Source organism: Lachnospiraceae bacterium (assembly GCA_022794035.1).
Lineage (GTDB): Bacteria > Bacillota > Clostridia > Lachnospirales > Bianqueaceae > CALWPV01.
Genome location: JAAWDX010000003.1, coordinates 57672 through 115342 on the forward strand (window position 1 = coordinate 57672; position 57671 = coordinate 115342).

General features: G+C 48.3%; 53 protein-coding genes and 1 pseudogene (2 of these 54 cut by a window edge). 44 read left to right on the forward strand and 10 right to left on the reverse strand.

Features of this window, described 5'->3' with window-relative positions; translation table 11 throughout:
- The 15 genes from atpB to HFE64_02020 form a co-directional block, all read left to right on the forward strand.
- A protein-coding gene (gene atpB / locus HFE64_01950; protein MCI8632231.1) for a F0F1 ATP synthase subunit A crosses the window boundary here: on the forward strand, positions 1 to 706 show its 3' portion. It extends 68 nt beyond the left edge of the window; only the last 706 of its 774 coding nucleotides appear in the window; its start codon lies off the left edge, out of view; the stop codon is at positions 704 to 706.
- Between the two features lie 201 nt (positions 707 to 907).
- A complete protein-coding gene (atpE, locus tag HFE64_01955) occupies positions 908 to 1198 on the forward strand; it encodes an ATP synthase F0 subunit C (GenBank protein MCI8632232.1) in 291 nt (96 codons plus the stop codon).
- A gap of 20 nt (positions 1199 to 1218) precedes the next feature.
- Entirely contained in the window at positions 1219 to 1761 is a 543-nt protein-coding gene (atpF, locus tag HFE64_01960; protein MCI8632233.1) for a F0F1 ATP synthase subunit B, read from the forward strand.
- Positions 1749 to 2309, forward strand: coding sequence for a F0F1 ATP synthase subunit delta (locus tag HFE64_01965; GenBank protein MCI8632234.1), 561 nt, complete (start codon positions 1749 to 1751; stop codon positions 2307 to 2309). The genes atpF and HFE64_01965 overlap by 13 nt, the downstream gene beginning before the upstream one ends.
- The gene (locus tag HFE64_01970) at positions 2306 to 3817 is read left to right on the forward strand and encodes a F0F1 ATP synthase subunit alpha (protein ID MCI8632235.1); all 1512 of its coding nucleotides are present in this window, start codon (positions 2306 to 2308) and stop codon (positions 3815 to 3817) included. The genes HFE64_01965 and HFE64_01970 overlap by 4 nt, the downstream gene beginning before the upstream one ends.
- 30 nt (positions 3818 to 3847) lie before the next feature.
- Positions 3848 to 4714, forward strand: a complete 867-nt coding sequence (atpG, locus tag HFE64_01975) for an ATP synthase F1 subunit gamma (GenBank protein ID MCI8632236.1) — start codon at positions 3848 to 3850, stop codon at positions 4712 to 4714.
- A 12-nt stretch (positions 4715 to 4726) separates the two neighbouring features.
- Positions 4727 to 6109: a F0F1 ATP synthase subunit beta gene (atpD, locus tag HFE64_01980; protein MCI8632237.1), complete on the forward strand. Its 1383-nt coding sequence runs from the start codon at positions 4727 to 4729 to the stop codon at positions 6107 to 6109.
- Positions 6110 to 6114: 5 nt separating this feature from the next.
- A complete protein-coding gene (gene atpC, locus HFE64_01985) occupies positions 6115 to 6525 on the forward strand; it encodes an ATP synthase F1 subunit epsilon (protein ID MCI8632238.1) in 411 nt (136 codons plus the stop codon).
- A 63-nt stretch (positions 6526 to 6588) separates the two neighbouring features.
- On the forward strand, positions 6589 to 7581 hold the full coding sequence (gene hprK / locus HFE64_01990) for an HPr(Ser) kinase/phosphatase (GenBank protein ID MCI8632239.1): 993 nt from the start codon (positions 6589 to 6591) through the stop codon (positions 7579 to 7581).
- 21 nt (positions 7582 to 7602) lie between these two features.
- Positions 7603 to 8559 carry an ROK family protein gene (locus HFE64_01995; GenBank protein ID MCI8632240.1) on the forward strand — a complete coding sequence of 319 codons (957 nt, stop codon included), beginning with the start codon at positions 7603 to 7605 and terminating at the stop codon, positions 8557 to 8559.
- 158 nt (positions 8560 to 8717) lie between these two features.
- Entirely contained in the window at positions 8718 to 9755 is a 1038-nt protein-coding gene (locus tag HFE64_02000; GenBank protein MCI8632241.1) for a helix-turn-helix transcriptional regulator, read from the forward strand.
- Between the two features lie 25 nt (positions 9756 to 9780).
- Positions 9781 to 10836, forward strand: a complete 1056-nt coding sequence (locus tag HFE64_02005) for a winged helix-turn-helix transcriptional regulator (protein MCI8632242.1) — start codon at positions 9781 to 9783, stop codon at positions 10834 to 10836.
- 331 nt (positions 10837 to 11167) lie between these two features.
- Entirely contained in the window at positions 11168 to 12097 is a 930-nt protein-coding gene (gene murB / locus HFE64_02010) for a UDP-N-acetylmuramate dehydrogenase (GenBank protein ID MCI8632243.1), read from the forward strand.
- An 11-nt stretch (positions 12098 to 12108) separates the two neighbouring features.
- Entirely contained in the window at positions 12109 to 13065 is a 957-nt protein-coding gene (whiA, locus tag HFE64_02015) for a DNA-binding protein WhiA (protein MCI8632244.1), read from the forward strand.
- Between the two features lie 11 nt (positions 13066 to 13076).
- Complete coding sequence (locus HFE64_02020) at positions 13077 to 13328, forward strand: HPr family phosphocarrier protein (GenBank protein ID MCI8632245.1); 252 nt, start codon at positions 13077 to 13079, stop codon at positions 13326 to 13328.
- 49 nt (positions 13329 to 13377) lie between these two features.
- On the opposite strand, the gene HFE64_02025 is transcribed toward HFE64_02020, so the two are convergent.
- Positions 13378 to 14337 carry a membrane dipeptidase gene (locus tag HFE64_02025; protein ID MCI8632246.1) on the reverse strand — a complete coding sequence of 320 codons (960 nt, stop codon included), beginning with the start codon at positions 14335 to 14337 and terminating at the stop codon, positions 13378 to 13380.
- Positions 14338 to 14618: 281 nt separating this feature from the next.
- Here HFE64_02025 and HFE64_02030 point away from each other — a divergent pair, with 281 nt between their 5' ends.
- The 15 genes from HFE64_02030 (at position 14619) to HFE64_02100 (ending at position 33843) form a co-directional block, all read left to right on the forward strand.
- Positions 14619 to 16064, forward strand: coding sequence for a hypothetical protein (locus HFE64_02030; protein MCI8632247.1), 1446 nt, complete (start codon positions 14619 to 14621; stop codon positions 16062 to 16064).
- A gap of 63 nt (positions 16065 to 16127) precedes the next feature.
- On the forward strand, positions 16128 to 17597 hold the full coding sequence (locus tag HFE64_02035; GenBank protein MCI8632248.1) for a hypothetical protein: 1470 nt from the start codon (positions 16128 to 16130) through the stop codon (positions 17595 to 17597).
- Positions 17598 to 17680: 83 nt separating this feature from the next.
- Positions 17681 to 19213: an extracellular solute-binding protein gene (locus HFE64_02040; GenBank protein MCI8632249.1), complete on the forward strand. Its 1533-nt coding sequence runs from the start codon at positions 17681 to 17683 to the stop codon at positions 19211 to 19213.
- A 1-nt stretch (position 19214) separates the two neighbouring features.
- The gene (locus HFE64_02045) at positions 19215 to 20678 is read left to right on the forward strand and encodes a hypothetical protein (GenBank protein ID MCI8632250.1); all 1464 of its coding nucleotides are present in this window, start codon (positions 19215 to 19217) and stop codon (positions 20676 to 20678) included.
- 177 nt (positions 20679 to 20855) lie between these two features.
- The gene (locus HFE64_02050) at positions 20856 to 21194 is read left to right on the forward strand and encodes a hypothetical protein (protein ID MCI8632251.1); all 339 of its coding nucleotides are present in this window, start codon (positions 20856 to 20858) and stop codon (positions 21192 to 21194) included.
- Between the two features lie 120 nt (positions 21195 to 21314).
- The gene (locus HFE64_02055; GenBank protein ID MCI8632252.1) at positions 21315 to 22742 is read left to right on the forward strand and encodes a hypothetical protein; all 1428 of its coding nucleotides are present in this window, start codon (positions 21315 to 21317) and stop codon (positions 22740 to 22742) included.
- A gap of 31 nt (positions 22743 to 22773) precedes the next feature.
- Complete coding sequence (locus HFE64_02060) at positions 22774 to 24285, forward strand: carbohydrate ABC transporter substrate-binding protein (GenBank protein ID MCI8632253.1); 1512 nt, start codon at positions 22774 to 22776, stop codon at positions 24283 to 24285.
- 276 nt (positions 24286 to 24561) lie between these two features.
- Positions 24562 to 24828, forward strand: coding sequence for a hypothetical protein (locus HFE64_02065; protein ID MCI8632254.1), 267 nt, complete (start codon positions 24562 to 24564; stop codon positions 24826 to 24828).
- 137 nt (positions 24829 to 24965) lie between these two features.
- On the forward strand, positions 24966 to 26504 hold the full coding sequence (locus HFE64_02070; protein MCI8632255.1) for an ABC-F family ATP-binding cassette domain-containing protein: 1539 nt from the start codon (positions 24966 to 24968) through the stop codon (positions 26502 to 26504).
- A 638-nt stretch (positions 26505 to 27142) separates the two neighbouring features.
- On the forward strand, positions 27143 to 29023 hold the full coding sequence (locus HFE64_02075) for a DUF4838 domain-containing protein (GenBank protein MCI8632256.1): 1881 nt from the start codon (positions 27143 to 27145) through the stop codon (positions 29021 to 29023).
- Positions 29024 to 29027: 4 nt separating this feature from the next.
- Complete coding sequence (locus HFE64_02080) at positions 29028 to 30431, forward strand: rhamnulokinase (GenBank protein MCI8632257.1); 1404 nt, start codon at positions 29028 to 29030, stop codon at positions 30429 to 30431.
- A gap of 22 nt (positions 30432 to 30453) precedes the next feature.
- Complete coding sequence (locus HFE64_02085) at positions 30454 to 31527, forward strand: M42 family metallopeptidase (GenBank protein ID MCI8632258.1); 1074 nt, start codon at positions 30454 to 30456, stop codon at positions 31525 to 31527.
- A gap of 3 nt (positions 31528 to 31530) precedes the next feature.
- Positions 31531 to 32274 carry a glycerophosphodiester phosphodiesterase gene (locus HFE64_02090; protein MCI8632259.1) on the forward strand — a complete coding sequence of 248 codons (744 nt, stop codon included), beginning with the start codon at positions 31531 to 31533 and terminating at the stop codon, positions 32272 to 32274.
- A gap of 27 nt (positions 32275 to 32301) precedes the next feature.
- Positions 32302 to 33459 carry a Gfo/Idh/MocA family oxidoreductase gene (locus tag HFE64_02095; protein MCI8632260.1) on the forward strand — a complete coding sequence of 386 codons (1158 nt, stop codon included), beginning with the start codon at positions 32302 to 32304 and terminating at the stop codon, positions 33457 to 33459.
- A 12-nt stretch (positions 33460 to 33471) separates the two neighbouring features.
- Entirely contained in the window at positions 33472 to 33843 is a 372-nt protein-coding gene (locus HFE64_02100; protein MCI8632261.1) for a metal-dependent transcriptional regulator, read from the forward strand.
- A gap of 83 nt (positions 33844 to 33926) precedes the next feature.
- Here the strand turns inward: HFE64_02100 and ant(6) are convergent, their stop codons facing one another.
- On the reverse strand, positions 33927 to 34775 hold the full coding sequence (ant(6), locus tag HFE64_02105) for an aminoglycoside 6-adenylyltransferase (protein ID MCI8632262.1): 849 nt from the start codon (positions 34773 to 34775) through the stop codon (positions 33927 to 33929).
- Positions 34776 to 34787: 12 nt separating this feature from the next.
- Positions 34788 to 35882, reverse strand: a complete 1095-nt coding sequence (locus tag HFE64_02110) for an FkbM family methyltransferase (GenBank protein ID MCI8632263.1) — start codon at positions 35880 to 35882, stop codon at positions 34788 to 34790.
- Between the two features lie 59 nt (positions 35883 to 35941).
- Between HFE64_02110 and HFE64_02115 the strand changes: the two genes are divergently transcribed.
- Positions 35942 to 36238: a DUF1292 domain-containing protein gene (locus tag HFE64_02115; GenBank protein ID MCI8632264.1), complete on the forward strand. Its 297-nt coding sequence runs from the start codon at positions 35942 to 35944 to the stop codon at positions 36236 to 36238.
- Positions 36239 to 36297: 59 nt separating this feature from the next.
- Here the strand turns inward: HFE64_02115 and HFE64_02120 are convergent, their stop codons facing one another.
- Positions 36298 to 36894 carry a hypothetical protein gene (locus tag HFE64_02120; protein ID MCI8632265.1) on the reverse strand — a complete coding sequence of 199 codons (597 nt, stop codon included), beginning with the start codon at positions 36892 to 36894 and terminating at the stop codon, positions 36298 to 36300.
- A gap of 176 nt (positions 36895 to 37070) precedes the next feature.
- Between HFE64_02120 and HFE64_02125 the strand changes: the two are divergent.
- The 12 genes and pseudogenes from HFE64_02125 to HFE64_02180 all read left to right on the forward strand — a co-directional run bounded on the left by HFE64_02125 (position 37071) and on the right by HFE64_02180 (position 51513).
- Positions 37071 to 37526: pseudogene (locus HFE64_02125) on the forward strand (methylated-DNA--[protein]-cysteine S-methyltransferase).
- Positions 37527 to 37553: 27 nt separating this feature from the next.
- A complete protein-coding gene (locus HFE64_02130) occupies positions 37554 to 38195 on the forward strand; it encodes an HAD-IA family hydrolase (GenBank protein ID MCI8632266.1) in 642 nt (213 codons plus the stop codon).
- A gap of 75 nt (positions 38196 to 38270) precedes the next feature.
- Positions 38271 to 38789, forward strand: coding sequence for a nitroreductase family protein (locus tag HFE64_02135; protein ID MCI8632267.1), 519 nt, complete (start codon positions 38271 to 38273; stop codon positions 38787 to 38789).
- A complete protein-coding gene (locus HFE64_02140; protein ID MCI8632268.1) occupies positions 38780 to 39586 on the forward strand; it encodes a GNAT family N-acetyltransferase in 807 nt (268 codons plus the stop codon). Before HFE64_02135 ends, HFE64_02140 begins: the two co-directional genes overlap by 10 nt.
- 136 nt (positions 39587 to 39722) lie before the next feature.
- Entirely contained in the window at positions 39723 to 41591 is a 1869-nt protein-coding gene (gene hflB / locus HFE64_02145) for an ATP-dependent zinc metalloprotease FtsH (protein ID MCI8632269.1), read from the forward strand.
- 142 nt (positions 41592 to 41733) lie between these two features.
- Complete coding sequence (locus tag HFE64_02150; GenBank protein MCI8632270.1) at positions 41734 to 43185, forward strand: hypothetical protein; 1452 nt, start codon at positions 41734 to 41736, stop codon at positions 43183 to 43185.
- Positions 43151 to 43897, forward strand: a complete 747-nt coding sequence (locus HFE64_02155; GenBank protein MCI8632271.1) for a response regulator transcription factor — start codon at positions 43151 to 43153, stop codon at positions 43895 to 43897. The genes HFE64_02150 and HFE64_02155 overlap by 35 nt, the downstream gene beginning before the upstream one ends.
- Positions 43894 to 44619, forward strand: coding sequence for a sensor histidine kinase (locus HFE64_02160; GenBank protein ID MCI8632272.1), 726 nt, complete (start codon positions 43894 to 43896; stop codon positions 44617 to 44619). The genes HFE64_02155 and HFE64_02160 overlap by 4 nt, the downstream gene beginning before the upstream one ends.
- Before the next feature lie 127 nt (positions 44620 to 44746).
- Positions 44747 to 45112, forward strand: a complete 366-nt coding sequence (locus tag HFE64_02165) for a BlaI/MecI/CopY family transcriptional regulator (protein ID MCI8632273.1) — start codon at positions 44747 to 44749, stop codon at positions 45110 to 45112.
- Positions 45113 to 45135: 23 nt separating this feature from the next.
- On the forward strand, positions 45136 to 47559 hold the full coding sequence (locus HFE64_02170) for a hypothetical protein (GenBank protein ID MCI8632274.1): 2424 nt from the start codon (positions 45136 to 45138) through the stop codon (positions 47557 to 47559).
- A gap of 245 nt (positions 47560 to 47804) precedes the next feature.
- The gene (locus tag HFE64_02175; protein ID MCI8632275.1) at positions 47805 to 49631 is read left to right on the forward strand and encodes an ABC transporter ATP-binding protein; all 1827 of its coding nucleotides are present in this window, start codon (positions 47805 to 47807) and stop codon (positions 49629 to 49631) included.
- Entirely contained in the window at positions 49576 to 51513 is a 1938-nt protein-coding gene (locus HFE64_02180; protein ID MCI8632276.1) for an ABC transporter ATP-binding protein, read from the forward strand. Before HFE64_02175 ends, HFE64_02180 begins: the two co-directional genes overlap by 56 nt.
- Here the strand turns inward: HFE64_02180 and HFE64_02185 are convergent.
- A complete protein-coding gene (locus HFE64_02185) occupies positions 51450 to 52364 on the reverse strand; it encodes an N-acetyltransferase (GenBank protein ID MCI8632277.1) in 915 nt (304 codons plus the stop codon). The two genes, HFE64_02180 and HFE64_02185, sit on opposite strands and share 64 nt — an antisense overlap.
- Entirely contained in the window at positions 52361 to 53263 is a 903-nt protein-coding gene (locus HFE64_02190; GenBank protein MCI8632278.1) for an EamA family transporter, read from the reverse strand. Before HFE64_02190 ends, HFE64_02185 begins: the two co-directional genes overlap by 4 nt.
- A gap of 155 nt (positions 53264 to 53418) precedes the next feature.
- Here HFE64_02190 and HFE64_02195 point away from each other — a divergent pair, with 155 nt between their 5' ends.
- Positions 53419 to 54426, forward strand: a complete 1008-nt coding sequence (locus HFE64_02195) for an aldo/keto reductase (GenBank protein MCI8632279.1) — start codon at positions 53419 to 53421, stop codon at positions 54424 to 54426.
- 335 nt (positions 54427 to 54761) lie between these two features.
- On the opposite strand, the gene HFE64_02200 is transcribed toward HFE64_02195, so the two are convergent.
- The 4 genes in view from HFE64_02200 to HFE64_02215 are tightly spaced (at most 60 nt apart) and all read right to left on the reverse strand, a layout consistent with a single transcriptional unit that may run on beyond the window.
- Positions 54762 to 55910, reverse strand: a complete 1149-nt coding sequence (locus HFE64_02200) for an exo-alpha-sialidase (protein ID MCI8632280.1) — start codon at positions 55908 to 55910, stop codon at positions 54762 to 54764.
- Between the two features lie 2 nt (positions 55911 to 55912).
- A complete protein-coding gene (locus HFE64_02205; GenBank protein MCI8632281.1) occupies positions 55913 to 56512 on the reverse strand; it encodes a YdcF family protein in 600 nt (199 codons plus the stop codon).
- A 13-nt stretch (positions 56513 to 56525) separates the two neighbouring features.
- On the reverse strand, positions 56526 to 57557 hold the full coding sequence (locus HFE64_02210) for an alpha-L-fucosidase (GenBank protein ID MCI8632282.1): 1032 nt from the start codon (positions 57555 to 57557) through the stop codon (positions 56526 to 56528).
- 60 nt (positions 57558 to 57617) lie between these two features.
- A protein-coding gene (locus HFE64_02215; protein ID MCI8632283.1) for a MerR family transcriptional regulator crosses the window boundary here: on the reverse strand, positions 57618 to 57671 show its final stretch. It continues 273 nt past the right edge of the window; 54 of the gene's 327 nt are visible here — the last part of the coding sequence; its start codon lies beyond the right edge, outside the window; its stop codon occupies positions 57618 to 57620.

Sequence of the window (57671 nt, forward strand, 5' to 3'; positions counted from 1 at the left end):
ATTAAAACGAATTCAGATTGGTAATTTAGAGTTTGCTTTTACCAATTCTTTATGGTACGCCATGTGGATTTGTATTTTTTTGATCATCTTTGCCGTCATTGTTCATTTTAAACTGAAGAAGGTAGATCCGTTAAAACCGCCGAAGGGCTTTATGAATCTGCTGGAGATGGCAGTTGAGTTCCTGCATAAAAATACCATTGATACAATGGGAAAGCAGAATGCTGGCTTTACTTCTTTTTATGGCTGCTTTATGTTTTATATTTTGATATGCAATCTGGCCGGCATGCTGGTATGGTTCGTACCCAACGGCACAGGAGGAATTACCATCAGCTTTATGCGTCCGCCGACAGCCGATCTTGCTGTTACGCTGAGCATGGCGCTCATTACGTTCTTTATGACGCAGGGCTTTGCCATCAAGGCGAAGGGCGTCAAGGGGTGGCTGAAGGCGCTTACAGAGCCAGTTGCCTTATTAACACCTATCAACCTGATCGGTGAGGTAGCCAATCCGGTCTCGCTCAGCTTTCGTTTGATGGGCAATCTGCTGGCCGGTACGATCATCATGGGACTCATTTATGCGCTGCTTCCTTATATAGCCTATGTATTTACCCCACCGCTTCATTTCTATTTTGATTTGTTTGCCGGTGTGCTGCAGAGCTATATTTTTGTCATGCTCAGCATGATCTATGTGAGCGGTGCTATGGAATAAGTTCGGCAAAGCCGAACTTAACAAGAAGCTGGTGCTTCTTGCAGTATTGAAACTGGAAGCTAACGCTTCTTGTGGTATTGAAGTTGGAAGCTGACGCTTCTTGCAGTTATGATTTATTAGAATTTTGGGGCCATGCGGCCTTGAAAGAATATATGTTATGTTGCCGGCGCTGCCGGCTAAAAAACAAGGAGGATAAATAATATGGCAGAGTATAGTTTGGAACAGGGCGCAGCGTTGATTTTGGGATGTTCTGCAATCGGTGCGGGTATTGCAATGATCGCAGGTCTGGGACCTGGTATTGGTCAGGGTTTTGCCGCTGGTAAAGGAGCAGAGGGTGTGTCTCGTCAGCCTGGTGCTGCCGGTACGATCACCAGAACGATGCTGATGGGTGCTGCTGTTGCGGAAACCACCGGTATTTACAGCTTGTTTATTGCCATCATGCTGGTATTTGCGAATCCGCTGGTATCAAAATATATGAATTTGTTTAAATAAGACGTTTGGAGGAAATCAGAATGCTTCAAACCATATGGCTGGCGGTGGAGGATTCGTATATCATCGACTTTGAGGCCTTGCCTTTGCAGATGCTTTTTCATGCGATCATGATTCTGATCATGTTTTTTGTGCTGGGCAAACTGGTGTTTAAGCCGGTTTTGAATATATTGCAGAAGCGCCGGGAGGCAATTCAGAGCAATATCGACAGTGCAGAGACGCAGAAAAAAGAAGCGCAGCTTTTGAAAGAAGAATATGAGGCAAAGCTGGGCGGAGTTATGAAGGAACGTGAGGACATCCTGGCAAAGACACATAAAGATGCATTACAAAAAGAGGCGGCGATCGTAGAGCAGGCGCATGGCGAGGCGAATCGGATCAGGGAAAGAGCGCAGCGTGATATTACGCAGGAGCGCGATAAAATGAGAGATGAGCTGAAGCAGGAAACGGTGCAGCTTGCATCGGCTATGGCAGAAAAGCTGATGCAGCATTCTACTACGCCGGAGGATCAAAAACGTCTTCTGGATCAGGCTGTAAAGGAAATGGAGGAGGCAGATTGGCGTCAATAATCGCAAAGCGATATGCAAAGGCGCTGTTTGATCTGGCTCAGGACCAGAAAAATCTGGAGGCCATGCAGGCTGATGTAAGCTGGGTTAAGCAGACTTTTGAAAGTCAGCCCCAATTGGAGAATATGCTGCTGCTTCCCAATATGCCAAAGGAAGAGAAGAAGCAGGTGCTTAAAGCGATTGCAGATGGCAGCGTTTCGGAGCCTATGCTGGGGCTTTTATATTTATTGGTTGATAAGGGGCGGATCCTATATCTGCCTGAGATTTTGAAGGAATACCAAAGGCTTTATCAGGAAGAAACAAGAGTGGCCGAGGTCAGTGTGAAAAGCGCGGCTGCACTAACGCAGGAGGATGAAAGTCAGATTCGGACAGCGCTGGAAAAGGCGCTTAAGCGGCAGGTGATCCTGCATGCAGAGGTCAGTCCTGAGTTAATCGGCGGGCTTGTAGTACGAGTCGGTGATCAGGTTTTTGATAATTCTCTTCGCACAAAGCTTCAAAATATGAAAAAGGACTTACTTCAAAAGAAGATTAGTCAGGAGGTAGCAAGGTGAGTTTACGACCAGAAGAGATTAGCGCCATTATACGCAAAGAGATCGAAGACTACAGCAATCAGGCCACGATGGATGAAGTCGGCACGATTTTGGAAGTCGGCGATGGAATTGCACGTATTTTTGGCCTTGCCAATGCCATGGCCGGCGAGTTGCTTGAACTGCCTGGCGGCATCATGGGGATGGTGCTTAATTTAGAGGAAGATAATGTCGGCGCCGTACTGCTCGGCGATGACAGTAATATTAAAGAAGGAGATCTGGTAAAGCGTACGGGTCGTGTGGCAGAAGTGCCGGTCGGCGATAGTATGATCGGGCGTGTTGTCAATGCACTGGGACAGCCGATTGACGGCAAGGGTCCGATTTTGACGGATAAGACCAGACCGGTAGAACGTGTCGCCCATGGCGTATTGGAAAGAAAATCTGTAGATACGCCTTTGCAGACAGGTATCAAGGCAATTGATTCTATGGTACCGATTGGGCGCGGTCAGCGCGAGCTGATCATTGGCGATAGGCAAACAGGCAAGACGGCGATTGCACTGGATGCGATCATCAATCAACGAGGAAAAGATGTGCTCTGTATTTATGTGGCGATTGGTCAGAAGGCCAGTACCGTTGCGCAGCTGGTGAAAAATCTGGAAGAGCACGGAGCCATGGACTATACCACCGTGGTAGCAGCTACCGCCAGCGAGCTGGCGCCGCTGCAGTATCTGGCGCCTTACAGCGGATGCGCCATCGGCGAAGAATGGATGGAGGCCGGCAAGGATGTTTTGGTAGTCTATGATGATTTATCCAAGCATGCGGTGGCCTATCGTGCAATGTCCCTGCTGTTAAAGCGTCCGCCGGGACGTGAAGCGTATCCGGGTGATGTGTTCTATCTGCATTCCCGGCTGCTGGAAAGAGCCTCAAAATTGAGTGATGAGCTGGGAGGCGGTTCTCTGACAGCCCTGCCGATTATTGAGACGCAGGCCGGTGATGTATCTGCTTATATTCCGACCAATGTCATTTCCATCACGGATGGACAGATTTATTTGGAGACGCAGCTTTTCAATCAGGGTGTGCGTCCGGCAATCAATGCAGGACTCTCCGTTTCTCGTGTAGGCGGCGCGGCGCAGATTAAAGCGATGAAAAAGGTGTCCGGCTCGCTGCGTGTTGAGCTGGCGCAGTACCGCGAGCTAGAGTCATTTTCTCAGTTTGGCTCTGAACTGGATCAGGATACGCTGAGCCGTCTGGAGCATGGTAAGCGGATTGTAGAAGTGCTTAAGCAGCCGCAGTATCAGCCGATGTCGGTCGAGCATCAGGTCATCACGTTGTATGCCATGACCAAACGATATTTGGAAGAGGTGCCGGTTGAGCAGATTCTGGAGTTTGAAAAGGGCCTGCGGGCGTATTGTGATGAGCAGTATCCACGCATTGGTCAGAGTATTGTGAAAGAAAAGGTGCTCACTCCGGAAACGGAACAGGAGCTGCAGCAGGCCATAGAGGCTTATCGAAATCAGTTTTTAAAAGGATGAGATGCATCATAAAAACAGAAGGAGGTAAGCATGGCTAATACCAGAGAGATTCAGCTCCGGATTCGCAGTATTTCCGGAACGCAGCAAATCACCAGAGCAATGAAGCTGGTATCCACGGCCAAGCTTCAAAAGATCCGCGGCATTGCCGAAGAGGGACGTCCATACTTTAAAAGAGTCTATCAGACGGTGTGTTCCATCTTGCAGGCATCTACGGAGGATGTGAGTGCACTGGCAGGCTTTTCAGCACCGGCTGGCGCCGAAAATATGCCGATGGCTTATGTGCTGATCACGTCTGATCGCGGACTGGCAGGAGGGTATAATGCAAATATTTGCCGCCTGCTGGAGAATGAAATCACAGATAAAGAGCAGGCTCTGATCATTACGATTGGTAAGCGCGGAAAAGAATATTTTGAGCGCAGAGGATATCGGGTGGATGCTCATTTTGATCAGGATGGAGAAGCGCCGCAGATGGCAGAGATCAATCGGATCTCCCGCTATGTGATGGGGCTTTATACGGAAGGCAAGGTAAGCGGCGTGCGCGTTGCCTATACAGCCTTTCAGAATACGTTGACCCAGATTCCGCAGCTTATGCAGCTGTTTCCTCTTAATCGAGAGGATTTTCAGGCAGAGGAAGATCTGGTCTCTATGAATTATGAGCCGGGAGCAGAGGAGGTAATGGCGAGGATTATGCCGTTATATATCTCCGGTGTACTGCATGGCGCGTTAGCAGAAGCGGCTGCCAGCGAGCAGGGAGCGCGTATGACCGCTATGGATGCCGCTACGGACAATGCAGGGGATATCATCGACCGTTTAACGCTCCAGTATAACCGGGCCAGACAAGGACATATTACGCAGGAGCTGACGGAAATTATCAATGGCGCTGCGGCGTTAGAATAGGAGAAAACCAATATGCACGGTAAAATTTTGCAGATTATTGGTGCAGTGCTGGATATCCAGTTCAGTCCGGAGCATTTGCCGGCGCTGTATCATGCGATCGAAATTCCTAAACCGGATGGGACCAAGCTGATTGCCGAAGTGGCGCAGCACCCCGGTGATGATGTAGTTCGCTGTATCTCCATGGGCTCTACCGATGGGTTGCAGCGCGGCATGGAAGCGATCGATACCGGACGCCCCATTACGGTGCCGGTTGGCACAGCAACGCTGGGCAGACTCTTTAATGTAACAGGAGAGCCGATCGACGGAAAGCCGGTAGCAGGGGATGTGGAGCGCTGGTCAATCCATCGCAAGGCTCCGGAATTTGTGGAGCAATCGACAGAAACCGAGATTTTAGAGACAGGAATCAAGGTTGTCGATCTTCTGTGTCCGTATTCTAAGGGCGGAAAAATCGGTCTGTTCGGTGGAGCCGGCGTAGGCAAGACGGTGCTCATCATGGAGCTGATCCGTAATATTGCCACGGAGCACGGAGGATTTTCTGTGTTTACAGGCGTAGGAGAAAGAACCCGTGAGGGAAATGATTTATATTATGAAATGAAGGAATCTGGCGTATTAGATAAAACAACGCTGGTATTCGGACAGATGAACGAGCCGCCGGGAGCACGTATGCGCGTAGGACTGACAGGTCTGACAATGGCAGAGTATTTTCGTGATCAGAGCGGACAGGATGTGCTTTTATTCATTGATAATATTTTCCGTTTTATTCAGGCAGGCTCCGAGGTGTCCGCGCTCTTGGGCCGTATGCCGTCAGCAGTAGGATATCAGCCGACATTGGCGAACGAGGTAGGAGCGCTGCAGGAGCGGATTACCTCAACTAAAAATGGGTCAGTTACTTCCATTCAGGCTGTATATGTGCCGGCCGATGACTTTACAGATCCGGCGCCGGCAACGACCTTTGCTCATTTGGATGCAACGACGGCACTTTCCCGTTCTATTGCAGAGCTGGGAATCTATCCGGCTGTGGATCCGCTGACTTCTACTTCCAGAATTTTGGATCCAAAGGTGATCGGTGAACAGCATTATGAGACGGCCCGCAGTGTACAGGCCATTTTACAGCGCTATAATGAGCTGCAGGATATCATTGCCATTTTGGGTATGGATGAGCTTTCAGAAGAGGATAAGCTAACAGTAAGCCGTGCCAGAAAGGTGCAGCGTTTTCTGTCGCAGCCCTTCCATGTAGCGGAGAACTTTACGGGACAGGCCGGCGTGTATGTGCCGCTGTCTGAAACGATCCGAGGCTTCCGTGAGATTTTGGAAGGAAAGCATGATGATATTCCGGAAAGTGCGTTCCTGATGGCAGGTACGATCGATGAAGTTGTGAAAAAAGCGAAGGGATGAGCCTAATGGCAGAGCAGTTTAAGTTGCGAATTATAACGCCAGAGCGAATCTTCTATGAAGGCGATGTGGAAATGATCGTTTTTCAGTCTGTTGAAGGGGAGCTGGGAGTTTTAGCGGGACACATTCCGCTTACAACGGTGATTGACTCTACGGTGTTTTATTTGAAGCATACGATGGAGGAGCCGCAGAAAATGGCAGCTGTCCATGAGGGATTTGTTCAGATTTTACCAGATGAGGTAACAGTCCTTACGGAGTCTGCGGAATGGCCGGAGGAGATTGATGCAGAGCGGGCGAAGGCGGCGAAGGAACGGGCGGAGAAACGCCTGGAGCAGAAAAGCGAGAATCGTGATCTGGATTTGCGCCGTGCGCAGCTGGCTTTGATGCGCTCTCTGACGAGACTGGAGCTGAAGCGGTAGAGGAATCTGTTGAAAAGGCACCATCGAGAGAGATGGTGCTGTTTTTTAGAAAGGGAAGTTTGCATGTATGCAGTGGAAATGATGCGTATGGCGGAGCGGTTTTCGCTGAGCAATCTGACGCCGGGCCTTACGCTAAAGGATCGCTGGATTTGGCATTCGGATTTGAACCGGCCGGCGCTGCAGCTGACGGGATATTATGAATATTTTGATGCGGAGCGGGTGCAGCTGATTGGAAATGTGGAGTATTCTTATCTGATATCGCTTAGTCCGCAGGATCGCAGGAATGTGTTTGAAAGACTGTTTGCAACGGATATTCCCTGTCTGATTGTCTGCAGAGGGCTGGGAAAGATGTTTGAAAAATCGATTCTGGAATTGGCAGAGAGTCATGATATTCCGATACTGAGCACAGAACAGGCGACGACGAGCTTTTCGGCGGATCTTACACAGTTTTTGCGGATGGAGCTTGCGCCCAGAATTTCGCTGCATGGCGTGATGGTGGACTGCTTTGGCGAGGGCGTTCTGATCATGGGGGAAAGCGGGATCGGCAAAAGTGAGACGGCGCTGGAGCTGGTGCAGCGCGGGCACCGACTGGTAGCAGATGATGTGGTGGAAATCCGAAAAATCTCGGATGCAGAGCTGATGGCGCAGGGATCAGAGGTTATTCAGAACTTGATTGAGCTTCGCGGTATTGGGGTACTGAACGTGAAGGAGCTGTATGGCGTGCAGTCGATCCGCATGAATAAATCGATTGATATGGTGATTAAGCTAGAGCCATGGGACCGCGAGAGACAGTATGATCGCATGGGGCTGGAAGTTGAAACCATTGACATTTTGGGCACGGATGTGGTATGCTATTCAATACCAATACGTCCCGGAAGAAACTTGGCCATCATCATTGAATCGGCGGCGCTGAACCATCGGCAGAAGAAGATGGGGTATAGTGCAGCAGAGGAGCTCAGAGAGCGGGTGAATGGCAATATTCGAAGGAGAAGGCAGGAGCGTGAGCTGCAGAAGCAGCAGAGCTTGAAGGAACAAAAGGAAAGCCCGGAAAAGTAAAAGGGCGGAAAGGAACATACGATGATTTATGCAGGAATTGACTTAGGCGGTACGACGATTAAGGGCGCTTTGGTCACAGAAGCAGGAGAGATTTTATGTGAGAAGAGCATTCCTACCGGCGGAGAGCGGCCGCAGAGAGAAGTTGTCCAGGATATGGCCAATCTGGTGCTGGAGCTGGTAGAGGCTCAGGGGATGAATATCCAGGATATTGCATCGGTTGGCATTGGCTCTCCGGGAGCTATTGACCCGGTAGAAGGCAAGGTTATGTTTGCTGCTAATTTTGCTGACTTTAGGGATGTGCCGATGGTCAGCATTATGAAGGAAACGCTGCCGGTGCCGGTTTATTTAGAGAATGATGCGAATGTGGCTGCACTGGGTGAGGCTATGTTTGGCGCCGGAAACGGAAGCGCCAATGCAATTACAATTACACTGGGAACTGGTCTTGGCGGCGGCATCATCATCGATGGAAAAATTTTCTCCGGTGCCTTTTACGGCGGCGGCGAGATGGGGCATCAGGTGATTGTGGCAGATGGACTGCCCTGTACCTGCGGCCGTAAAGGCTGCTGGGAGGTATACAGCGCAGCAACGGCTCTGATCCGTATGGGACGGGAAAAATGCGTACAGCACCCGGATTCCAAGATGTATGAGCAGGTGAAGGGGGATCTGCGCGAGCTGAATGCAAAGCATGTATTTGATGCGGCAGATGCCGGAGATGTGTATGCAAAAGAAGCCATTCAGGAATACGCTCATTATCTGGCGATTGGTCTTGGCAATACGATCAATGTTTTCCAGCCGGAATATCTGATTATTGGCGGCGGCCCCAGTGCACAGGGAGATAAGCTGTTAAATCCGGTTAAGGAGGAGCTGAAGAAGGAAGTATTTGGTGGCGTAACCAAAACGCAGGTAGTGATTGCTAAGCTTGGCAATAAAGCAGGCGTCATTGGTGCTGCCATGTTGGGAAAAACAAGAGAAGCATAAGCTGTGATACATATTGCTGCAGTTGGCTGCGGCGGAGTATCCTGACGTAAGGCAAACAACCGGCCCTCAAATCGAATAAGGCAAATTCGGTTTGGGGGCGGCTTATTATCAGTATCTTCTTAAATAAAAATAAAAACTAATGAGGATAGGAATAGAAAATGTTACAACAGATTAGATTAGCACCAGGATATGTGTACGATATTATTTTGTTATTTATGATGAAGGTCAGCCCGGAGGAAGAATGGATTGCTCGGATCATTCCGCAGAAGAAAATGAAAGAGCTGTATCCGATGTACCAGGAAATTCTAAAAAAGATTCCGGAGATCGATCCTGCGCTTCGTGTGTTTTCTCTTGTGGAGGAAACCGTACAGGGGAAGTCAAAGCGGACGATGCATGTTTTGTGGGAATGCTGGAAGGAGCTTTGGCGTAAAAATCAAAAAAATTTTAATTTAAGTATTTTTGTGAAGGAAGTTTCCAATAGCAAATACCTGGTGGAAAAGCTATGGGGAGAATATTTCAGCGGCCGTTCTTCAAAAGCAACAGAAACGATTGCGGAAGAAGTGGAAAAGCTGAATTTGAGCGTTGATATGAAATTCCATCTGTTATGCTATTTATTGCAGCCAGAGGAGTATGGACAGAGACTGATTGAAGCAATCGAATTGATTGATCAGAGATACCGCTGGATCTATCGGCAGAAGCAGGCTGCTTTAATGGAGTGTATGGAGCGGATGGATCAGAAGGGATTAAATCAGAAGGTAGCGGCTGCTTTAGAGGAGCGTGAAGGCAGAAGGGTAGTGGATGTGTCGGCAGAGTATCTCTCGTTTTCTGCGATGAACCCCTATAGCCTGTATTATGGTGAAGAGAAAAAGCTCCTGCTGATTGGAGATGAATGGGATCAAAATCAGGACGGGAAAGTGCTGAGCAGTCAGAATGTACAGCAAATATGCGATGTGCTGGGCAGCAAGATAAAAAGAAATATTTTGCAGATGATTGCGCAAAAGGGAAAGATGGACTCGCTGCAGCTCAGCAAAGAATTAAGGCTTAAAGAAAATGTGAGCGGACGCTATTTAAGGGAGCTGTTTTTAACAGGACTTTTAAAAAGAGAAAAAGCAGGAAAAAGTTATGTCTATCGCATTCATGAGGCGCAGCTTAAGCAATATCTGTATCAGCTCTGGAATACGTTTGGCCAGAGCTGAGGGCAGAACGAGGAGGGGATAGGATATGGTATTAAATCTCCGCAAGGAACCAGGCGCTTTATTTGATCTAATATTTGTTTTTTCTGCTAAGCTTAATCCGGAAGAGAACTGGATGTATGATCTGGTATTGGGTCCTAAAGATAAAGAGTCTATGCGGCTTATTCGCAGGCAGCTTGCAAAAGCGCCCAAAATTCCGCAGGAACTGCAAATATTTGCGCATTTTAAAGAAAATACAAAGGAATCATTTCTGAATGTGCTGCGCAATCAGTATATTTTAAAAAGAAATATGGAGAGAGGCTCTGTAGCACGGTATAGGGAGCAGCTTTGCGCTGAAAATCTGCATCATGCCGTGTGGAGGTTTTATTTTGCCTGTGACTTTCCGGAATCAGAGATAGAGCGGGGAAAGATCATTGACAAGGCCTTTTATAAATGGGAGCTAAGATACCTGATGTTTTCTTATTTCTCCAGACCGGAAGAGTATCAGAAAAAACTGTTGAAGGCGTGGGATGAGGTGCAGGCTTATTATGATCTGATTTATCAAAAAAGAGCAGAGGATGTGATGGCCTGTCTGCAGCTTTTGGAGGAGAGAGACCTGCAGCTTATAGTTGCTAAGCTGACGCAGGGGCCGGTCGCCTTTGAAAGAGTTAAATGGGCATGGGTCTCTGTTTCGATTTTTAATCCGCATATGGTCTGGGTAGATGCTAAAGAGGGGACTCTGCTGTTAGGCTGGAGATATGAAAGGGAGAATCTGGAAAGTCTCAGTGTCTCAGATGAAAATGTATTGGCGTTTTTTGAGGTGATGGGAAGCCTGCAGAGGAGAAAAATACTTTTGTTTTTGACCAGAAGAGAGTGGGTGAGCACTAAAGAGGTGGTAGAAGAGCTGGGAATCCAAGAAGGGCCGACAGTGCGTCATCTGATGCAGATCCGCAAGATCAAATTATTGAAGACAAAGCGGCAGGGCCGGGAAAAGCTGTACCGCTTAGATAAGGAACAGTTCGGAAAGTATCTGGAACAAGCGGGAGAGCTCTTTGTGAAGCGCAAAAATGAAGATCTTGAAGATGAAGATTTTGGTCTGAAATGAAGGAGAGAAGCGAGGATTTTGATTCATTGAAAAACTAATGGTTTTTAAATTTTAATTTATTAAAAAATTAAAATAGAAAACCCTAAAATATCATAAAAACAGAGGCTAAAGCGATTTTACAGAAACAAAAAAGTTTGCTATCATATCGGTAAGGACGAAATGAGATTTAATATTACGTTTTAGTTGAGGAGGAGATTTCTGCGTATACATAAAAAATAAAACACGCAGAAAAGCTCCTCTTTTTCTATCTTTCGACCTTTATTTCAGCTATTGTTTTTGCGGCGTAAATGGTATATAATATCGAATAACACAGGTTAGAAAGGAGAGTGTCATGAACGGTCAGGAAAAAATGGCAGAAGTGCTTAGAAGCGTAGTCAGCCGGGTGCAGATCAATTATCCGATGAAAAGACTCACGACTATGCGTGTAGGAGGGCCTGCCGCCTATGTCGTGACGCCCTCAACTGCGGAGCAGGTCAAAGCGATTATTCAGCTTTGTCAGGAGAATGGCCTTAAATTTTTTATTATGGGCAAGGGCAGTAACATTTTAGCAAGTGACGAAGGATTTCAAGGGGTTATCATTAAATTAGAATCCGATTTTCAAAAGATACGATTTCAAAATAATATTATAGAAGCCGAGTGCGGCGCGTCCCTCTCTGCACTTGCCAAAAAGGCGGCAGATCGCGGATTAAGTGGTTTGGAATTTGCATCCGGTATTCCCGGCAGCTTGGGCGGCGCTATTTATATGAATGCAGGCGCATATGGCGGCGAAATGAAAGATATCATTCAAGAAGTCACTGTCATGGATACAACAGGAGCGATTCGGCATTTGGATAAAACGGAGCTCGCGCTGGGGTATCGCAGCAGCATTTTTCAGTCTAAATCATGGATTATACTGCGCGGCATCTTGCAGCTGGAGGAAGGCGATCCAGAAAGGATTAAATTAAAGATTAAAGAGCTGGCAGAAAAACGTGTGACAAAGCAGCCTTTAGATTTGCCGAGTGCTGGCAGCGTTTTTAAAAGACCAGAGGGATATTATGCCGCGGCTTTAATTGAGGAAGCAGGGCTGAAAGGGCATGCCGTAGGAGGAGCTATGGTATCGCCTAAGCATGCGGGATTTATTGTCAATACGGGCGAGGCCACCTGTGAGGATGTGCTCACATTGATTCGGCATATTCAGAAATGCGTGGAGGAAAGGTCAGGGGTACGGCTTGTACCGGAGGTTCGGTATTTAACGCCCAGAGGGCTGGATGTGATTCGATAAGGAGGGAATCTATGTCGTTCTCTTCCAAAGTAAAGGATGAGCTGGCAGATCATGTCAGCAAGGCGAGACATTGCAGAATAGCGGAGCTGGCGGCTATTTTAGCCGGATGTGCGAAAATCCGCTTTAGTCCTCCTGAGATTGAAGTCCAGAGCGAGAACGTCGCTGTGGTAAAAAAGGTTTTTATTTTGCTGCAAAAGATATTTGGAATCCAGCCGTCTGTTTCATACCGAAAAGGACGGAAAGGAAGCAAGGTGCAGCAATATGGGGTTTGCCTTCAGGAGCCGGCACAGGTTTGGCGCGTTTTAACGGATCTGTGTTTTCTAAAAGAAAAAGAGGGAGTCTTATCTTTTCAGACTTTTTTGCCGGAAGAAATGCTGCAAAGACTATGCTGTCACAAGGCATATATACGCGGTGCTTTCTTGGCGGGTGGCTCTATCAATGATCCGCAGAAAAATTATCATATTGAGTTTCTGCATGAAGAGAAGGCGCAGGCAGAGTTGCTGCAAAGGCTGCTGCGAAGCTTCGAAATTGAGTCCAGAATTTTAGAAAGAACTCGGCCAAGTAAAAAGATGGTCTATGTGCTGTATCTGAAAAACGGTGAGCAGATCGTAGATCTTTTATCGGTGATGAAAGCGCATGTGTCGCTGATGGAACTAGAGAATGTGAGAATTGTTAAGGATGTAAGGAATAAAATCAATCGTCAGGTAAACTGTGAAACTGCAAATCTGAATAAAACGATTGGAGCAGCGGTAAAACAGATTGAAGATATTCGGTATCTGATGGATCACGGTATGTTTCAGCAACTGCCGCCGGAGCTGCTAGAGATGGCACAGGTAAGGCTGGAAAATGAGGATCTTCCATTAAAAGAATTGGGAAGACTGCTAAATCCGCCGGTGAGTAAATCGGGGGTTAATCATAGACTGCGGCGCTTATCCGAAATGGCGCAGGAATTAAGAGAAAAAATTTAGAGGAGGGTATCATAGTGGAAAAAAAGGTTGTCATTACTCATTCGCAGGACCATGAATTTGAACTGGCGACAATGATCGTACAGCTAGCGAGCCGTTATCAGAGCAGAATTTCCATTTTGCTGGGAAATAAACGTGTGAATGCTAAAAGTATTATGGGTATGATGTCATTGGGCCTGATGGAAGAGGATGAGGTTACGATCATCGCAGAAGGAGACGATGAATCGGAAGCGATCGAATGCCTGACAAAGCTTCTGCATCAGTAAGGATATAAAAAAACGTTTTCGCATGATAGCGAAAACGTTTTTTTATGCCTTATAATACTTCTTTTAAAATACGTTCTGCATTGCCATAGGCAAATTTTTCGATGTTTGTCTGAGAAAAGCCGCGGCGCTGGAGCTCTTCGAAGATTTTATGAACATCTAATGGAGAAGCAACCTCTAGGCGGCCGCCGATGCCATCCCAGTCAGAGCCTAGGCCAACGGCCTCTATGCCGGCAACGTCGGCAATATGTTCAATATGGTCGCAAATGCGTGTAACGGTGCTTTCTGTACTGGTAACGCTTTCGCCGATAAATTCGGGAGCAAAGTTGATGCCGGTCATACCACCTTTTTCACCCAGTAAACGCAGCATATCGTCGGTTAGATTGCGCTGATGCGGGGTTAAGGAGCGAGCGTTGGAATGACTAGCGACGAATGGCTTTTTGGTGGTCTTTGCTACGTCATAAAATCCGCCGTCGGATAGGTGGGAGACATCAATAATCATACCCAGCTGGTTCATATGCTCGACTGCCTCAAAGCCAAAGGGCGTGAGGCCTTTTTTCATTTCTTCCGCATCGGAGGAATTAGGAAAGCCGAAGCAATTGGCGCTGTTCCAGGTAAAGGAAATTAAGCGATATCCAAGCTGATAGTAGGTTTCTAGCTTTTCATGACTGCCATCTACCATACGGCCATCCTCGAAGGTGAGAAAGGCGCTCATCAGCCCCTTGGACTGATTGGCAATATACTCTTCATAGCTGCGGGCAAAGGCAATCATATCGGAATGAGCTGCGATCTCATTCATGAGGCCATCATACAGCGCTTGGCGAAATGGCTCATCCTCTGATTCTGGCATTCGTGTGCGCGGCGGCATAAAGGTCGCAAAAAACTGGGCGGCGCATTCGCCCTGCTGCATGCGGACGAAGTCTACGCTATGCTGATTTTGATAAAGACCTTCTGAATTAGCTCCGGGACGATACATCAGCAAAGTATCGCAGTGAAAATCAATGTATTTCATAGAAACCCTCATTTCTGCGCTTTTTTATGCGCGATGTGTTGTATTGTGTGTTCTGCTTTGGCGATAAAGGAGGCTCAGAGATATGAATGGCCCAAAATATCTTGCCGCCTTTATTGTACCATGAAGGGGTGAGGAAGAACAAGGGAAAAGAAAAAACATTGTATAGAATATATAAAAAATACTTACTATAAAAGGGATATATAGTCGATATTGACAAATATGAGTGGCTGTGATATAGTAAAAACATAGAGATATTACAAATAGAGAGAAGGAGACGTATGATGAGAAAAATTTACTTGATGGGCATACTTATTGGATTATGTATGTTGATGCTAACAGCATGTCAAACGCAGGATAAAGTATATCACTGGGCAGTGCTGCAAAACGGCCGTCTGCCTCTTGAAGAAAAAAAGATTGAGCAAATAAATGAAAGACTTAAGGAATTAGGAGTCGAAGGACAAATAGAGTTTCATTTTATTAAAACAGAGGAATTAGTGACACCGGCAGTGCTGCAGCAAACCTATCAAGATTTGAATAGGAAGATGGATTTTGTATCGATTAGTCCGTCCTTAGTGGCCCTTTACAAAGAGGACTGGCAGGACAATTTCGTCGATCTAAGCGGGGCACTGCAGAGCGGTAAGCTGAAGGAATTTTATGAAATGCTTCCCGAGGCCGTTTGGAATGCGAATCGGATAGCGGGCGGGATATATTCCTTTTCCAATAGCAAACAGGTGCAGGAGCATGGGTTTGGTTTCTATCAGGATATGGTAGATCAAATAGGAGCAGCTAAGCTGCAAACGCTGCAGGCCGCCGAAGGACTTGAAGATGAAGAGGTTTGGAAAGCACTGTATGAAGCGAATGGGGAGCAACCCATTTGCGCATGGACAACCATTGACTGGAACGCTGCGCAGGGGACGCCGGAGAATCCTTATCCGCATGCTGTGCTGAAAAGGCTGGCGAATGGATGGCATGAGCATGAGTTTGCGATGCTCACAGATGATATAGGATTTAATTACGAAACAGGCGCATTTGAATGGCTGGGAGATAGCCCGGCATATATAGAGATCAAGGACAAAGTGATAGATTTCTATGAAAAAGGATATATCAGAGCGCATGATATTGCAAAGATCCGGGAGGTCGGCGAAGATAAAGAGATCGGCAGAATGGTCTATGGAATGCAGGAGCAAAAAGATGCATTTGCACTTTGGATTCCTTCTTATGAAACCATGCAGATCAGTGCAAGAGAAAATTATGCTTATATGTATTCTCTGGTGTATAAAAAGGCGCAGAAAGGCTGGGAGCAGATTCTGAATGCCATTGGCAAGGATGAACAAATCACGGGAATTCTTAATGATTATTATGATCTGACAGCAACCGCACTTTTGCAGAGCGAAGGCGCAGAGACGCAAGAGGATCGGTATGCCGCATTAAAAAGCATGTATGAAAAGGCAGAGCTTAGCGAGGTACAGAATTTTATTTTTAATCCGGCATCCGTACAGGATCTCTGGGAAGAATGCAATGGAAAGGCGGCTGTTCTGGGCGATATGAAGTTTAGGGAAGAGGCAGTTATTACCTTAGAGGATGGAACAGAAAAAACAGTAGAACAGATTTCTGTAAAAAAGATAAATCAATTTTGGAACTCATATAAGGAAATTCTTCAAGAGGCATCGATAAGAAAGCTTCTTATGGAGGTAAACCGGCAGTATCAGGAATGGACTCGAAAATAAAATAAAGGGGAGAGAATGCAAAGTTCTCTCCCCTGCTTGTTACAGAAAGAGAGGGAAATAAGTATGAGAAAATGGATATATATAATCATATTATCATTGTTGTTTTGGATGGCAGTCTTGGTTGGATGTAGTGAGAAAGATAAGACATATCATTGGGCAATTCTGCAAAATGGCAGGCGTCAGATGGATGAAGATCAGATGCAGCGTATCAATGAACGCTTGCAGGAGATGGGAATTGAAGGAAGGGTAGAGTTTCACTATGTTACAGTAGAAGGGCTTGTAACGCCAGAAGTGGTGGAACAGGCCTATAAGGACTTAGGGAAAAAGATGGATTTTGTATCGATTAGCCCATCATTAGTTGCCTTTACAAAGCAGGAATGGAAGGACACGTTTTTGGAGCTAAGTGAAGAGCTGAAAAACGGAGGCCTGCAAGGCTTTTATGAACGGATTCCGGAAGCGGTGTGGGAGGCGAATCAGATGGCAGGAGGACTTTATTCCTTTTCTTGGAGTAGTATGATTCGTCCGCATGGGTTTGGGTTTTGTGAGCAAACAGTAGAGCGGGTAGGAAAGGAAAATTTGCTTAAGCTTACGCAGGCGAGAGGAACAGAGGAGAAGAGTATTTGGAAGGAATTATACGAGAAAGGAGAGGATCAGCCGTTTTGCCAATGGACAGCAATTGATTGGGGATATCCAGAGTCAACAGCGGAGGTTCCATATGGAAGACAGACATTAGATAAGTTTACGAATGGCTGGAGAAGGCATTATTTTTGGATGATTATGGATGACATAGGGTATAACTATGAGACAGAAAAATTTGAATGGCTTGGAGAAAGTGAGACGTATGAAAAGCTTTACCAGGATGTAATTGAATTTTGTCAGAAAGGATATATCAGGGGAGTTAACATTGATCTTGTAATAGAATATGATGCAGATATAGAGACGGGACAGGTGTTCTTTGGATATGATAATCAGGTAGAAGAGAATAAAATATATCCCCCACTTAGTTTATGGGTACCGTCATGGGAGGAGGTACAGCTTGATCCAAGACCAGTGTATGGGTATGTATATTCGTTTGTATATAAAGAGGCTAGGGAGGGCTGGCAAGAGGTGCTGAATGCGATTGGAATGGATGAGGAGATCACAGAGATCATTAATAAAAAGGATGATATGACGCTGACACGAATACTGTATGAGCAACTGGATGAAGGTACGCCTATTCCGCCTCAGGTAGATGATATGTATGCATTTTTGGAGAAAGTATACAGCAAGAGAGAAAAAAGAGAGGTGACAGACTTCATTTTTAACCCGCTGCCGGTGCAAGAGATTTTAGAGGAATGTGAGCGAAAAGCGGGTATGTATACAAGTGCAAATTTTCGTAGAGATGAGCCTAATTTAACTTGGACAGAAAGAAAAATAGCGATAGAAAAAGTAGAGGACTTCTGGCAGAAATATCAGGAGCTGATGAAGGATAGTCCGATTCGTGAGGTGGTGGAGGAAGTGAACCGGCAATATCAAGAGTGGATTCAAAAATAAAAGAATATGAAAATGAAAAGATAAGGCAATTCTTAGAGACTAGTTTACAATGTTAGAATCATTTTATCTAACGGAGGTATATTGTGTATAAACGGTATTATTTTTTATTGATTTGTATGTTGATAACAAGTATTTTATTATGTGCTTGTCAAAAAGAAGAAGTGCCAGTGCAAAAGTCTACAGAAATACCAACAGAAGAACTGAATATTTTTATTTTAGGCGATGCATTTACAGTGTTCTATGCATCTGAAAATAAAAAGGAAGTAATTTATACAACATATATGAATTTGGGAGAATATGAGTCTACTATTTGTTACGGGGAAGAGGGCTTTCTCTTTTATGATGCATTTAATCAATATCAGCAACAAAACGGGATCCGTCTAAATCTACATTGGTATCAATATCCAGATGAATTAGAAAAAGCACTTTTAACAATGGATAAAGAAGAATTGCCCGATATTATTATTACAAACTATAGCACGACTGGAGACTTTTATCAGTATATGAAACAAGGTTTCTTTTATGATATTACTTCTTATACTGAGGCAGAGGAATTGTATACAAGTGATGAGTATTATAATTTGGTATTAGAGGCAGGGCGGTTGAATGGGAAACAATATATTTTGCCAATTCTTTTTAATATTGATACACTTATGGGCTGTGAGAAAAATTGGAATATATTAGAGCTAAATGAAAAAACAGCAGAGAGTCATGAACAATTGATGAATGTTGTGTTGCAGGCTCAGCGAGAACGACAATTACAAGAAGTAATTGGGCAATGGATTGCATATACGGCATATTATACACCTTATGCATTATATGATGCAGCGGGAGAAAGATGGATTGATTATGAAAAGGAAAATGTAAGCCTGAATAAACAACGGTTTTATCAGATGGCAGAGTTTTATAGAAATTTTTTACAAGAGCAATTTGGCGAAGTACAGATTGGACAGGATTTATTATGGGAGAAGACAAAACATATGGAGGCGAGAAAAGCAACTGAAAAATATATGGAGGAGTATATAGATAATAAAGGATGTATTATAGAAGGGGGCGGCGCTTTTCAGGGATTTATTCATAATGCGGCGGCGCAAGCATGGTACTATGAAAGTAGATACCAAGATATGGGAGAAGAGTTCAGACTAATGGCAATACCGGGAGCTGCTCAAGGGACGACGGCACATGTCTCCTGCTTTGGCGGTGTGTTAAGTACATCTAAACATCCGGAAGAGGCATACAATTTCTTGCGCTATCTAATGGATACAGAGATTTTTTGTGGTTTTGGCATTTCTGTTAATAAAGAAAATGTATCTAAGATGTTAGCGAATTTAAGTAAGTTAGAATATGAATTAAGATATGGATGTCAGCCCTTGAAAGAGGATGGAACTCCTTATACAGGGGATGGGGATTATATTATTCATCCAATGACTAAAGAGACTAAAGAAAGTCTAGAAAAGATGCTCGAAAATATAACAAGCGTATCACTGCCAGATTGGCCAGTATATGAAATTCTACGGAAACAATTGGAGAAATATGGAAAAGGAGAAATATCTGTTGAAATAGCGTATGAAACGGCTTATCATCAGCTTGAAAATTATTTAAAAGAAAGGAAGTAAAATGAAGAAAGTTAAATATATAGTTGTATTATTTTTTTTCTTATATATGATAACCTTACTGGGATGCAGTGAGAAAGATAAGGTATATCACTGGGCGATTCTGCAAAACGGCAGGCGCCAGATGGATGAAGACCAGATGCAGCGTATCAATGAGCGCTTGCAGGAGATGGGAATTGAAGGAAGGATAGAGTTTCACTATGTTACAGTAGAAGGGCTTGTAACGCCGGAAGTAGTGGAACAGGCCTATAAAGATTTAGGAAGAAAGATGGATTTTGTATCGATTAGTCCATCGTTAGTGGCTTTTACAAAGCAGGAATGGAAGGACACGTTTTTGGAGCTGAGTGAAGAGCTGAAAAACGGAGGCCTGCAAGGCTTTTATGAACGGATTCCGGAAGCGGTGTGGGAGGCGAATCAGATGGCAGGAGGACTTTATTCCTTTTCTTGGAGTAGTATGATTCGTCCGCATGGATTTGGATTTTGTGAGCAAACAATAGAGCGGGTAGGAAAGGAAAATCTACTTAAGCTTACAGAGGCAAATGGAACCAAGGATGAAGAAATCTGGAAGGAACTATATGAGGCAAATGGGGAACAGGCAATCTGTTTATGGACGGGAATGGACTGGGGACATCCAGAGCCGACAGCAGAGATTCCGTATGGAAGGCAGACTTTAGATAAGTTTACGAATGGGTGGAGAAGGCATTATTTTTGGATGATCATGGATGATGTAGGATATAATTATGAAACAGAGAGATTTGAATGGCTGGGAGAGAGTGAGACATATCAAGATCTGTATCATGGAGTTGTGGAATTTTATAAGAAGGGTTATATCAGAAACATCAATATTGATACGGTGATAGAATATGATGCAGATATTGATGCCGGACAGGTGTTCTTTGGATATGATAATCAGGTAGAAGAAAATAATATTAGTCGATGGATATTATGGGTACCGTCATGGGAGAAGGTACAGCTTGATCCAAGACCAGTATATGGATATGTATATTCATTTGTATATAAAGAGGCTAGGGAGGGCTGGCAAGAGGTGCTGAATGCGATTGGAATGGATGAGGAGATCACAGAGATCATTAATAAAAAGGATGATATGACGCTGACACGAATACTGTATGAGCAACTGGACGAAGGTACTCCTGTTCCGCCTCAGGTAGATGATATGTATACATTCCTTGAGGAAATATACAGTAAGAGAGAAAAAAGAGCGGTAACGGATTTCATTTTTAATCCGCTGCCGATACAGGATATTCTGAGAGAATGCGAGCGAAGAGCAAGCGCATATGCTAGTACAGATTTTTACAATGAAGATGCAAAAGGCTGGTCAGAAAGAAAAATAGTGATAGAAAAAGTAGAAGATTTCTGGCAGAACTATCAAGATTTGATGAAGGATAGTCCGATCCATGAGGTAGTGGAGGAAGTAAACCGGCAATATCAGGAGTGGATTCAAAAATAAATACTATATAAAAATAGAATAAAGGTAAAATAGAGGTTGACAAAAATAAAATAAAATGATATATTTAAATCAACAAAAAATTTAGAACGGAATGGGTTGGAGGTGAGTCCGATGTTCCTATAAGAATCTGGATAGATAACAAAGGCCTAAAAATTAAAATAAAAAGGAGAAAACGAAATGAAAAAGAAGTTTTTTGCAGGAATTTTAGTTGCGGCGATGTTATTGGTTAGTATAGGGGCATTGGCAAAAACAAATAGTGATACAGTTCCCTTTGATGGAGGGGGATATGGTGTAATTACAATTGGGATTTCAGAGCAAGGATATAGTGCATGGGCAGAAACTGTATCCTACAGTGCCAATAATGAGGTGCTTAGTACACGTGTAAAAGGATATGGTACAAGTGTGAAGGACGCTACAGGACATAGTGATGCAGCAGTAACAGGAAATTTTACATCAGCAGAGTCATGGCATGCATTTTTTGGTCGATCAAGCTGTAACATGTATATATACCGATAAAGAATAATATGGTATAAGGGGGGAGAGAATGCAGAGTTCTCTCCCCTGTTTGCTATAGAAAGAGGGAAAATAGGTATGAGAAAATGGATGTATATAATCATATTATCATTGTTGTTTTGTATGGCAGTCCTGATTGGATGCAGTGAGAAAGATAAGGTATATCACTGGGCGATTCTGCAAAACGGCAGGCGTCAGATGGATGAAGGTCAGATGCAGCGTATCAATGAACGCTTGCAGGAGATGGGAATTGAAGGGAGAGTAGAGTTTCACTATGTTACAGTAGAAGGGCTTGTAACGCCGGAAGTAGTGGAGCAGGCCTATAAGGACTTAGGGAAAAAGATGGATTTTGTATCGATTAGTCCATCGTTAGTAGCTTTTACAAAGCAGGAGTGGCAGGACACGTTTCTGGAGCTGAGTGAAGATCTGAAAAACGGAGGTCTGCAAGGTTTTTACGAGCGGATTCCGGAAGTAGTGTGGGAGGCGAATCAGATGGCAGGAGGGATCTATTCATTCTCTTGGGCAAATGAAATTCGCCCACATGGGTTTGGATTTTGTGAGCAAACAATAGAGCGGGTAGGAAAGGAAAATCTACTTAAGCTTACGCAGGCGAGAGGAACAGAGGAGAAGAGTATTTGGAAGGAGTTATATGAGAAAAGCGGGGAACAGCCGTTTTGTCAATGGACAGGAATTGATTGGGGGAGGCCATCGCCGACAACAGAACGTCCTTATGATAGGACAACATTGGATAATATTACGAATGGTTGGAGAAGGCATTATTTTTGGATGATCATGGATGACATAGGGTATAACTATGAGACAGAAAAATTTGAATGGCTTGGAGAAAGCGAGATGTATGAAAGGCTTTACCGAGATGTAATTGAGCTTTATCAAAAGGGATACACTAGGAGAATTAACATTGATCTTGTAATAGAATATGAGGTAGATATAGAGGTTGGGCAGGTTTTTTTTGGTTATGATAATCAGATAGAGGAAAGACATACAGAAAATTCTAGTTATCGTTTATGGGTACCGTCATGGGAGGAAATACAGCTTGATCCAAGATCAGCATACGGGTACGTATATTCATTTGTATATAAAGAGGCTAGGGAGGGCTGGCAGGAGGTGCTGAATGCGATTGGAATGGATGAGGAGATCACAGAGATCATTAATAAAAAGGATGATATGACATTGACACGGATACTGTATGAACAACTGGATGAAGGGACGTCTGTTCCACCTAAGGTAGATGATATGTATGCATTTTTAGAGGAGGTATATAGCAAACGAGAAAAGAAAGAGGTGACAGACTTCATTTTTAATCCACTACCGGTGCAAGAGATTTTAGAAGAATGTGAACGAAGAGCGGATATGTATGCGAGCACAAATTTTTGTAGAGATGAGCCTAATTTAACTTGGTCAGAAAGAAAAATAGTGATAGAAAAAGTAGAAGATTTCTGGCAGAACTATCAAGATTTGATGAAGGATAGTCCGATCCATGAGGTGGTGGAGGAAGTGAACCGGCAATATCAGGAGTGGATTCAAAACTGATAGATTTAGGGATAGAGAAGGAGGATAGAGTATGAGAAAATTAGTGATTGGCCTGTTGATGCTAAGCCTGCTGCTGGGATGCCAAAAAACGCAGACATCGCGGCGGACAGTAGAGGATTCCGTAGAAAAGCTGGATATTTATATTTTGGGTGATGCAACTACAGAGCATATTGTGTCAGAGAATAAAACGAATGTATTTTATACAACGCTGATGCGCATAGGGGAGTATTGTTCGGCGGCATGCTATGGAGAGCAGGGCTTTCTTTTCTATGATGTTTTTCGGCAATACGAGGAGCAAACGGGCATACAGCTGGAGCTGCATTGGTACCGCTATCCGGATGAGCTAGAGAGTGCGCTTGCAAGTGCGGGGAAAAATGAACTGCCGGATTTGATCATTACTAATTATACATCGACGGCAGATTTCTATCGGTATATGAAGCAGGGGATTTTTTGCGATTTAACGCCCTATACAGAAGAGGAGGAGCTGTATACACAGCAGAAATATTATAATCCGGTGCTGGAGGCAGGGCGTTTAGAAGGAAAGCAGTATATCCTGCCAATCATTTTTAACATCGATACTGTGATGGGAAATGCAGATAACTGGCAGAGACTGGGTCTTCGCTTTGAAAGCATACAAACGCATGAGGAATTTATGAATCTTTTGCTGCAAGCGCAGCAGGAAAAACAACTGCCGGAAACGGCGGGGCAGTTCCTGACGGAAATTGCGCTGTATACGCCGTACGTGCTATATGATAGTGCGGGAGAAACATGGATTGATTATGAGACAGGCGAGGTGCATCTGGATCAGTCTCAATTTGTCCAGATGGCGGAATTCTACCGCAATTTTCTGCTGGAGCAATTTGATGAAGTAAAAAGCGGTGAAAAATTGTCATGGGCCAAAACGCGGCATCTGGAGGTCATGCAGATGATTGCAGGACATACGGAAGACTATCTGGACGATAAGGGATGTATTGTAGAGGGCGGCGGCGCCTTTCAAAGTGCACTGCATAGCGCGGCAGCACAGGCGTGGTATTATGAAAGTCGTTATCAGGATATGGGGAGAACCTTTGCGGTAGAGGCCATACCGGGAAAAGATCAAGGCGTAACAGCGCATGTATCCTACTTTGGAGGAGTATTGAGTACAAGCGAATATCCGCGGGCTGCATATGATTTTTTGCGGTATTTGATGGACGCAGAATTCTTTTGCGGATTTGGTCTGTCTGTCAACAAGGATAACACAGCCAACATGTTGAAGGAATTAACAGAGCTCGAATATGAGCTGCGGTACGGTTTGCAGGCTGTGAAGGAGGATGGAACGCCTTATAAGAGTGATGATGATTATACAGTGCATCCGATGTCAGAGCAGACAAAGGAAAAGCTAGAAGCAATGCTGGAGAGAATCAGCAGCGTATCTCTGCCGGACTGGCCGGTGTATGAAATTCTTTGGAAGCAGCTGGAGAGCTATGGAAAAGGGGAGATATCTGTAGAAGCAGCGTATGAAGCCGCCTGTCAACAGCTCGAGGAGTATCTAAAGCTTATCTGATGCCAAATGGGAAAAAACAGTTTAGAATCAAACTTTCCTAGAAAAGAAGCATCAGACATGCTATACTATCTATATTAAACTAAGGAATCGAAACTAAAAAGGAGGAGCTCTCATGACGTTTGATCAGACTATTGTTAAGGGCCATGCAAAGTTTAAGGTATTATACCGGCTTTGTATGGCGCAGCAATGAAATTATGAATTAAAGGCCATAGCACGACTATGATATTTTAAGCTTTGCTTCTTAATGTGACGGAAGAATCAGAGAGGAGCAAACCGATGAAATATATCAATGCGGAAACAATTTTACCAAAGGATCTCATTCAGAGGATCCAAACCTTTGTAGCCGGCGGCTATGTATATATCCCGGCGCCCGAACAGAAAAAGGCGTGGGGCACCAACACCGGCATCCGAAGGGAGCTGCAGGAGCGTAATGAAGAGATTCGCAGCCAATATGAGCGCGGACAGCAGATTCGAGAGCTTTCCCAGCAATATTGCCTGTGCGAATCCAGCATTTATAAAATCATCCGCGGAAAATCAGATTAGATTTGAAATCGCCATAGCTTGCCGTAAAACAGACGGAGGCCATGGCGATTTGTTTTTGGAAAAATAGAGCCAGAAATGAGAATTCCCGTGAAGAAGAGAGGAAAGTCTGCTATACTCATTGTGAAAGGAAATAAGGTATGAGTATTTTAGAGATTGAACATTTAAGCCATGAATATGGCGATCACATATTATATCAAGATGCCGCGCTGCGCCTCAATGCTGGTGAGCACATGGGCATCACAGGCATGAACGGAGCCGGCAAAAGCACGCTGTTTAGGATCATTATGGGAATGGTCGTGCCCGATGAGGGACGGATCTGGATCTCACCGCGCCACAGCATCGGATATCTCGATCAATATGCGGAAATAGACCGGGAAAGCAGCATCCGAGCCTATCTGCTGAGCGCGCATGCCGAGCTTTTTAAGCAGGAGCAGCAGATGCTCAGCCTCTACGAGCGGGGCGGACAGGATCCGCGGCAGCTGCAAAAAGCAGCACGCATCCAGGAGCATCTGGAGCAGGAAGGCTTTTATGAAATTGAGTATCAAATGGAACGGGTAGCCGGCGGCCTCGGCCTAAAGGAAATCGGCAGCGACGGACTGGAAACGCCTATTGAAAACCTGAGCGGTGGCCAGCGGGCCAAGGTCATCCTAGCCAAGCTGCTGCTAGAGGCCCCCGATATTCTGCTCATGGACGAGCCCACCAACTTTTTAGACGCAGCGCAGGTCGAGTGGCTGGTCAGCTTCTTGCAGCAATACGTCGGCGCGTTCATGGTCATTTCACATCAGCATGACTTTCTGGAGCGCATCACCACCTGTATCAGCGATCTCGAATTCAACAAGGTCACGACCTATCGCGGGAGCTTTTCTGCCGCCATGCGGCAAAAGGAATTTAAGCGTGAGGAGCAGCTGAGGCTGTATCATAGTCAGCAGAGGGAGATTCATAAGCTGGAGGATTACATTGCCCGCAACAAGGTGCGGGCTTCGACGGCGGCTATGGCGAGGAGCCGTGAGAAGGCGCTGGCGCGGATTGAGCGTATCTCTGCGCCGCAGCATCTGGCGGAGCCGCAGTTTGTGTTTCCGCAGATTGTATTGTCGGAGCAGGTGATTTTGGAGGCGGAAGAGCTGCAGATTGGATACGACCGGGTGCTTCTGCCGCCGATTACGTTTAAGATGCATACGGCTGATAAGCTGGTGATCCGCGGCTTTAACGGCGTGGGCAAGACGACCCTCTTGAAGACGCTGATGGGGCAGCTGCCGAAGCTGGGCGGTGCGTTTTATCTGTCGCATCGGGGTACAATTTCTTATTATGAGCAGGACCTTGCGTGGGACGACCCGCAAGCTACGCCGCTTGCCTATTTGGCGGCCGTGTATCCGAAGCTGCAGCCGAAGGAGCTTCGCGGGGCGCTGTCGCGCTGCGGCGTGAAGCAGGATCATATGGTGCAGGCGCTGGGGACGCTGAGCGGCGGAGAGCAGTCGAAGGTAAAGCTGGCGCAGCTGAGCCTTAAAAAAAGTCATTTATTGATTTTGGATGAGCCGACCAATCATTTGGACCAGAATGCCAAGCGGGCGCTGGTGCGGGCGATTCAGGCCTATGAGGGCGCGGTGATCATGGTTTCGCATGAGGATCGGTTTTATGAGGAAATCACAGATCGAATTATTGAGCTTGGAGGAATGTAAGGTGAAGAGTGTAGTACAGAAAAATAAACAGGACTGGCTATGGTCAGGACGATGTGACTGAGTGTTTTCTACTGGGGCTGGCTGAAAATTAAAAAATGGTGGAAGGATTTCTACCACATATGGAGCACTGATGAGAGATGGCGGAAATTTTCCGCCATCTCTTGTTTTAGGAGACTTGCCTAACGGAGAGATTTTCGCTATTTTATAAGCGTTCCGCTATACACGGTGGAAAAAGTTCAGCTATATGGCCGAGTTCCGCCAGTGGCGACTGAAGCGGCAAGATGGCCAGTTAGCGCGCGAAAAAATAGAGAAATTAACGGGCTCCGAGGGGCTATAGGCACGTTAAGTGACTAGGAAAAAGTAGATTTTAACGGGTCAAATCGATAGATTTGCCCGTTGAATAGGCTATGTCGTGCTAAAATAACGGAGAAAATGGCGGATTAGATACGTTAAAAGCAGTGGGATACACAGGTAGCAACGTTGAAAAAAGGGAAAAGAGTAGTTAATTTTCGGCATAAGCCAGATGGGCAACTGTGTACTGTTAAAACGGCTGTTCACAGATCGGGAATCCGCCATTGACACTTCCAAACGCGAGCCGTATAATGGGCATAAATACAAGCATAAACGGGAGGAAGCCAATGAATATCGAGATCACGACACAGGCGCGGCCGGTCGAGATGGCCGCGGCGGAGCTGAAGAGCTATTTGGGCCGCATGGGATCAGAGGAAATACTGCCAAGCACATGGCGAATAGGCATAGAAGACCTAACGCCCTATGGCATTACTGATCTGCCGGATGCAAAGCTGGATGACGCTTACTATATTGAGGTGGATGAAAAGGGAGCCTGCATTTTCGGCAGCAATGCGCGCAGCGTGCTGCTGGGCGTGTATCGCTACCTCACGGAGATCGGCTGCCGCTTCCTGCGGCCGGGCGCCGAATATGAGATCGTGCCCCAAAAGCAGCGCGCCGAAGAGTTTTTCGCGCACTGCGCGCATAAAGCCAGTCTGCGGCACAGAGGCGCATGCATCGAAGGGGCTACCTCTGTCGAAAATATTCTGGATTTTATTGATTGGTCGCCCAAGATCGGGTTCAACAGCTTTTTCCTGCAGTTTAAATATCCGCATCAGTTTTTGCAGCGCTGGTATGATCATGTGCGGAGTCCCAAGCTTGCGCCGCAGCGCTGGAGCATGGAGCAGTCGATCGCGGTGGATGCGGTGCTGAGCGATGCCATGGAGCAGCGCGGCATTTTGCAGCACCGCGTGGGGCATGGCTGGACAGGCGAGGCGCTGGGCTATACGGCCACGGGCTGGGAGACCGACGACACGCAGCTGCCGCCGGAGAAGATGGCGCTGCTGGCTGAGATCGGCGGAAAGCGCGAGCTGTTTGGCGGCGTGCCGACCAATACCAATCTGTGCTATTCCAATCCGCAGGTGGTGGAGCTTTACAGCGAGAAAGTGCTGGCGTATGTGCGCGAGCATCCGGAAGCGGACTATCTGCATCTGTGGCTGGCGGACATGTTCAACAATGCCTGTGAATGCGAGCAGTGCAGGAAAAAGATCCTCACCGATCATTATATCCATATGATGAATGTGGTGGACGAAAAGCTGACACGCGAAGGGTTTGATACCAAGCTGGTTTTCCTCCTTTATCAGGAGCTTTTGTGGGCGCCCGAGACCGAGACGCTGCATAATCCCGATCGCTTTGTGCTCATGTTCGCGCCGATCACGCGCACCTTCATGAAATCCTATCAACAGGCCGGTGAGCTGCCGCCTGCGCCTCCCTATGTGCTCAACCATATCAAAATGCCGCGCAGCATGGAGGATAATCTCACCATGCTGAAGGGATGGCAGGAAAAGGTTTCATGCGACAGCTTTATTTACGATTATCATCTGGGCAAGGCCCATTACGGCGACCCCGGCTATGTCCGTCTGTCGCGGATTATCAGCGAGGACCTTAAAGCACACAAAGGCCTCGGCATGAACGGCATCAATAGCTGTCAGGAGCTGCGGGCCTTTCTGCCCAATGCGCTGCCCAACTATGTGATGGGACAGACCAGCATGGATACCAGCCTTGCCTTTGACGAGATCGCTTCCGATTATTATCAGAGCGCCTATGGCGCAAAGGGATCGCAGGTCTTCGCCTATCTGGAGCAGCTCTCTGATTTATATGATATTGATTACTTTGTCGGTTACCGCGAGGCGCAAAGCGCCGACATGAAGGAGCGGTTTGAAAAGGTGCTGACGCTGACAAAGGCATTTGCGCCGGTGATAGAGGAAACGCTGGCAGGCGAGCTTGCCCCGGTGAACAGGCGGTTTTGGCGGGAGCTTTCTTATCATAAGGACTATGTAGAGAAGCTAACTCATGCCATGCTCCTGCGCGCAGAGGGAAAAGATACGAAAGAGGCTTATCGAGAATTTACCGATCTGGTGCGCGAGAATGAGCCGGAATTCCAGAAATCGCTGGACGTATACCGCATAGTTGAGGTGACGCAGGTGTATACCCGGTTTAAGGAGGCGTAAGAGGATGGGCGCAGAAAACAGAGCCTATCTGGCCTTTGATCTGGGGGCCTCCTCCGGGCGGCTGATGGCTGGAATGTACCAGAAGGAGAAGCTGACTCTTACAGAACTCCATCGATTCTCCAATGCGCCGGTGCGCATGGGAGAGCGGCTGTACTGGGATCTGCCCTATCTGCTCAGCGAGATGAAAACAGGATTAAAAAAGGCGGCCGAGGCCGGACTGGAGGCGGCCTGCATCGGCATTGATACTTGGGGTGTTGATTACGGGTATCTGGCGGAGGACGGATCGCTGCTGGCCATGCCGTTTTGCTACCGGGATCCTAAAAATCAGTGGGCCATGGAAAGCTGGCCGGTGGATTTTAAAGAGATATATCAGCTGGCAGGATTGCAGAAGGTCAGCCTCAACACGGCTTATCAGCTTTATTATGATGTCACCAAGCGGCCGCAGCTCTTAAAGGCGGCTAAGAAGCTTTTATTTATGCCCGACCTTTTAGGATATTTTCTCACAGGCGAGATAGCCTGTGAATATACCGTGGCTTCTACCTCTATGCTGGTGGATGCGAAAACCAGAGACTGGTCAGATGAAATTTTAGCGCGCTTACCCTTCCCCAAAGCATTGCTGCCGGAAATCCGGATGCCGGGGCAGATCCTCGGCACACTGCTGCCAGAGGTGCAGCAGGAGACCGGACTGGGCGCGGTGCCGGTGGCGCTGGTAGGCAGCCACGACACAGCCTCTGCGCTGGCAGGCATCCCGTTTACCGGGGAAAAGCAGGCCTTTTTAAGCAGCGGTACATGGTCGCTCATGGGGCTGGAGCTAGAGGAGCCGCTTATCAATGAAGCGGCCTATGAAGAAAATTTTGCCAATGAGGGCAGCGTATGCCGGAAAATCAAATTTTTAAAAAATATCTGCGGCCTCTGGGTGCTGCAGCAGCTGAGAAAGGAATGGCATACCGATTTTCCAACCATGATCCAGGAGGCAGAGAAGGCGCTGGATGCCGGATTTATCATTGATCCTGACGCAGAGGAATTTACCGCGCCGATCAGTATGGAAAAGGCCGTGAAACAGCACTGCAAAGCACATGGACAGGGTGAGCCGCAGACGCGGGGAGAAATTGCCGCCGCCGTATACGAGGGCTTAACCGAAAAATATCGGCAGTGCATTCTTGCCATGGAGCATGCCACAGGGCAGGCGGTGCAGGCCATTCACATGGTAGGCGGCGGAATTCAGGATGAGCTGCTCTGCCGACTGACAGCGCAAAAGACAGGGCGGCCTGTGATCACAGGTCCCATTGAGGCAGCTGCCTATGGCAATATTTTATTGCAGCAGATGGCGCTGGGAGAGCTGTCATCTCTTGAAGAGGGCAGACAGCAGATCGGCCGGGCCGTATCGCTGCGCCGCTATGAAGGATAAAATAAAAGGAGAATATAAGAAAATGAATCAGACACATACGATGATCGAAGAATTGTCAAACGCATTCGGCGCTTCCGGTTTCGAGGATGAAGTGCTCACGGTGGCCCGCCGCTATGCGCAGGACGTGACCAGCCATATTGAAGAAGACAGCATGCGCAATCTGTTTTTATACCGCAAAGAAAACGACGGGCAGCATCCGGTGCTCATGCTGGACGCTCACAGCGACGAAACAAGCTTCATCGTGCAGGCCATCCGTCCGAACGGTACACTGGAATTTTTGCCGCTCGGCGCGTGGACGCCGAACACAGTGCCCGCGCATAAGGTCAAAATTAAAAATAGGGACGGAAAGTATATATCTGGCATTGTAGCCAGCACGCCGCCGCATTTCATGACGGCTGCTGAAAAAGGCCGTGAAACCGCGATCGATCAGATGGTGATCGATGTGGGCGCCGTTTCCAAAGAAGAGATAATCCGTGATTTTAAAATCAGTGTAGGCGCGCCCGTGGTGCCGGATGTCACGGCAGAGTACAACGAAACAAACGGCGTATGGCTTGGCAAGGCCTTTGACTGCCGCATCGGCTGCGCCGTGGTGCTAGAAGCACTGCGCCGGCTGGCCGGCAAAAAGCTGGCGGTAGATGTGGTAGGCACGCTCACCTCGCAAGAGGAGGTAGGAGAACGCGGTGCCAAGGCGGCCATCGGACGGGTGAGGCCGGCCATTGCCATCGCCATTGAAGGCGCACCCGCAGATGATACCTTTACACCGGAGTATAAGATTCAGACCGGGCTCCACCGCGGGCCCATGCTGCGCCATATGGACGTAGGCATGATCACGAATCCGCGCTTTATCCGCTATGCGCTGGACACGGCAGAGGAAAAGGGCATCCCGGCTCAGGAAGCGGTGCGTAAAGGCGGCGGAACCAACGGAGCCATCTTCCATGTGTTCGAGGGCGGCGTGCCCACGATTGTGATCAGCGTGCCCGTGCGCTATACACATAGTCATCACTGCTTTACGGCGATGGATGATTTTGAGAAAACAGTCGAGCTGGTCATGGAGATTCTCCAGCGGCTGAACGAAGAAACGATCAAGGGGTTTTAATTGATGGAGTGGATGCAGGGAAGAGACCGGGTCTGGGTTGTGGGCCACCGGGGCGCGAAGGCGCTCTGGCCTGAAAATACCATGCTTTCCTTTGAAAAGGCGATTGCACTGGGCGTAGACGGAATTGAGACCGATGTGCATATGACGGCAGATGGTCATTTGGTACTGATGCATGATCTTTTGCTCGATCGGACGACCAATGGGCATGGATCCGTGGAGGAGAAGACGCTGGCTGAGCTGCGCCGCTTGGATGCAGGCAGCGGAGAGCGGATTCCGCTTTTGTCTGAGCTATTAGACTTAGTCAAGGGCACGGATCTGATGCTGAATGTAGAGATGAAGGATTATCGCCCGCAGGTGCTGGATCGGACCATTGCTATGCTTGCAGACTACGGACTCTCAGATCAGTATGTGATTGCTTGCTTTGACTGCCGGGTGACAACCTATGCGCATGAGCGCTATGGCGTGAAAACGCAGGGCTTTTTGCAGCATGATCTGAAGTACTGGGAACCCGGCTGCGAACGGCATTATTATAGTATTGGAACCGGTATGAAGGATGTGAGCAGTGTGATCTCTGAGCAGCTAAGGGCACAGGGAATTGATCCATGGTGCTGGTGTCCCGATACGGAGGAAGCCGCGAGACTGGCGATTGAAAGCGGGTTTACGCTGATGACGTGTAACGATCCGCGGCCAGCGCTTAAAATCATCAAAGGCATTGACATCAACTTTGGGGAATCCTATAATAATTAAAAAGGCAGATGAAAGGAGCTTAATACGATGGCGGATATTTTAGACAGATTTAAAGAAAGCATTGAAAATACACAGGATTATGCAGCGCTTCCCAAGCTGAAGATTGGTATCATCGGTACTGGCTGGATCGCAGAGGCGCATGCGACAAGCTATAAGCGCTGTCCTGACATTGAAATCGTGGCAGCGGCAGATTTGGTACCCGGAAAGGCAGAGGCCTTCTGCAAAGCACAGGGTCTGGAAGGGGTGCGCTGCTATCCGGATCATCAGAGCATGCTGGACAATGAGGAGCTGGATGCCGTCAGCATTTGTACCTATAACAGAACGCATGCCGAGTGCACGATTGCCGCGCTGAAAAAGGGCGTTCATGTTTTATGCGAAAAGCCCATGTGTGTTACGCTTGAGGAAGCGGTGCAGATGAGAAAGGCAGAAAAGGAAAGCGGCAAGATTCTGTCGATTGGGTTCCAGCCCCGTCTGGATGCCAACATGCAGATGATTAAAAAAATCGTAGAATCCGGAGAGCTTGGTCAGGTGTATTATATTCAGACAGGCGGCGGCCGCCGGCGCGGGATTCCCACACCCTATGGCACATCCTTTATTGAGGATAAAACCGCAGGCATCGGCGCATTGGGAGATATCGGCTGCTATAGCTTGGATATGGTATTAAATGCGATTGGGTATCCTAAACCGCTGACGGTATCGGGATATAAGTCGGCCTTCTTTGGCACGCAGCCCGGTTACTATCCGGATCATCCGGAGTATGCGGAAAAGTTTAGCGTTGATGATTTCGCTGCTGCCTTCATCCGTTTGGAGGGAGGGATCATTCTGGACTTTCGGATTGCGTGGGCTATGAATCTGGATACACCCGGTGATACCATCATTCTGGGCACCAAGGGCGGCCTGCGGATTCCTTCTACCGAATGCTGGAACGGTACGGTGGGCGGCCCGATGAAGATTTATCATGAGGTAGCCGGCCAGGCGCAGGTGGATACGGAGATCCCGATTATCGAAAGCAATACGGGCGAGCTTTTCTATAAGAAAATCCGTTCTTTCCTGGATGCAGCAAGAAACGGCGGCAAGGCGCCTGTTCCGACAGAACAGATCATTTATAATCAGGCGATTATCGACGGAATCCGCAGATCTGCTGAAGCAGGCTGCGAGGTTAAGATCGAAGTCCCGGAAATATAAGGTGATAGAGTGATAAGGATTCAGGAATCGGCGGAAGATTATTTAGAGACTATTCTGATTTTGAGCCGCAGGCAGCAGCAGGTTCGTTCCATTGATATTGTCAATGAAATGAATTTCAGCAAGCCCAGCGTAAGCATCGCGATGAAAAACCTCAGAGAAAAGGGACAGATTCAGATGGACAGCGATGGCTACATTACGCTGACAGAGGAAGGACATAAAATTGCCAGCCAGATCTATGAAAGGCATCTGCTTATTTCCAAGCTGCTGATGCAGATCGGCGTAGAGGAGCAAACGGCACTGGAGGAGGCCTGCCGGATTGAGCATGATATCAGTCAGGATACCTTTGAAAAGCTAAAGGGCTGGGCGGCGCAGCAGAGCTTCTAAAATAAATCAAAGAGGGGTATCCCTTAAGTCTTTTTATGACTTTTGGGATACCCTCTATTTTTTCGATAATCCAATTTATAGCATTATGAGTAGCGTTCTTTTTGCCGCACCGTATAGGCCGTAATATTTTGGTCATACGCGGGATACGGATAAGCAAAATACTCAGCCACAGCCTTAGAGGTTTCACGGAACAGAGCCAGACATTCCTCCAGCGCATGCCACATCTGCGGATAAGAATCCATGCGGTAGGTCTTTAAAAGCCGTTCCCAGACCGCGGCAGGGAGATACTGCTGAATGAATTTATAATTCTTGCCAATACTGAAATCAAAGCCATATTCTATTCCCACGCTCCATGAGAGCATGCGCAGGAGCTCCTTGCGCACGATCTCATTCAGATGGTCGATCGCAAATAAAATCTCGCGGCGGCAGAGCCCCTTGACCACATAGGTTGTGGTATTCCAAAATTCATTGCAGCAATCGTCAAACATCCTCGCGGTCGGCCGCTGCAGATGGTAATCAGCATCTGTGGGCACAGGAGGACAGGCAATGCGCGCATCCTTATCCAGCAGCACCTGCACCAGCTTATCCCAGGTTAAGTAATCCTCAAGCATATCAACCGGCAGTAGAGAAAGATCCATCTTGGTATCATCCTCAAAGAGCATCAGATAGGAAAAACCACTTTCCTCAGCAGGAAAAAGCTCCATATCCTCCGGTTTCTGCAGAATCAGGCGTCTGCCAAACACGTCCAGCCAGGCATCATCCCGAATAAAGCTTTCCATATCTGTGACAAAAAAGGTAATATCATAATCCTGAAAATCATCCCGCGGAATATGCACATTAGTGCGGGAGCCCTCCAGCGTGACAAGGCGGATACGCTCATCATTTTGGGCAAAGCCTAAAATTAGCTCATACATCTGTGATTCAGTTCTCATATTTCTCTCCTTTCATCGGCAGTACAGATTCAGATCCCAGCAGGGCAGGCAGGGGTGGCGCCGCATAAAAATCTGATAGGCAGGCTGCAGCTCGTGGATCAGCAGCGGCAGAAGATACAGATCCTCACTGCGGTGATAGCAGGCAATATTGAGCTTGGGCTTCAGCCGTTTCAGCGTGTCAGCACCGCCGCGCAGAGCAGCAGCTTCAAAACCCTCCACATCCATTTTCAGATAGCTGACCGGCAGCGAAAGCGAGTCGATAGTCGTCATTTGGACCGGCGTAACGCCGGAGGCTGCAGAGGCAGAGGAGCCGCGCCCACGCCCAGTTTTCATATAAATCACCTCATTGCGGTCGGACACGCCGCAGCACATGGGCCGCACGGCGGCAAGAGGCTGCGAAAACTGCGTTAATTTTTTGAAGCTGCGAGCGTCTGGCTCTAAGGCTGTGATGGCGTCATACTTTCCGCCCGTGGCGGTGAGAAATTCCTGAATGGTATCGCCGCGATAGGCGCCTAGATCAAGGTAGTTCTCATGATCATGCAGGGGAAGCAGCTCAGAAAAGACTTCTTGCTTGGGCGATGCGCTTTGCAGGAGCGGCGTGAGGGCACCGGTGAGCTTATAGGTTAAAACCTGCTCAAATACTTGACGTGAGGCGTCGTCGGCGAGCAGGGCATAGGCGGCTTCGAGCTCGGCGGCATGGGAGTGAGCGAAGGAGCGGTTGAACAGGGTATGACCATAGACGGGAACGTCGGGAATGACAAGGGGATGTTTTTGCGCCATAGCGGTTACCCGGTCTATGATTTCGGGAAGATGGGAGCCAAAGGCGACGACGATGATGAAATCGGACAGAGCAGTTTCGAGCTGAGCCAGAGTGGTGACGGGCAAACCGTGAAAATGCTGGCCCCGATAGAAATCATCGCTTACAAAGATGGCATGCAGAGGAATGGAGGCAGCCTGCATGACACTGATGATTTTGTCGGCTCCGTCCCCTGTGCCGTAAAAAACGATGGGCAGAGAGGCGTTTTGCAGGCGTTCCCAGACGGTTGGAGAGGATTGCAGTAAGGAAGAGAGGGTAAATGCCATAAATAAAATAATCCTTTCTTTCAAAGAATAAGTGTGATATACTGAAGCATGATACTAAGAATAATGAGAAAGGGAATTTTTTAATGAGTGATCAGGAAAAGGAAGAGATGAATAGCATTATTTCTTTGACGGATGAGCAGGGAAATGAAGTGCAGTTTGAATTATTGGATGTTGTGCCATATAATGGAAATGAATATATTGCCATTGTTCCGGCAGAGGAAGAAGATGAAGAGGGCGATATGGTGCAGCTGTACAGGATTGTGCCGGATGAGGACGGCGAGACAGAGACGTATGTCGGTCTGGAGAGCGAAGAGGAGCTGGACGCGGTATACAGCGAGTTTCAAAAGAGAAATGCAGACTTTTTTGATTTTGCAGATTAAAGAAAAGGTGCCCCGATACGAAAAGGGCACCTTCTTTTGTTTAACTCATTTAAAAGAATTTATTGCCGTTCAAAGTAGATGAAGAAGGCGTCTCCGGTTGAATCATCATCATAAACCTCTAAGTAAGCGACGGCAAAATCGGTAGCGTCCTGCGGGACGGAGAAATAATAATGATAGGTGGCGGTTTCGGCGCGCTTCAGAGTATATTGCTCAGGGACGGTGTCCGCAGGTACGGTTTCATCGATGATGCTGTAGCAGCAGTCATAGTCGCCTTCGCCGTACTGCATCTGGAAATCGTTGTAGAACATGGGAATTTGATCGCCAAAGGTGTTTTTAACAGTGATGACGACATCTAAAATCATCATACCCTGCTCGGCAGGAATGTTTTCCGCAAGCTCTACAGAGTCAACGGTAAAATCAAAGAAGGCAGTGGAGAGCTTGTCGCCGATTCGTCCGTCGTAGAACTGCATCTCTGATGAATCAGAGTCGGTAGTAGCGGAGCTCTCGGGAGTGGAATTGGACGGCAATGAAATATCCGGCCGCGAGGAGTTTGCGGAGGAACTCTCGGAAGAGACTGGCGGCAAAGCTGTGCAGGCCGTGAGGAAAAGCAGAACAGACAGTATGCAAGACGTGCATAATAAAAATTGTTTTTTCATGGTGATCCCCCTCTAAAATTGAACTTGTTTTCTTGTACGCTTGATTAGCCAAAATATATCTAGCTGCGCTTATTTTATCATAAAGCCGCTGATTTTTCACTATCTAAATTCATTTTGTTTATAGTTTTATATGCGTACATTTGTGTATCGCTTATTTTATCATAAAGGAGCAGTTTATGTTATATCAGACAGTTTGTGATACGCCGGTGGGGCGGTTGACTGTTGTCTGTACAGAACAGGCAATTCATTCTCTTGAGCGGATGGACGAGCCGGCCTACCCAGTCATGGATACGCCGCTCGCAAGGCTGGCCCAAAGGCAGCTTGCGGAATATTTTGCCGGCGAGCGCCGGGCTTTTGATCTGCCGCTGGATCCGGCGCAGGGGACGGCATTTCAAAAAAGAGTCTGGCAGGCAGTGCAGCAGATTCCGTATGGGCAGACACGCAGCTATCGGGAGGTAGCGCAAATGCTTGGAAAGCCGCGGGCAGCGCGGCCGGTGGGAGGTGCGATGGCACAGACGCCCTTTCCGATCATTGTGCCATGTCACCGGGTGGTGAGCGCAAGCGGCGGACTGGGCGGCTATGGCGGACGCAGCGATGAGAAAGCATTTTTGCTGGCGCTGGAAAAGCGAAGCAGGTGTAGGCAAGAGGGACAGACCCACATTTTGTTTGATTTGGATGGGACGCTGACAGATCCTAAAGAGGGGATTACTAAAAGCGTGCAGTATGCGCTGGCAGATTTTGGGATTATGGAGCCTGATCTGGAGGCGCTTGTATGCTTTATCGGGCCGCCGCTTAAGGAAAGCTTTCAGGAGTACTATGGGATGGATGAGCCGGAGGCAGAGCATGCCGTGTGCAAATACCGCGAACGCTTTAGTGAAGTAGGGCTATATGAGAACCGCGTGTTTGAGGGAGTGAAGGAGCTTCTTACGGAGCTGCGGGCCGCCGGGAAAACACTGGCGGTCGCGACCTCAAAGCCGACTGTGTTTGCAAAGAAAATATTGAAAAAATATGAACTGACTGCCTACTTTGAAGAGATCGTGGGCAGCGAGCTGGATGGGCGCCGCAGTCAGAAGGCAGAAGTGATAGAGGAGGCGCTGCACCGTCTGGATATGCAGGATAGGCGCGATCAGGTGACCATGGTCGGAGACCGGCGGCAGGATGTGCAAGGCGCCAAAGCCTGCGGAGTCAAAAGCATCGGCGTGCGTTTTGGGTATGCGGAGCCGGGAGAGCTGGAAAGCGCCGGAGCGGATGCGATAGCGGCCGATATCTGTGAATTAAGGCATTTGCTGCTGACACGATAAATGTCTTGCATTTTAGAAGGGCTTTTAGTACAATAAGTTTTAAAGTATATTTGTTTTGAAATGGAGATTCTATAGATGCAGGCAATGATTCATAATGAGGTTGTGGATGCAATCCTAGAGCGGCGCAGTGTGCGTGCATATACGGATGAAAGGCTGACAGAAAGCGAGCTCCAGACCATTGTGCAGTGTGCGCTTTGGGCGCCCTCTGCCCTGAACCAGCAGACGACCCGCATAGTAGCGACGCAGGATGCAGCACTCATTGCAGAGCTGGCGGAGGATGCCGGCCGCAGCGGCTTTTATTATCAGGCGCCGTGTTTTCTCTTTTTCTATGCAAAAAAAGAAAACAAATGGGGGGCCTGCAATGCCGCCCTTGCGGTGGAGAATGCGGCGCTCGCCGCAAAGGCTCTTGGCCTTGATTCTGTCGTTATTGGCTGTGTATATGACTATTTAAAATCGCAGGAAGGGGAGCAAAAGTGGCAGAAAAAGCTGCAGCTTCCGCAGGACTATGAGTTTGTGCTGGGCCTTGCCGTAGGCCATGGCAGCGAAGCGCCGCAGGCAAAGCCGAGAAATCAGGAGAATATCATATGGAAGTGATGTACCGGGCCTATCAGGAGCAGGATCGGGAAGCTGTATGGAAGCTTCTTGAGCAGGCGCATCTAACCCATGGCACATTGACGTATTGTATGCGTCATTTTCCGCAGTATGGGCTGGTTGCACTAGAAGGGCAGGAGATTGTAGGCTGCGGCTTTCGCGCAGCGGCGAATGAAAACGGCCGGGCAAGCTGCGGTGTATATGTCTGTCCTGTGTATAGAAGAAAACGCATTGGCACAACACTGCTTTGGCGTTTGCAGGAGGCTATGAAGGAAGAAGGAATTCAAAAGCTGGCTTCTATGTATGAGCTGGGCACAGAGGGTGAGCTTTTTGCTAAAGCCAAAGGACTGGAGCCTGTGCATATGGTTCGCTATATGTCATATGAGGGCGAAGCATTGGAGGTGCAAAAGGGGGAATTTGCCCCATATCAGGATGAATATTATGAAGAGATCCATGCGCTTCTAAATGAAGCCTTTGCGGAAAAGCGGGAATCCAATGAAGAAGAAAGGGCTCATTACCGGGAAGCGCAGCAGGATATTTTTGTGTGCCGGGAAGAGGGAGCGATCGTTGCCGTAGCTTTTTTGCAGGACAATGAAATCCGAAGACTGGCCGTGCGAGCGGACAAGCAAGGACAGGGCTGGGGACGGGCCATGCTTTCTTTTTCTGTCAATACGCTGCAGCAGAGAGGATATGAAAAGTGCTATTTATGGGTGATGGTTGGCAATCAGGCCATTCGCGCTTATCATAATATGAAATGGGTTGTTGAGGGTACATATGCATTTGCCAGTAAAAACATATAAAGCAAGAAGGATCGATGCAAAGTGAGTTGTGTCGATCTTTTTTCACAAAAAGTTCAAATTTTAGTTGCTGGCTATTCATAAAGAAAAGATAGAATATTCTGAAGTAAATAACAGGCAGAAAAGAAAGGGAAGAGGAATGGAAGAAGTAAAGACTCCCAAAAGACCGTTATTATATTATTTGCTAATCGTGATGGTCGTGATGATGCTGCTCAATATGTTTGTATTCCCCCGTATGCTTTCGCCGCAGGTGGAAGAGGCGGATTACGGGCAGTTTTTAAAAATGGCTAAGGAAGGAAAGCTGACGGAAGTACAGGTGACAGATACTGAGATCGTATTTTCCGATAACAGCGAGCCTAAAAAGTACTATACAACGGGACGCATGGAGGATCCGTTTCTGGTGGACCGGCTGGAACAGGCCGGCATTGCCACCTATGGTGCGCCCATTGTCGAGGAGATGTCGCCGTTTCTTAGTATTTTGCTGAGCTGGGTGCTGCCGCTGCTCATTTTTGCTCTTCTGGGCCGATTCCTGATGAACTCTGTGATGAAGAAGATGGGAGGCGCGGGCGGCCTTGGCGGCGGCAATGTAATGTCATTTGGAAAGAGCAATGCGAAGGTTTATGTGCAGTCAACCGACGGCATTCGCTTTAGTGATGTGGCAGGCGAGGATGAAGCCAAGGAGCTGCTGACCGAGATTGTGGATTATCTGCATAATCCGGGGCGGTATGCAGAGATTGGTGCTTCGATTCCTAAAGGGGCGCTGCTGGTTGGCCCTCCGGGAACAGGTAAAACTCTTTTGGCAAAGGCAGTTGCCGGCGAGGCGAATGTGCCGTTTTTCTCTATTTCCGGTTCTGAATTTGTAGAAATGTTTGTCGGCATGGGAGCGGCTAAGGTGCGCGACCTGTTTAAACAGGCCAATGAAAAGGCTCCGTGTATTGTGTTTATTGATGAGATCGATACGATCGGCAAGAAGAGGGATACAGCTGCCAACATCGGCGGTAATGATGAACGGGAACAAACGCTCAATCAGCTTCTCACGGAGATGGATGGCTTTGATGCCAGAAAGGGTGTCATCATCCTCGCGGCAACCAACCGTCCGGATTCGCTCGATCCAGCACTTTTGCGCCCGGGGCGCTTTGACCGCAGGATCCCGGTGGAGCTGCCGGATCTGGCCGGGCGTGAGGCCATTCTGAAGGTGCATGCTAAAAAGGTGAAGATTGGCGATAAGGTGAATTTTGCAGCTATTGCCAAGATGGCGGCCGGCGCTTCTGGTGCGGAGCTTGCCAATATGGTGAATGAGGCGGCGTTGCGTGCGGTGCGGGCCGGGCGTAAATATGTGACGCAGTCGGATCTGGAGGAAAGCGTTGAGGTCGTGATCGCAGGATATCAGAAGAAGAATGCGATTTTGTCGGATCATGAGAAGATGGTGGTGGCGTATCACGAAATTGGTCATGCGCTGGTCGCAGCGCTGCAAAGCCATTCGGCACCGGTGACGAAAATTACGATTGTGCCGCGTACTTCTGGTGCGCTGGGATATACGATGCAGGTGGAGCAGGATGATCACAACCTGATGTCGAAGGAGGAGCTGGAAAATAAGATTGCGACTTATACAGGCGGGCGCGTGGCGGAGGAGCTGATTTTCCATTCGGTGACTACGGGCGCTGCCAATGATATTGAGCAGGCGACTAAGCTGGCGCGGGCGATGGTTACGCGCTTTGGTATGAGCGAGGAGTTTGGCATGGTGGCGCTGGAAACGATGAGTAATCAGTATCTGGGCGGAGATGCGTCCCTAGCCTGTTCGCCGGAGACGGCGACTGAAATTGACCGCAAGGTGGTGGCGCTTGTCAAGGAGCAATATGCCAAGGCGGAAGGGCTGCTGCGCTCGCATATGAAGGAGCTTAACTCGCTGGCGCAGTATCTGTATCAGTATGAGACCATTACAGGCGATGAATTTATGGATGTACTGCATACAGAGGTAGAAACGGCTGAGGAGAGCGAAAAAGAGTAAAATTAAAATGGCAAGACAGGAGGAACAGCAAGACTAGGCGCTGTTCCTTCTTTTCATTTGCAAGCATGCGATTCAATAAGTTGACAAGCGAGTAGAAGGTTCAGTATAATCACGGTATAGATATAGAATGAAGGAGAATCTAATGAGAAAAATTTGGATTAAGAGACTGCTTAGCTTACTGATAGCAGCGCTACTGGCGTTAGGCGCGGTATCTTGTAGGCAGCGTATGCGCGCAGAAAAGAGGGAGAGTACAGTTGCCAAAGAAGAACAGGAGCTGCTGATATTTGTAGAAGCGGGGATTGATTTGTCGTTGATGAAAAATTTTAAAGCAGCTTACCCAGATGTTGCTTATCGGCAGGTTTCATACCAGAGCATTGAAATCGCGGTCAAACAAAACGGAGATCCTGATATCATTTTGAGCGGATGTAATGCTTCGCTGCAGGAATTTTACAAGGAAGGTTATATTCTGGATATGACAACCCTATATGATTTGGATACAACCTATGATGCGCAGGCATATTATCCGCAGGCAGAATCTGTCGGTAAAATAAACGAACGCATTTATGCGCTTCCGCTAGGTTTGGAAACAAATTATATGACTGTGGCAGATTCTGATTGGCAGCAGATGACATTTAAAATGCTGCCGGAAGAGTATTCCGTGCAGCAGCTGCTAGATGCAATGATAGAAGAGCTGTTAAAGGAAGATAGAGGAGAAAGGGCTGTCTTTTCCGGAGGATATAAAGAGTCTTTTTATGATTGGCTTTGGGATAGCGGCGCAATAGAAGTAGCGCCAACTGAAGTTTATGTAAATCAAATGCTTTTTGAGCGGATTGCAGAGATGCTGGAACTGAAAACACAAAATTACTGGCAGCAAAACAATAAAAATCCCCAAATTTTAGAATGGAATCATGCGCTGAACCCATTGGCGAATAAGGAGATGTACTGTATCATCTGTTGGGGAGGAGCATCTGATTTTGATTTCAAGCTTAATGCTCCGCATATAGCACCGCAATCAGCACTCGTATATGCGCAAAGCGCACAAAAAAGTTTGCTGGGAGAAAATATCCATGTATTGTGGAGGCCAAGTGAAAATCGAAACGGCCAATACGCAGCTAAGGTTAATGTATGCGGTATGATTGGAAAACACACAAAACAGGAAGAAAAGGCCTATGATGTACTGCGCAAGATGATGGATATGCCATGGGCCATCTGGCAGCTGCCGGATAGGATGAACGACAGCTCCTTTCCGATCAATTGCCAGCAATCGCTGGCAATGCTAGAAACAGTAGAGCAAGAAGGGACTGCAAGCTTTTATGTTGTTACTGAAACCGGCATAGAGACAATTGAAAAGCAGGTACTTTCGGATGAATTAAGGCAAGAACTAAACAATTACCTTACACATATTGCTTATGTGTACAGGACTGATAGACGAACGCAGGAAAAAGTGCAGGAAATTTGGGAAGCCTATATGAGAAAAGACAATATCTATAACCTGCAGATGCTGTATGAAGCCATTTATGGACTCTTGCAGAAGGAGCTTATTTTAGAAGGAATGAGTCATGAATCCACATATTCAGATTGCTATTTGCGATGATGAGGCTAGTGAATTAAACTATGTACGCACAATTGTTGAAAGCTGGGCGCAGCAAAGCGGTCATCATATCAATATCGAGACCTTTGCAAGCGCAGAAGCATTTTTATTTCATTATGCCGAAAATAAAGCGTATGATATATTGCTGCTTGATATCGAGATGAAGGAAATGAACGGTATTATGCTGGCAAAGCAAATCCGCGCGCAGAACAAAACCATGCAGATCATCTTTGTCACCGGATTTGCCGACTATATGCAGCAGGGGTATGATGTAGCGGCGCTTCACTATTTAATGAAGCCAGTGAGCAGCGAGAAGCTTTCAGAGGTGCTCACGCGGGCCGCCAGACAGATTGCACGCTGCCCTCAGGTTCTCTTTGTAGAGCACCGAGGAGAGAGCGTGCGCATTACGCTGGATGAGCTTCTGTATATTGAGGCGATGGCGCATGGTACCGAGCTGGTGCTTGAACAGGAAAAGGAAGGTCATAGGAGAATTCTGCGCCTAGAGGCTGCCGACTCCATCTCCCAATTTGAAAGCAGGCTGCAGAAGGATTTTGTGCGCTGCCACCGCTCTTATTTGGTCAATCTCATGCGCATAGAGCGCATTACCAAGACGGAAATCCTGCTTGATACGCAAAACAGCGTTCCGCTGTCGCGCCGCCGCTATGCAGCAGTCAATCAGGCCTTTATCGAGTATTATACAAAGGAGAAACCATGAATCTGTTTGCAAAATGGCTTGACCGGCGCTTTGCTGCCATGCAGCAGGATCTCGTCAGCCGGCATTACGACGAGGTGCAAAACATCTATCAAACCATGCGCGGCTGGCGGCACGATTACCATAATCACATTCAGACCATGCTGGCGCTGTTAGAAACGCAGGAGCAAACGGCCGGCACAGCCGGAAACATGACGTCATTTGCGGAGGCGGCCAAGCCGCTTAAAGAGTATCTGCTGAGCCTCAACGATGATCTGACGCAGGTGGATACCGTGATCAAGACAGGCAATATTATGATAGACGCTATTTTAAACAGCAAGCTTTCATTGATTCAGAAGAAGGGTATTGAGGTAAGCGCTAAAGCCGTTGTACCGCATAATTTGGCCATATCAGAGATTGATTTGTGCAACATTCTGGGCAATCTTCTGGATAATGCGATGGAGGCCTGCCTGAGACAGCCGCCGGAGCAAAAACGGTTTGTTCGGGTGTATATGGGAATATTAAAAAAGCAATTATATATATCCGTATCCAATTCAATGGGGAAGACAGCCAAACAAGGCGAGGATCGTTTTTTGAGCAGTAAACAAGGAAGGCTGCATGGCCTTGGCTTGGGACGCATCGATCAAACAGTAGAAAAGTATGGCGGCTATGTCAATCGCAAGCAGGAAGAGGGCGTGTTTGCCACCGAGCTGCTGCTGCCGCAGCCAGTCATAGAGGAATGTTGAACTATATAGGCGGGAAGAATTTCCCGCCGTTTTTATTGCTATATAAATTTGAAAAGATGCTTGACAAAATTGTCTACATAGTGTAGTCTCTATGTAAGACTACACTATGTAGACGGAGGTTATATGTATGGCAGAAATTCAATTAGGGGCAGTGGAGGCCCGTTTTGCGGATATCATTTGGGAGCGGGAGCCAGTGACATCCGCCGAACTTATAAAGCTGGCCGCGGCAAAACTCACTTGGAAACGGACAACGACACATACGGTGCTGCGCAGGCTCTGCGACAAGGGTCTGTTTCAAAATCATAACGGCGTGGTGACTTCTCTTCTATCCCGGCAGGAGTTTTATGCCCGGCATAGCAAGAAATATGTGGATGAGACCTTTGCGGGATCTCTCCCCGCTTTCCTTGCTGCGTTTACCAGAGAGAAGAAGCTGACAACCGAGGAAATTGCAGAGATTCGTGAACTAATCGACAAGGCGGGGGAATCACGTTAAAACGCTTCGGAATGGAGGATACTATGAGCGATATATTTTTGAAAATTTTGAATATGAGTATTGCTGTAAGCTGGCTGATCTTAGCAGTGGTGCTGCTTCGGTTCACATTAAAGAAAGCGCCGAAGTGGATTGCTGTTCTTTTGTGGGGCATTGTCGCTCTGCGGCTGGTGGTTCCTTTCTCCTTTGAAAGCGCACTCAGCCTGATTCCCAGTGCTGAGACTTTCAATGCGCATAACATCCAATATGAAACGCCTGCCATCAGCAGCGGCATTCCACAGGTCAACAATGCAGTTAATCCCATTTTGGGCAAAATATTTGAGCCAAACCTTGCCGGTAGCGTGAATCCGCTCTACGTCTGGACATTTATTGCATCGGTGATCTGGCTCATTGGAATCGCCATGATGCTGCTGTATGCTGTCATCAGTTATAGGCGGATACACCGGAATATTGCGGAGAGAATGCCCTATGAGGAAAACATCTTTCTGTGTGACTTTGTAAAATCGCCGTTTATCTTGGGGCTGGTTCGGCCCAAAATCTATCTGCCTTCCCATATGGACGCTGCATCCATGGAGTCGGTGATTGCCCACGAAAAGGCGCATTTGGCAAGACGCGACCACTGGTGGAAACCGCTCGGGTTTTTGATTTTGGCGGTGTACTGGTTCAATCCCTTGTGCTGGCTTGCCTATGTGCTGCTTTGCCGTGATATTGAACTTGCCTGCGATGAAAAGGTCATCCGGCAGATGGATGTGAATGAGAAAAAGCAGTATTCTACAGCTCTGCTGGAGTGCACTGCCGGGCGGCGGCTGATCACAATCTGTCCGCTGGCCTTTGGGGAAGTTGGCGTAAAACAAAGAGTGAAAAACGTGTTGAATTACAAAAAACCGGCGTTTTGGCTTATAGCCACGGCCATCGCTGCCTGCGCAGTGGTAACCGTGTGCTTTGCGACAAATCCGAAGCAGGATCTTTCAAAAGAGCAGCACATAGTTCAGGCGCGGATTACGGAAATAGAAGATACTTCCCTCCTGGTCACACCAGTGGAAGGGGCTTGGGAATTGTCTTCGAGCGACCGGTTCCGGGTTCCTATCACGAATATGTCTCTGCCTGCTGAACCTCAGGTGGGAGATCTTGTGGAGATTTCCTACGATGGTTATATTCTAGAGATCTATCCGGCTCAGTTTGCCACTGTTTATAGTATGAAAGTGATTTCGCAGGAGAACTCACTGAGAATAAACGAGTTGTGGGTGAAATATCCGGAATATTTTGAACTCGGAACCTTTAAGGGGCTGGAGGTCTATGTCTGGCAAATGGCCGGGAATGACTATCGCTTTGGACTGATGCAGGGAACCAATCGTGAGAAAACGCTGGATGAAAAAATGGCATTAAAGGGCGCTACAGCGGAAGAAATGGCGCTGATCTTATCCACTTTCGACATTGACGAAAAAGATATTTTTGTGATGCCATGGTCGAATCCCGCTTCCAGCTACATGATTACGGAGGAAATGGCGAAAGACCCAGACTATATCAACAATATCTATAGCATGCTAGGCCTGAGTGATGTTTCGGCAGATGCGAGGGAGGGGACAGATACGCCGACTGCTGTTGAATCGGTTGCCGCCGTTACAGCGCTTTCCGAAGAACAGCTCATGATTCGTCAGGCGATTCTGGAGCATAATCGTTCCGAAAGCACAATAAACTTTTCTGCAGATCCAGAAATTCCTGTAGCCTGCATCAGTTTTATAGAACTCGCTTGTATTGTTGTAGACGGAAGTGATTTTTCGGAGTATACTCACTACGGATGGGCGCTCTATGAGGAATATAGGATCACGGACAACGGACTGAAATCGGTCAGCGGTAGCCATGTTCCTGTTGCCATTACATTTCGGGAAGACTCGTCCGGCACTCTTACACTGGAGGAATATTGGAAGCCCAGAGACGGCAGCTACTATGCTCAGGATATCCGTGAAAAGTTCCCTGCCCAAATTGTTAAGGACGGTACGGACAGTCAGAAGTTCATTCTTCAGCAGACACAGGAGTGCTACGCTCAGGCGGTAGCATCTGCCGGACTGGATACCGATCACGTGATTGAGACGCTCATTGAAACAATTGGAAGCAGCCCTGCAGAGTCCTCAAATCCGGGGGATTATATCGAGGAGCACGCTGCCGAATATCGAGAACTGACATATTACGGCCAGTATACCCTAAAATACTGCTTCACGGAGTTTTTAAAGGGCGGGCAAACGGATCTGCATGGGCATATTATGAGGGCTGCCATTGATGATATAGCGCCGGAAGCCCAGCTTAAGCTATATGCACAAACCGGACAGGAATATTTCGATGCATGGAAAGAGGCTGCAATATCCGTTGGGAAACAGCATGATATGGAATGGATTAAAATGCATCAGCCGGCTATGTATCTGCTGCTCAGTATGCTTGGTGAAGCAGCATGAATTGATAAGAAATATGATTGTATAAAATCCAAAAAATGAGAACCGTTCGTGCAAAAGAAGTGCCATTCGTGCAAAAAGAGGGTAAAAGACCCTCTTTTTGTATATAATCGCGACTAGAAGTATCTCGGATATTTTAGCGCTTGAGTCGCGATATGAGTTTGTCGCTTCTCGACAAACTCCGATAGCGTCCATGTATCTAGTCGCGGCTAGAAGTATCTCGAGTACTTTAGAAAGGGGGAGATTTTATGAAAGAGCAAAAGGCTTCGCACCGTGCGTTTGATACAGCGTGGTGGGTACTTAAAAGAGAATGGAAATATGCAAAGCCGCTATTTTTGTTTCTCGTGGTATCGGCGCTCATCTATGTGGGAGAGCAGCTTTTAACGATTATTCTTTCGCAGCAGACAGTGCAGCAGATTCAGAGCAGTCATTCATACAGCCATATGATGCTGGTGCTGGGAGGCATCATCACGGGACTATGTCTCTTAAAAACAATCACCAATACGATGGCCACCGGAAAGTGGCCCTATGAATCCCTGTTTCGGGAGAAAATCCGCGGTGAATTTGTGAAAAAACATCTCAGCGTATCCTATATGACGGCCGAATCTCCGAAATTTCAGGATATGTACCGCAGAGGGCAGGAGGTGCTCTGGGCCAGCGGTTCTTACAGCTCACTCACCAATTTGGCAGAATCCGCTGTGGGCTTCATCAAAAACATCATTGGCTATCTTTTGTTTGGGACAGTGATTTCTTTTGTCAGCCCATGGATTGCTATCCTGCTGACAGCCTCGGCAGGTGTTCACTATTATTTCATGCAGCGCTATGTGCGATATGAGTATCAAAACAGAAAGAACTGGACGCCGATCGACCGCAAAATGGATTATATTTTAGGGAAAAGCCGCACCTTTGAAACGGCCAAGGATGTGCGGATCTATGGATTAAACACGTGGTTTTCTGATCTGTTTCAGCAGCTCGCCAAGCAGCGGCTTGCATGGGACCGAAAGCTTTTAAAAAAGAGCTTTTCTGCCAGCATGGCGGAGCTGGTGATCATTCTGCTGCGTGATGGGCTGGCATATTATTTTTTGATTGCCCTTACCCTGCGGGGGGAGATAACAGCAGATGAATTTGTTCTTTATTTTGCTGCCATTGGCAGCTTTGCCACATGGGTGGGAGGAATCATGCAGGCCTGGAATACTGTGCATGCAGAAAACCTGAAGGTGTGCGACCTGCGCGATGTCATTGAATGGCAGGAGGAAGCCTGGTGGCAGGGAAGCTTTGACGAAGAAATTAACGAGGCATGCAGTCTTGAGCTGAGAGGCGTAAGCTTTTCCTATGCCGGCGCTGTAAAACCAGTGCTGGAGGATGTATCGGTAAAGATTGCACCAGGAGAAAAGATTGCCATTGTAGGGCTTAACGGTGCAGGCAAAACAACACTGATCAAAAACATCTGCGGCCTTTATCATCCTACCAGTGGTGAAATTTTGGTAGACGGCCGCCCGCAAAAGCAGTTTACGAGACAGGGATATATGAAGCTATTTTCCGTAGTATTTCAGGACTTTCAGATGCTGCAGACGGGCATTGCCGAAATGGTATCCTCCGAGGCACCGGATAAAACAGATCGGAAACGCGTCCAGAAGTGTCTGCAGCTGGCAGGGCTCTGGCATAAGATAGAGTCGCTGCCGCAGGGCATGGATACACCGATTGGACGTCAGATCTATCAAAACGGCATCGATCTATCGGGCGGAGAACGTCAGAAGCTAATGTTGGCAAAGGCCATTTATAAGGCGGCGCCCATGCTGATCTTAGATGAGCCCACAGCCGCGCTGGATCCGATTGCAGAGAACGAGATGTATCAGCAGTACCATGCGCTGACAAAGGGGCGGACCTCGATTTTTATTTCTCATCGCTTGTCCTCTACGCGCTTCTGCGACCGCATTCTGCTGCTGGAAGATGGACGGATCATTGAAAGCGGAAGCCATGAGGAATTAATGACGCTTGGCGGGCGGTATGCCGAGCTGTATGAAACACAAAGCCGCTATTATGAAGAGGAGGTGCAGGCAGATGGCGGAGAATAAGCTAACACGCAAAGAGCATATTTCACTGTTTAAAAGAAGCTGGCGGCTTTTATGGCAGCTCGATAGAGTTTATACGATGACGCAGACAGCCGCCGCTGCGCTGCGTGGTATCATTCCTTATATATCGGTGTACATGTCAGCGCTCATCCTGGATGAGCTCATTGATGCAAAACGGATAGACCGCTTAGTGCTCTATGCTGCGCTCACGGTAGGGCTCACCTTTCTTCTGCAGACGGTGCGCTCAGCACTGGAAAAGGTGCAGGAGTACCACCTCAGAATTCTCTATCAAAATGAAGAGCGGATCTTTTCGGATAAGCTGATGAGCATGGATTATGCGCAGATTGAAAGCGCAAAGCTCTCTGCGCTGTATCACCGGATCAGAATGGAAAGCCAGACCGGGTACAATCTGTATTATCTGAGAACAGGAGCCGATAAGCTGGTAAGCAACCTGATCAGCGCTGCAGCGGCGCTGGGAATCACGCTGTCGCTGTTCGGCATGGGAGCGATCCCGCTCTGGATGAAGCTGATGATGGTTGGCGCGCTCACCCTGCTCGTCCTGCTTAATCAATATATGTTAGGCCGTGAGCAGAAGCTGCAGATGCGCTTCTTTGAGGACTGCGTTGATTCAAACCGGATGTTTAATTATCTGGATGAGCATTTTGCCAATTATCATACCGGCATGGAAACACGTCTTTACGGTATGGAGGAGCTCGCGATGCATACCTGCGAGTCATATGAGCATCAGGTCAATGAAGAGAATTTCCGCATGCGTAAAAAAACGCTTCCCTATCGTGTGGGAAGCGAGCTGATCATGAGCCTTTTCCTGCAGCTTCTGGCCTATAGCGTTGTCATCTATGGGGCGGCCGCCGGAGGGATTTCTGTTGGCTCTGTGGCCAAATACGCCAGCAGCATGACGCTGCTGGTCTGGAGCATTCAGAATCTGGTCGGCGCTCTACATCAGATGGCCAACAATCATCAATATTTAAAACGCTATTTTGCCTATATGGACATTCCTTCCCAAATGCAGCGCGGAACGCTTCCGGTTGAGAAGCGCATTCTCTGCGAGGGCGGGGATAAGGAATATGAAATTGAATTTCGCAGCGTAAGCTTCCGCTATCCGGAGACAGAGGCCTATGCGCTGCAAAATGTATCGCTCAAATTTAAGATCGGCGGGCGGCTGGCCGTCGTCGGCCGGAACGGCAGCGGCAAAACAACCTTTATCAAGCTGCTCTGCCGTTTGTATGACCCCACCGAGGGTCAGATCCTGCTTAACGGCATCGACATCCGCAAATATGATTACGAGGAGTATCTATCGATCTTTTCGATTGTATTTCAGGATTTTAAGCTGTTTCCCATGTCGCTCGGCCAAAATATCGCAGCTGACACAGCGTATGACTGCGGCAAGGTCAGGGACTGCATCCAAAAAGTAGGCTTGCAGGAGCGGTTTGAAAAGATGCCGCAGGGCCTTGAAACCTGTCTGTATAAGGATTTTGACGAAAGCGGCGTCGAAATCTCCGGCGGTGAGGCGCAGAAGATCGCGCTGGCGCGCGCCCTGCACAGAAACGCACCCTTTATCATTCTCGATGAGCCCACGGCCGCGCTCGATCCCATTGCCGAGGCCGAGATTTACGAAAAATTCAACCAGATCGTGCAGGATCGTACGGCCGTCTACATCTCGCACCGGCTCTCCAGCTGTCGGTTCTGCGATGAAATCGTCGTATTCGACGGCGGCCGGCTGGTGCAGCAGGGCAGCCATGAGGCTTTGCTAAAGCAAGCAGACGGCCCGTACTATGCCCTGTGGCAAGCACAGGCACAGTATTACTCGTCCAAATCCAGCGCCGAAGGAAATACAATGACGCCCGCATCTGCTTCCTGCAGATAGCGCGTCACCAGCGGGTCATCCGCTACATTCAGCATAAAAAAGGCAGGAGAGGTAGCCCTCGCATCCCGGGCCGTAAGGCCAAGTTCCGCCGCGCAAGCGGCAAGCAGAGGCAGGGCTATCTCTTTTTTGTCGCTGATCTGGCGCAAAATAGCAGCGCCGTGCTGACCAAGCGGCACAAGATCCTTGATGACATCACCCGTGTAGCGGGCATAGCCCAGAATTTCATCGCCGCGGGTAAACACGCTGGCTCTTACCTGATTCGGTGAATGATTGAACCACTGCACAATCAGATCGCCAGGATAAAAGGCGAGCCGGTCATTCATATGGAGCTCTTTCCAGCGGCGGGTGAGCCAAGGCAGGTCGCTCTGGCGTACAGGACGCTCCTGGATGCTCTGATCGGGGGCGGCTTCATTGAGGGCGATGCAGCCCTGCAGCGAGAATGCATGAGGCTGATAGCCGAATTTGCTGTAATACTCCGGATGGCCTAAAAGCAGAAGGAAGGCCATCCCTTTTTTTCGCGCCACGCGCGCGCCTTCTTTAAGCAGCGCGCTGCCTATGCCCTGATGCTGATAGGAGGGCGCCACGGTGAGCGGAGCGAGATAGGCGGCTTTACGCTCTTCGCCTAAAAGGATGGCGGGCAGGAAGGAAAAGAGGGCATGGCCGAGAATGCGGCCGGTTTCTTCTTCTTCGGCTACGAGCGCGAGCTCGGGATCGTAAAACTGGCCGGAGCGCAGAGCATCGACGATGCCGGGTTCACCGCGCCAGGGCCGCGGTTTCCAATTGGAAAAGGCTTCATAGGTGATGTCGGCGATCTGACTGTAATCCTGCGGGGTTTCGGGGCGAATGATCATGGGCGTTTTCTCCTTTTGAAATATTTGGTGAGAAATGAGAAATGGTTTTCTACGAGAAGGACGGCGAGGAACATGAGCGTGCAGCCGGCGGCCATGCGGAAGGTGAGGCGTTCATTTAAAAGCAGCACTGAGAAGAGGACGCCGAATACGGATTCAAAGGACAGCAGCAGGGAAGCGGTGCTGGGCGCTGTGTATTTCTGACAGACATTTTGCAGCAGAAAGCCGAGAAGCGTGCTGAAAAGGCCGAGGTAGAGCATGCCGGTGAGGGTGCTGAGCTGCAGTGCTTCTGCTGGAAAGGCTCCGTCCAGAAGGGGGGCGGTGAGCCAGGAGAGAAGCGCAGTAAAGGAAAGCTGCAGCAGGGTCAGCAGCACGGGATCCTGCTTTCCGGTGTATTTGTCGATATAGACCATATGGATGGCGAAGCCAAAGCCGCAGATGAGGGTGAGCAGATCGCCGATTGAGGCGCTGCCTTCGCCCTGCAGGGAGAGGAGCGCAATGCCGATCAGAGCGGTGATGGCGCCGATAATGGCGTACATATTCGGGCGCTTGTGATTGATCAGCCAATGCAGAAATGGTACGATGATGACATAAATTGTGGTCAGAAAGGCGTTTTTGCCGGCCGTTGTATATTGGCAGCCGATGGTTTGAAAGGCATAGGCGAGAAAAAGAAAAAGTCCAAGTACAGCGCCGCTTTTGAGGTCGGCTTTGGTGATGCGGGCGAGGCGCGGCCCCAGCGCTAGCGCTAAGGCGGCGGAGGCAATGGTGAAGCGAAAGGCGAGCATATAGAGTGGCGGGATCAGGTCGAGCGAGTTTTTGACGATCACAAAGGCAAAGCCCCAGATGAGGGCGGTGAGTAAAAGACCCAGCGGGGCCAAAAGCTGTGTGCGGGATGTATGCATATGTAAAATCTCCATGATTTGATGATAAGTCAGTGAAACGTATAGTATTATACAAGAAAAGCGGAGAAGATGCAATTGAGGATTGACATGGAGCTGGGTCTAAGTGGTATGATAGAAAGAAATCATAGAGCTAATGATGGAAATAGGAGGGAGCCATGAGAACAGTAACATTAGGAAAAACCGGTATTACCGTAAACCGCAATGGCTTTGGAGCGCTGCCGGTGCAGCGCGTGTCGAAGGAGGAGAGCACTCGTATTCTGCGAAAGGCTTATGAGCATGGGATTCGCTTTTTTGACACGGCCAGAGCCTACAGCGACAGTGAGGAAAAGATAGGGCTGGCGCTCAGCGATGTACGGGAGCAGATCATCATTGCCAGCAAAACGATGGCGACTACGCCGGAAGGGTTTTGGCAGGATCTGCAGACAAGTCTCTCGCTGCTGAAAACAGACTATCTGGATATTTATCAGTTCCACAATCCTGCGTTTTGCCCAAAGCCCGGGGATGGAAGCGGTCTGTATGAGGCCATGCAGGAGGCCGTGGCGCAGGGGAAGGTGCGTCACATCGGCATTACGAATCACCGGCTGGCCGTCGCGCAGGAGGCCATAGATTCCGGTCTGTATGAAACGCTGCAGTTTCCGTTTAGTTATCTGGCCAGTGAAAAAGAAGAAGCACTGGTGAGGGCCTGTGCGGAGAAAAATATTGGCTTCATCTGCATGAAGGCGCTGTCCGGCGGACTGATTACGCGTTCCGATGCTGCATATGCGTATCTAGCGCAGTTTGAAAATACGCTGCCCATCTGGGGCATCCAGCGCGAGCGCGAACTGGACGAATTTTTGTCGTATCAGGCAAGCGAGCCGCAGCTCACGGAGGAGATCCGGGCTCTGATCGAAAAGGACAGAGCAGAGCTTGCCGGCGATTTTTGCCGCGGGTGCGGCTATTGTATGCCTTGCCCTGCCGGGATTGAGATCAATACCTGCGCGAGGATGTCGCTGCTGCTGCGCCGCTCGCCGGCGGCCGGGTGGCTTACCGAGCGGGGGCAGGCGATGATGGCTAAGATTAAGGATTGCCTGCACTGCGGACAGTGTCAGTCAAAATGTCCGTATGGGCTGAATACGCCGGAGCTTTTGCGGAAAAACTACGAGGATTATAAGACGTTTTTGTGATGATCGCAGTAAGTAAATTGAGAAAGCGATATAAAAGAGGTAAGGGGAAGGTCGCTCTAGACCAGTGCTGGAACGTGACCGACATGCAGATATGATATTGGCATGTTGGTATGAATTCAAGTTTTAATGATCACCGACATGCAAAACAGCAAAATGCATGCCGGTGCTATTTTATTTACACAGATGGACAACCTGCAAAACAGTCTATTGCATGTCGGTTTATAGCGCTGTTGAGCAGGCGACCGGCATGCAGAAGAGCTACTTGCATGCTGATCGGTGCAGATTTCAGATCATGACCGGCATGCAAAAAAGTATAAAAAGAGCGGATTCAGAAGTTATCCTTCTTGAATCCACTCGGCAGATACGATTGCAAAGTCAATATGCGTTCCCGCGCCCGTCGGTTCATATAAAATGCCGATCCGCCCGTCCGAGAGCTGGGTCATGCAGCTATATACAAAGTCTCCCTTGCAAAACAGGCGACTATGCGCAAAGGTTTCACCACCATCGAGCGATAGCCGAAGCACGCCGTCTTTCCTTTCTTCCCGGCTGGCCGGGTTCAGAAAAACAACGCGGCCGTCGGCGAGCGTCAGCACCGAAAGCTGGCAGATGGGCTGCGGCAGCTGCGGGTCAAAGCGAAAGTCCGTCCAGGAGGCGCCGCCGTCATGGCTGCAAGCGGTGGCTACGCAGCGGCTATCATCGTGATTGCGCATGAAATATTTGAGCGTGCCGTCGGCCTGCTCGATCAGCTGTGATTCGGTCAGCATCTGCGTTTCGGTAATGCTGCGGTCACAGAGCTGCACACCATTTGCAAAGCGTGTATTATTGGGCGACTCGCCCATGCGCCAGTTTTCGCCGCCGTCATCGCTGTAGATCACGCAGCAGGAAAGCTGCAGAGGCCACACACGGGTTCCATAATAAACAGGGATCAGGATGCGTCCCTGATGCGGCGCATGCTGCTTAACAATCCCAATGCCGGGGCCAGGCCCCAAAAAGCTCATGTAGTCCTTTTTAACCTGATGGTTCAGCGAGCGGGGCGCAGACCAGGTGAGGCCCTCGTCGTCGCTGTGGCAGATCATGAGATAGGCAGTGGGCGCGTCGTTAGGCGGGCGCTGGCCGTTGGCATCCTCGCCGATCGTCTGCGCGCAGTTGCGGATGCCAATGCCGGCCGGTGTGTGGCAGTACAGAAGATAAATGCGGTTTTGCGCGGCCACATAGACCATGACGGGGTCGATGGCCGCAGAGGATTCCAGCTGCTCCGTGCCCTGTTCGGAGACCGCGAGGATGAAATCACCCCAGCTCTCGCCGCCGTCGGTGCTGCGGCGCACGACCTTGTCGATACGGTTGGGATTGTCGGCAGCAGAGCAGTAGCGTGCGTCGGCGCAGGCTACGAGAGTACCGCTTTTGGTAGTGATGATAGAAGGAATCCGGTAATAGTTAGAAGGGCCACCAAGGCCGGGGCCAAAGATAGTTTGCGGCTTAAGCATGATCAGAGCTTAAACTGATTGATGTCAGCCACTGTAAACTGGTCGCCGATGCGGCGCAGCTCGCCCAGCACGCGGTTGATCGCAGCCTCTGACTGATACCAGTTTTCTTTAGTAATATCGTAGCCGGTCACGGGGATCACGGAAAAATCAACGGTGGGAAACGCAGCCTGATAGGACATGAGGCAGCGTCTGGCATGAAAGGCTTTGCAGACAAGCAGCGCCTTGCGCACCGAAATCTGCTTTTCATCCACCAGCTGACGCGCAAAAATGGCATTTTCACGCGTGAAGGAGGATTGATCCTCACCGATAATGGCTTCCTCCGGCACGTCATTTTTGAGCAGGACATCGAGAAAGAAGTCGTGCTCGGTCTGATAGTCTCCGTTATAGATCTTGGCCTTGGTTTTAGGGCCGGGGAATTTGCCGGTCGTGATACTCACGCCGCCGCTGATTAAAATGAGCGGGGCATAATCCTGATGATAGAGCTGAGCCGCTGTCTCCGCCGGCTCCGGATAGGAGCCGCCGGCTACCATAATAATATCCGCTGGCTCCGGGGAATCTGAAACAAAAATAAAATCGCTGATGTCCTGAATAATATGATTCATAGAAACCTCCATTTTATAAAATAGTCTGGTCAAGCCGCGCCGCCTCGCGCAGGATCTGCTGGCTTTTGAGCGGGATCCGTCCCAGGCCGTCAGGCCCCACATTGAGCAGATAATTGATGCCCAGCCTGCGCAGCTTTTGGCGGTTGGCCGCGATGGTTTCGGCGCTCTTCCAGTCCTGATCATGTGCGCAGTAGCCCCAGCTGTGATTCATCGTGGCCGCCGTTTCATAGAGCCCATAGGGAGAGGGCTTGAAGCCATTGATCTCATTCATCGCATTGGCGTCAAACTCCTCCGAATCCGGCAACTGCTCAGGGATCTCGTTATCGCCCAGAGACACATAATCATAAGCGCCGTTGCCCAGCCGGGAATTAATCAAGCATTCTGGCTGATATTTTTTGATCGCATCAAAAAGGCGCTGGCTCTGCTCCTTTTTCAGGGTCATAGGCATATCGAACCAGATCAGGCAGAGCTCGCCGTAACGAGTCAGCAGCTCCTCCACCTGAGGATAAATTTTGTTTTCAAAGCAGATATCATAGTTCTTTTCCTGTTTATCCGGAAAGTCCCAGCTGTTTTCCCATGTTACGCCCTGGGCGTAAGCAGGATCCGATAAATAGCCGCCGCCATGTCGTTCATGCCAGTCCAGATCCTGAGAATAGTAGAGCCCCATCCGGAGGCCATGCTTATAGCAGGCCTCTCCGATCTCCGCAACTACATCGCGCCCAAAAGGTGTGGCATCCACGACGTTGTAGCGATCTACTTTAGAACGGAACATAGCAAAGCCATCATGATGCTTGCTGGTGACCACAAAGTATTTCATGCCGCATTCTTTGGCTAGCCGCACCCATTCCTCGGCATCAAAATAAACGGGATTAAAGGCAGCGGCCAGACGGCCGTAATCCTCATTGGGAATTGCCAGATTTGCCTGAATCCATTCGGCATAGCAGCCGCTGAAATGGCCGCGCCATTCGCCGCCGAGCAGAGAGTAGAGCCCCCAGTGCACCATCATGCCATATTCAGCTGATTTAAACCATTCTTTCATATTCATAGTGATCTTCCTATTCTTTAGAAAATAATGTGGTGTGATTATATCAAAAAAACAGATGATCTACAACCATTTCTCATCTGTTTCTTCGAGCTCCTGTTCCTGTTGGCGGACAAT

What these genes read in the sequence shown, in the direction of transcription:
- HFE64_02005 (MCI8632242.1), top strand. Translation starts at nt 9,781, where the DNA reads ATGGTATTAAATCTCCGCAAGGAACCAGGCGCTTTATTTGATCTAATA.
- HFE64_02205 (MCI8632281.1), bottom strand. Translation starts at nt 56,512, where the DNA reads ATGAATCATATTATTCAGGACATCAGCGATTTTATTTTTGTTTCAGAT.
- HFE64_02195 (MCI8632279.1), top strand. Translation starts at nt 53,419, where the DNA reads ATGAGAACAGTAACATTAGGAAAAACCGGTATTACCGTAAACCGCAAT.
- HFE64_02065 (MCI8632254.1), top strand. Translation starts at nt 24,562, where the DNA reads ATGAAATATATCAATGCGGAAACAATTTTACCAAAGGATCTCATTCAG.
- hflB (MCI8632269.1), top strand. Translation starts at nt 39,723, where the DNA reads ATGGAAGAAGTAAAGACTCCCAAAAGACCGTTATTATATTATTTGCTA.
- HFE64_02135 (MCI8632267.1), top strand. Translation starts at nt 38,271, where the DNA reads ATGCAGGCAATGATTCATAATGAGGTTGTGGATGCAATCCTAGAGCGG.
- HFE64_02190 (MCI8632278.1), bottom strand. Translation starts at nt 53,263, where the DNA reads ATGCATACATCCCGCACACAGCTTTTGGCCCCGCTGGGTCTTTTACTC.
- HFE64_02095 (MCI8632260.1), top strand. Translation starts at nt 32,302, where the DNA reads ATGGCGGATATTTTAGACAGATTTAAAGAAAGCATTGAAAATACACAG.
- HFE64_02060 (MCI8632253.1), top strand. Translation starts at nt 22,774, where the DNA reads ATGAGAAAATTAGTGATTGGCCTGTTGATGCTAAGCCTGCTGCTGGGA.
- HFE64_02045 (MCI8632250.1), top strand. Translation starts at nt 19,215, where the DNA reads ATGAAGAAAGTTAAATATATAGTTGTATTATTTTTTTTCTTATATATG.
- atpC (MCI8632238.1), top strand. Translation starts at nt 6,115, where the DNA reads ATGGCAGAGCAGTTTAAGTTGCGAATTATAACGCCAGAGCGAATCTTC.
- HFE64_02090 (MCI8632259.1), top strand. Translation starts at nt 31,531, where the DNA reads ATGGAGTGGATGCAGGGAAGAGACCGGGTCTGGGTTGTGGGCCACCGG.
- atpF (MCI8632233.1), top strand. Translation starts at nt 1,219, where the DNA reads ATGCTTCAAACCATATGGCTGGCGGTGGAGGATTCGTATATCATCGAC.
- HFE64_02000 (MCI8632241.1), top strand. Translation starts at nt 8,718, where the DNA reads ATGTTACAACAGATTAGATTAGCACCAGGATATGTGTACGATATTATT.
- HFE64_02185 (MCI8632277.1), bottom strand. Translation starts at nt 52,364, where the DNA reads ATGATCATTCGCCCCGAAACCCCGCAGGATTACAGTCAGATCGCCGAC.
- HFE64_02200 (MCI8632280.1), bottom strand. Translation starts at nt 55,910, where the DNA reads ATGCTTAAGCCGCAAACTATCTTTGGCCCCGGCCTTGGTGGCCCTTCT.
- atpG (MCI8632236.1), top strand. Translation starts at nt 3,848, where the DNA reads ATGGCTAATACCAGAGAGATTCAGCTCCGGATTCGCAGTATTTCCGGA.
- HFE64_02150 (MCI8632270.1), top strand. Translation starts at nt 41,734, where the DNA reads ATGAGAAAAATTTGGATTAAGAGACTGCTTAGCTTACTGATAGCAGCG.
- HFE64_02080 (MCI8632257.1), top strand. Translation starts at nt 29,028, where the DNA reads ATGGGCGCAGAAAACAGAGCCTATCTGGCCTTTGATCTGGGGGCCTCC.
- HFE64_02120 (MCI8632265.1), bottom strand. Translation starts at nt 36,894, where the DNA reads ATGAAAAAACAATTTTTATTATGCACGTCTTGCATACTGTCTGTTCTG.
- HFE64_02035 (MCI8632248.1), top strand. Translation starts at nt 16,128, where the DNA reads ATGAGAAAATGGATATATATAATCATATTATCATTGTTGTTTTGGATG.
- HFE64_02140 (MCI8632268.1), top strand. Translation starts at nt 38,780, where the DNA reads ATGGAAGTGATGTACCGGGCCTATCAGGAGCAGGATCGGGAAGCTGTA.
- hprK (MCI8632239.1), top strand. Translation starts at nt 6,589, where the DNA reads ATGTATGCAGTGGAAATGATGCGTATGGCGGAGCGGTTTTCGCTGAGC.
- HFE64_02085 (MCI8632258.1), top strand. Translation starts at nt 30,454, where the DNA reads ATGAATCAGACACATACGATGATCGAAGAATTGTCAAACGCATTCGGC.
- murB (MCI8632243.1), top strand. Translation starts at nt 11,168, where the DNA reads ATGAACGGTCAGGAAAAAATGGCAGAAGTGCTTAGAAGCGTAGTCAGC.
- HFE64_02160 (MCI8632272.1), top strand. Translation starts at nt 43,894, where the DNA reads ATGAATCTGTTTGCAAAATGGCTTGACCGGCGCTTTGCTGCCATGCAG.
- HFE64_02180 (MCI8632276.1), top strand. Translation starts at nt 49,576, where the DNA reads ATGAAACACAAAGCCGCTATTATGAAGAGGAGGTGCAGGCAGATGGCG.
- HFE64_02155 (MCI8632271.1), top strand. Translation starts at nt 43,151, where the DNA reads ATGAATCCACATATTCAGATTGCTATTTGCGATGATGAGGCTAGTGAA.
- HFE64_02050 (MCI8632251.1), top strand. Translation starts at nt 20,856, where the DNA reads ATGAAAAAGAAGTTTTTTGCAGGAATTTTAGTTGCGGCGATGTTATTG.
- HFE64_02075 (MCI8632256.1), top strand. Translation starts at nt 27,143, where the DNA reads ATGAATATCGAGATCACGACACAGGCGCGGCCGGTCGAGATGGCCGCG.
- HFE64_02025 (MCI8632246.1), bottom strand. Translation starts at nt 14,337, where the DNA reads ATGAAATACATTGATTTTCACTGCGATACTTTGCTGATGTATCGTCCC.
- HFE64_02165 (MCI8632273.1), top strand. Translation starts at nt 44,747, where the DNA reads ATGGCAGAAATTCAATTAGGGGCAGTGGAGGCCCGTTTTGCGGATATC.
- HFE64_02030 (MCI8632247.1), top strand. Translation starts at nt 14,619, where the DNA reads ATGAGAAAAATTTACTTGATGGGCATACTTATTGGATTATGTATGTTG.
- HFE64_02055 (MCI8632252.1), top strand. Translation starts at nt 21,315, where the DNA reads ATGGCAGTCCTGATTGGATGCAGTGAGAAAGATAAGGTATATCACTGG.
- HFE64_02070 (MCI8632255.1), top strand. Translation starts at nt 24,966, where the DNA reads ATGAGTATTTTAGAGATTGAACATTTAAGCCATGAATATGGCGATCAC.
- HFE64_02115 (MCI8632264.1), top strand. Translation starts at nt 35,942, where the DNA reads ATGAGTGATCAGGAAAAGGAAGAGATGAATAGCATTATTTCTTTGACG.
- HFE64_01995 (MCI8632240.1), top strand. Translation starts at nt 7,603, where the DNA reads ATGATTTATGCAGGAATTGACTTAGGCGGTACGACGATTAAGGGCGCT.
- atpD (MCI8632237.1), top strand. Translation starts at nt 4,727, where the DNA reads ATGCACGGTAAAATTTTGCAGATTATTGGTGCAGTGCTGGATATCCAG.
- HFE64_02170 (MCI8632274.1), top strand. Translation starts at nt 45,136, where the DNA reads ATGAGCGATATATTTTTGAAAATTTTGAATATGAGTATTGCTGTAAGC.
- whiA (MCI8632244.1), top strand. Translation starts at nt 12,109, where the DNA reads ATGTCGTTCTCTTCCAAAGTAAAGGATGAGCTGGCAGATCATGTCAGC.
- HFE64_02210 (MCI8632282.1), bottom strand. Translation starts at nt 57,557, where the DNA reads ATGAATATGAAAGAATGGTTTAAATCAGCTGAATATGGCATGATGGTG.
- atpE (MCI8632232.1), top strand. Translation starts at nt 908, where the DNA reads ATGGCAGAGTATAGTTTGGAACAGGGCGCAGCGTTGATTTTGGGATGT.
- HFE64_02175 (MCI8632275.1), top strand. Translation starts at nt 47,805, where the DNA reads ATGAAAGAGCAAAAGGCTTCGCACCGTGCGTTTGATACAGCGTGGTGG.